Raw genomic sequence first — 45,918 nt, forward strand, 5'->3', positions numbered from 1 at the left:
GATTAATTTTTCCGATAAGACATCTTTTATTTCTGGGTTTTCCTTCACTATTACGATAGGAAGTTGATTCATATAGATAAGTATTGTTTCCAACTTTTTGCTTCACAATACAAGCCATATCGCCCCCTTTGTAGTAAGATGTTATTATACCTTCAAGGGGGCAAAACTAGCAGTTTTTTAAAATTTTTGAAAATTATTTTTAGCCAAAAACAACAAATAAAAACTTTAATCTCAAAGCCATACATCCAATTTTAGCACTTTGTATAACGTTTGTAGGTGTATAATTTATCGGGAATTTAGGATGTAATTGGAATTGAAGAAGGAAGAAATGAACCGATTAAAGATCTTGATAATGCAAAAAGAGTTGTTCTTGTTGACAAAGATACTGTCGGGGCCGAGGATATAACTTTTGCCTATTGCCGGTTTGAAGCAGAAACATCATCGCATAAGAAGCATATTCATAAAGACGCTGAAGAGATTATCTACATCCTCTCCGGAAAAGGAATTAGCGGAGTTAATGAAACAGAAATCGAAATGAAAAAAGGAGATACGATGTTTGTTCCTCGTGGAGAGATTCATTGGTTTTATAATCCCTTTCCCGAACCTGTTGAAATGTTATTTGCCTATACACGACCATCATTGAAATCAGCGGGGTATAAGATAGTTGAGTAACGATTTCCGCTAACCTTTTTTTGCACCTGACTGGTGTTGCGCTGCGCTTTGCATCGTCAGGTGATAAATGTGTTGTGATAAATCAGTGAAAACCCGATAATCGTTTTCCTCTACGGACACCTCCGCCCACCTTATTTCAGGCAGAAACAACACAGTTCCGGCCCTTTTCCTTGGCACGGTAAAGGGCCGCATCCGCCTGACGCACAAGATTTTCCACCGTGTCATTATCCGATGGCATACAGGTGGCCGTACCTGCACTGATGGTTACCCTGCCTGAAACGGCAGAGCTTTCATGGATGATCCCCATATCCTGTACCGCCTGCCGCAGGTCTTCGGCAATTTTTTTTGCTCCCTTTTCACAGGTATCCGGCAGAATCAGGATAAATTCCTCCCCACCATAGCGCGCAAGGAAATCATCGGGCCTGTGGATCTGTGCCCGCAGGGCCGCAGCCACGCCGATGAGGCAGTCATCGCCTTTCTGGTGACCATAGCTGTCATTGTAATTCTTGAAGAAATCCACGTCACACATAATAATGGTCAAGGGCTTTTTCTGCCGTTTCATGGCGTTCCATGCCTGTTCCAGACAGACATCACAGTGGCGGCGGTTGGCAACCCCCGTAAGACCATCCTGATGGGCCAGATCCCGGAGGCGGCGGTTCAGTTCCTCCAGTTTTTCCGTGCGTTCCGCCACCCGTTCTTCAAGGGTTTTTGAATATTCCTGTACCTGCTCATAGAGCCTTGCATTTTCTATGGAAATGGCGGCCTGAGAACAGAGGGTGGAGAGCAGGGCAATGTGTTTTTCGTGGAAGGCTCCCGTGGTAAGGTTGTTTTCCAGATAGAGAACCCCCAGCAGTTTGGACTGGCGCATAATGGGCAGGCAGAAGATGGAAAGGGGCTGATGGCTGAGGATATAGGCATCACTGGAAAAGTCGTGATCCGTTCTGGCATCGTCCATGACCACATGACGGCAGGACTGGGCCACATACCGGGCCAGACTTAAGGGATAGGAGGAAAGGGCGTCTTTTTTGGGTGTCAGCGTAACAAGGCTGGCATAGCTGCCTTCCTGCCACCGGGTATGGGCATGGGCATCAATGCGAAAGGTGCCACCGGCTTTGGGGGTGAGCAGCAGGGCCGATTCAGCCCCTGCACTTTCCAGCATGGTGGTCATCAGGGTCTGAAGCAGTCTGTCCAGTACGATCTCACCGGAAATGGCCCGTGTGGCCCGGAGTATGGCATCCAGATCCAGCAGTTTTGTATCCGGAAGACTGTCCTTAAGGGGGCTTTTTTTCTCAGGGTATCCGGAAGCGCCGCTTTTTTCAATTTCTGGGAAATGACGTCGGAGTTCAAGGAGCTTGGCCTCTGCTCCCCAGAGCTGGTAGCCCAGCATGGCGTCTTTGATGTGGATGGCGGCATAGGTGATGAAACGTTTTTCCAGCCAGAAACGGGCCGCTGTTTCATTGCACAGGGCCTCGATATTTAAAAAACCGTTTTTTTTCGCATTCCCGGCAGCTTCCTTATAAAAACTCAGGGCGGCATCCCCATTGCCTGAGAGTCTGGCCTTTTCTCCCTGCAGAAGAAGGTGGCGGCAGAGGAAATTTTCAGGGCAGTTTTTTGCCCAGATGCGGTTGTTTTCCGTATAATGGGCGAATTTATCGGCATAATATGGCTGCTGTTCTTCGGGAATCTTCTGAAATTCTGCGGCAATGGCCAGAGCAAAATAAAACCCGTGTTCTGCCATGATGATCATGCCGGGTACGGAGAGCATGACCTTTTCAAAGGCCTCACCGTGAAAGATGGCCTCCTGCCATCTGCCAAAGTATGTGGCGGAAATCAGACGGACAGCATGGTAATAGGCCATGCCCATGGAGTTGTTTTCCTTTTCCATGAAGTCCGTATAATCCTTTTCCTTAAGTATATCCGTATCAAGGCTTTCGGGGCTGTCCGTGCGGGCTGTCAGGTTTGAGATCAGACTGAAGTTCATCTGCACGATAAAAAATACCAGCAGATAATTGGTTTTCTGCGTTATTTCAAGGGAGCTGCGGGCTTCCCCGTAAAGTTCCGGCAGGGGCGGAGACTGGGCAAGGCGCAAAGGAATTTTATTCATGAAAAGAAAAGCCACATGGATAAGATCCCCGGACTCTAAGGCCGCATGGTAGCTTTTTTCCCACAAAGGCTGGCAACTGGCAAAGGGCTCCCGCCAGAACTGTGTATAACAGGAAAAATAAATAAGAAGTTTGCCCCGTATGGCGGGATTTCCCATGGTTTCATTGAGGTCAAGGGCCAGTCTGCCAAAACGCCAGGCGTCCTCATACCTGTGCTGGTCTGTGATGGAATAGCTGTAGGCGGCATAGGCATAGGCGGATATGTCGGAATGCCCGTATTCAAGGCCGATGTTCATCATGGAGGTCATCAGAGAGATCATGCACCAGGGCCTGCGGCTACGGGTCTGATAGGCGGCGGGCAGGGTGTTCATCAGAAGACGCAGTGCCGCTTCCATGCGGGGATTGTCAATGGACGGAAGATCCAGAAGTTCTTCTATGGAACGGCCCTGCATCCCTTCCCTGAAGCGTTTGTCCAGAACCAGCCAGTCTTTGCGGGAAGGATTGGTTTTAAGTACAATGCCCCATTGCTTGAGAATTCCTGTGGTAAGGCCCAGGGCTTCTTCCATGCGGTTGCTGCTGATGTACACCTGAAGCTGGCGTTCATGGACCCGGCTGCGGTCCATTTCATCTTCGGTTTTTTTCAGCATTTCATCAAAGAGCATCCGGGCCTTTTCAAAATCTCCCTGAAAAACATGGCAGTCGGATTGTATCAGCATCAGCTCCAGCCAGAGGGAGGCATCCTGTTCCTGTATGTCTTCCGGAAGCAGGGAGAGACCCGCAGATGCATGGACGGCTGCGGCATCAATGGCATTGACGGATCGGGCCTTGCGTGCGGCTTTCAGGTTCAGACGGGCAAGGTGCAGCCTTTCACTGGCATCCTTTATCAGGGGAATCCCCGCATTGAGGTGGCGGGTGACGTCAAAAAGATTCAGGTTTTTAAATTCAGGATCGCTGTTTTGCATCAGCCTGCCCGTTTCCAGATGGGTGGCAGCCTTGTCTTCTTCGGGAATCAGCCTGTAGGCGGCTTCCTGTACCCGGTCATGGAGAAAACGGTGCTGATTGACGATCAGGGGAGCATCCGTATCATCGGGAGCCGGTTCCGGTTGGGAAAGGGGATGAATCACTCCCATCAGGGCGGCTGGCAGAAGGTCTTTAAAAACCTGAATTCTCGTTTTTTGTGCGATGATGGCAAGGATATCAAGGGTAAAGGTATTGCCGATGCAGGCGGCTCCGGAGAGCAGGTTTCTTGTGGGCAGGGGAAGCTTTTCAAGCCTTGCAACCATGAGATCCACCACATTGCCTGTGATCCCCATGCTCCGTATGCCTTCCATATCCCAGTCCCAGGCCTGCTCCTGGGGGTTGTAGGACAGCTTTTTTTCTTCGTGCAGGGTTTTCAGAAACTGGTTGACAAAAAAGGGATTGCCTCCGGTTTTATCCGAAATCAGATCCGTCAGGCTGATCAGGCTTTTTGCCGGACGGTGAAGGGTGTCTGCTACCATCTGACGGATGTCATCCGTACCGAGTGGGCCCAGAAACATTTGTTTTGCAAGGGGATTTTTTTTCAGGATGGTTTCCATGGCTTTTTTCAGGGGATGGGCCTCGTCCACCTCATTGTCCCTGTAGGCGGCAATGAGAAAAAAATCCTGAACTTCATCATCCGCCCCTATCTGTTCAATGAGGGCTAAGGAGGAAGGGTCTGCCCACTGCAGATCATCCAGAAAAAGGGTGAGGGGCCGGGCCGGTTCACAGCAGGCCATGAGAAACTTTTTAAAAATCAGATGAAAGCGGTTGCTGGCTTCGGCCATTCCCACTTCCGGCACGGGTGGCTGGGGGCCGATGATGTCTTCAAGGTCCGGAAGGCGGTCCACCATAATCTGGCCAAAGGAGCCAAGGGCATGGTCGAGGCGTTTGCGCCGGGCATCCAGTGCTTCCTTTCCCATTCCCAGATACTGTCGCATCAGGCCGGAAAAGGCCTGCACAAGGGCGCTGTAGGGAATGCTGCGGTGGAGCTGATCAAACTTGCCCCTGATGAAATACCCCCAGGACTGGGTGATGGGCTTGTACATTTCCTTTACAAGGGTGCTTTTGCCGCAGCCGGAGTAGCCACCGATGAAAACACTCGCGTTGCCCCCCTGACTGGCCTGCTCAAAGGACTGAACCAGCGTGTCCACTTCCCTGTTCCGGCCATAAAGGCGCTGGGATATCTGAAAACGCTCCATGCCGTCCTTCTGTCCGATTTCAAAATACTCTTCACGCCCTTTGCGGATCTGTTCAAGGCAGGTTTCAAGGTCGAAACGGATACCCGGTATGCTCTGATAACGGTCCTCGGGATTTTTTGCCAGAAGCTTCATGATAATGCGGGAAAGGTTTTTGGGAATATCCGGTCTGTGCTGATGGGGTTCAGGGGGCTGGCGTGCGATATGGCAGTGGATCAGTTCCAGAGGATCTCTGCCTGTGAAGGGAAGGGTACCGCTGAAAAGCTGGTACAGGGTAACGCCCAGCGCATAGTAATCCGTGCGGTAATCCACATCACGGTTCATGCGGCCTGTCTGCTCCGGAGAAATGTAGGCCATGGATCCGGCCTGGGTTTGTGTATGGTGAAAACGGGGAGCTTCACTGGGCAGGATGGTGGCTGTACTGAAATCAATGATTTCCACATGGCCATTTTCCGGATTGCATACAATATGGGTGGGGTTGATATTTTTATGGATGATTTTGGCCCGGTGGATGCGTTCCAGAGCTTCTGTGATGGCTATGGCAAGAAAAAGCCCCTCCCTCAGATCTGTTTTGCCCTGAAGGATGCCATGGTCCAGAGAACGGCCTCCCATATCCTCAAAAACCAGCATGAGCATGTCTTCATGTTTTTCCAGCCTGCACCCACCATAGAGACCATGGAGGCTGAGATGTCTGCCCGTGCTGTGTTCCTGCATATAGCCCACCACATCTTCGGGTGTCCGGGAACGCAGGCATTTGATGATGCAGTTTTTCCCCTTTTTTGTATCAAGGGCCCTGTAAATGGTGGATCGGCTGCTTTCGTGGAGTCTGGCCTGTATGCTGTAAGTGTTTATATTCATAGGAACACCACCCGGTTCATGGGATATGCTGGCAGACCCCTGTCTGATCCCGGTCTTTTCCGCAGGTTTTTATGGTGCGGCGGATATGAAAGGATAGGGCTGAAAGCGGCCATATGATTTCCTTGTTCCGGGATAAAGGTGGGGTGTGTGTGGGAGGTTTGAAAACAGTACTTATTTTATACCTGTTTTTTTTGGGGATTGAAATCTTAAAAAGACAGGTGCTCTGTTTTCAGGTGTTTCAGGCAGTCCTTCAGCCCGGCAGGCGACTGTCACAGCCCATTTTTCCAAGTACCATAGCTGCAAGACAGATGCACAGGCCCCAAGCTATTTGCCCGTGACGCAATCTTATTCGGGAGCTTCTTGCCCTGTGCGGAAGCGGAAAAAACCCCCCGCCACAGGCAGGATAAGCTTTTTTATTACCATGGCAGGCGTTAGTATGCTGCCTTTGTGGCGGGTCAGACAGTTTGCCGCTTCTTTCGCACAGGCCTTCAAAGCTCTGATCCGAAACGATTGCAACGTCACTTGCAAATAGCCACGGAGCCTTGCAACAGTACGAAGCTGCTGCAATTACAGCATTGGCAGTTCAGAATAAACTGTGTTGAATAATTACCAATCGGGTTTTATTTACTTGCCGTCATTGTGGCTGAAAAGCAGTGGCCATCCGATTAAAGATTTCCGTTTTTTTCAAGGTCTGTCAGTAAGTGGTGCAAAAGCCGCACACCAAATCCGCTGCCGCCGGCAGGGCAGCAGGCCGATGCCTTGGACAGATAGGCAGGCCCTGCAATATCAATGTGTGCCCACCTTGTCTCACCCGTAAATTCTTTCAAAAAGAGAGCTGCGGTAATGGCGCCTCCGTTTCTTGTGGTGGATACATTGCGCAGATCCGCAAGTTCACTTTTCAGGAGTTTTTTATAATCTTTGGGCAGGGGCATGGGCCAGCAGCGCTCAAAGGTTTCTTCTCCTGCCCTTGCAAGGGCATGGGCCAGCATGGAATCTTCCGTAAAACCTCCGGCAATTTCATCCCCAAGGGCCACCATGCAGGCTCCAGTGAGGGTGGCCACATCCAGCATAAGATCCGGTTTTTCCACATCCGCAAGCCAGGCAAGGGTGTCTGCGAGAATCAGGCGGCCCTCGGCATCCGTATTCATGACTTCAATGCTTTTACCATTATAGGCCCGGAAAACATCCCCCGGTCTGTAGGCCGTTGCAGATGGCATGTTTTCCACAATGGGAATGGCGGCAATGAAACGGAAGGAGGGGCGTGTGCGGGCAAGGGCAATGGAAGTGGCCACAACAGCCGCAGCTCCTGCCATGTCCATTTTCATGCCTTCCATGCCCGCAGGCGGTTTCAGGTCCAGTCCGCCGGAATCAAAGGTGACACCCTTGCCCACAAGGGCGACGGTTTTATCCGCTGTTTTTTCAGGATGGTAATGAAGGGTCAGCAGGCAGGGCCCGGCATCGCTGCCCTGAGCCACGGCAAGCATGGCACCAAAGCCAAGTTTTTCCAGCTCCTTTTTTCCCATGCGCCGGGTTTCAAGGCCTTCGGATGCCGCTGCTTTTTCAAACATGTCACAAAGGGCTTCGGGCCTTTTGTCATTGGATGGTGTGGAAACCCAGGTCCGGGCCAGATGGGTGGCCGTACATACGGCCTCGACACCGGCAGCCAGTTTTTCTATCCCTGACTGTGCTGTCTTTTCTGCCAGAATGATAATTTTTTCAAGGACCCTGAGTTCACTTTCCTTTTTGTAGGAATCAAAGCGGTAGTTGGCCAGCACAAGGCCTTCAAGTATGGCCTTTACCGTGGTCTCACTCTGCAATGTTTCTTTTGCATCCGGAAGAAAGACAGCAGGGCATTTTTCCTTTGCCTCCATGGCAGCCTTCACAGCCGCAGCTGCTGCCCTGCGGAATTTTTCCGCATCCAGCTCTTCCTTTTTTCCCAGCCCCACCATGATCACACGGGGAAGGGGCATTTCTTCGGGCATGGAAACAAAGTAGATTTTTTCTGCCTTGGCGGCAAATTCCGGCAGGTTTCTGATTTTTTCACAGAGAAGGGCTTTGTTTTCTTCCTTATATAAGGGCATGTCTTCACAGACAAAAAGGATTCCTGTATCCGGTTTTTCTGCCATCTCAGCATAGGGTTGAACAGAAAGCATGGGGTCTCCTTAGCCGTAATTGACAGCGCTGAACTGCTGTAGTTTTTTAAGATTATGGATGGACCGGACATAGCGCATGGTGCCGGTACGTCCCCGGATGACCAGAGAATCCGTGGTGGCGCCGCTGCCCGTGTACCGTACACCGGGAAGGAAGGTGCCACCGGAAATGCCAGTGGCTGCAAAAAAGACATCGTCACTTTTGACCAGATCCCGGACGGAGCGGATTTTTTTCATGTCAATGCCTGCTGCGTGCAGGGCTTCCCTTTCTTCGCTGCTCTGGGGATCAAGGCGGGTAAGCATTTCACCGTTGAGGCCCCGTATGGCACAGGCGGCGAGCACACCCTCTGGCGTCCCCCCCGTTCCCATCATGATATCCACCTCGCAGTCGGGATCAATGGCCATGAGGGCACCGGCAACATCACCGTCCGTATGGAGCTGAATCCTTGCACCTGCTTTACGGATGGATTCTATGAGGGGTTTGTGTCTGGGTTTGTCCAGCACAAAAATAACAAGATCTTCCACATCCTTGCCAAGGGCTCTGGCAATTTTTTCAAGGTTTTCAGGAACCGGAGCATCCAGATCCGCAACATCCCTTGCCGCCTGAGGGACCACCAGCTTCTGCATGTAGAAACTGGGGCCGGGATTGAACATGGTGTCATAGGGAGCCAGACCCACAACGGAGATGGCATTGGGCCTGCCAAAGGCCAGAAGACTTGTTCCTTCCACGGGATCTACGGCCACATCCACCATGGGACCGGTGCCGTTGCCTACGGTTTCTCCGTTATACAGCATGGGGGCTTCGTCCTTTTCCCCTTCACCGATGACAATCCGGCCTTCCACGGGAACGGCGGCAAAGGAAAGACGCATGGCATCCACAGCCGCACGGTCTCCGGATATTTTATCGCCCCGGCCCAGCCAGCGGGCCGAAGCCAGCGCTGCGGATTCCGTGACGCGCATGAGGTCCATGGCAAGGTTGCGCTGGGGTATTTCCATGGTGCTTCCTTTCTTTCTGAGTAATTGTTCAGCACAATTTTTCTTCGTTAAATCGAAAGCCTTTAATCAGGTGCATAGACAACCGGACCATTTGTTCGTGACGCAATCTTATTCGGGAGCTTCTTGCCCTGTGCGGAAGCGGCAAAAACTCGCCGCCACAGGCAGGATACGCTTTTTGATTACCATGGCAGGCCTTTGTACGCTGCCTTGTGGCGGCTCAGACAGTTTGCCGCTTCTTTCGCACAGGCCTTCAAAGCTCTGATCCGAAACGATTGCAATGTCACTCACAAACAGCCCGATTGTCTTTTGCAGGAACCAGTACTTTGAAAATAATACACAATCTTGCATATAAAAATGTGCTTAATAATTACGTTTCTGAATGGATTTTCTGGTGTCCTGCCGGGTGTACCGGCTCACATACCGCAGGTTCTGGCCTTGAGGGTCAGTTTTTCCTCAAAGAAATCAAAGGCTCTTTTCAGAAGGATTTTCTGATGCCCCGGATGGCTGATGCGGTGGTCGCCCCCTTCAAAGGCAATAAAGCGTTTGGGTTCTGCCGCCAGCTCATATACCATATGACCTTCTTCCACGGGCACCACCCTGTCTTCGGTGCCATGAACCACAAAGACATTGCGTATGGCAGGTATGCGTTCGGTCAGGTCAAAATTCAGATTCTCGGTAAAAAAAGATTCCGGGAGTCCGCTTTCTTCCAGAATGGCAGCCATGTCAGCGGGATCCTGCTGGGTCAGTACCCGGCCCTTGATCAGGGGGGCTACAAGGAAGGTGGCTGCAGGCCTTATGGCAGACCATGCCCCTATGCAGGTGGCAGCCCCCATGCTGCTCCCAAAAAGTCCGAAGGGTCTTCCAAGGTCTTTGCGCTGGGAAAGCATTTCCCAGGCCGCCACCATGTCTTCCACACGGGTGTCAAGGCTGGTTTCCCCAAGGCTGCCTTCGGAATCTCCGGAACCCCTGTGGTGAAAACGGAAGAAGCCCACACCGCAGGCAAGCAGCTGTCTGGCAAGGTCCACCTGCTTGGCGGAGTCCGCATCACTCAAAAGGCCGTGGGAGCCGATGACAATGGGCGGGTTTTTGGCATCGGGCAGGTGAAGAAAGCCGGAAAGGGAAAAAGTGCCGGAAGTAAAGCGAAGGGCTTCACCCTGTTTTTGGTCTGCTGTCTGGTTTTGAGATGTTTCTTGCATGATTTCCTCGTTGGGGTCATTCTTGTATGCTTGATTTTCCATCGAACAAAAGACTATATAAAAAACTTTTTGCTTTGTCACTTCCCAGAACCTTAAACAATGGATTCCATATGAGCGATATCAGAAAAAGACAGGAAATAGAACTGGATGTTACGGACATGGCCTTCGGGGGCAGGGGACTGGCCCGGATTGACGGTCTGGCCGTTTTTGTGGATGACGCTGTAGCCGGGGACAGGGTAAGGGCCAGAATTTTCAAAAAGAAAAAGCGCCATGCAGAGGCAAGAACCCTGGAAGTGCTTTCACCCTCTTCAGACAGGGTTACTCCCCTGTGTATTTACGCAGCCCATTGCGGTGGATGTAAATGGCAGCATCTGAGCTATGAAAAACAGCTTTTTTATAAAACCCTTCAGGTGGGTGAGGCCCTTGAGCACATCGGGGGCATTGAAGGGGTGCCTGTTCTTCCTGCGCTGGCTTCCCCAAGGGCCTTCCACTACAGAAACAAGATGGAGTTCACCTGCACGGACAGCCGCTGGCTTCTGCCCGAAGAGCTTGCCAACCCGGATGTGATAAAGGATGCGGCAATCGGGCTGCATGTTCCCGGAGCCTTTGACCGGGTGCTGGATATCCATGAATGTCACATTCAGCCGGAGATGGCCAGTCCGCTTCTGAATTTTATCCGGGAGGAAATCCTTGCATCCGGCCTTCCCATGTACGGTTTGAGAAGCCATGAGGGCTTCTGGCGTTTTGTCATGCTGCGCCACAGTCTGGCCGATGATGTTTTTATGGTGAACCTTGTCACAAAGGAAGCGGATGAAAGTATTCTGAAACCCATGGCAGAACGTATCCGGCAGGCTTTTCCGAAAGTGTGCAGCGTTGTGAAAAATGTCACCCGCCGCAAAGCCGGGGTGGCCATTGGTGAAGAAGAGGTTCTTTTATCCGGAGAACCGGCCATTTACGATGCCATCGGTTCCTTCCGCTTTAAGATTTCAGCCAACTCATTTTTCCAGACCAACACGGCAGGGGCTGAAAAACTCTACGGCAAGGTGGCCGAATATGCCGACCTGCAGGGCGGAGAAAAGGTGCTGGATCTGTATTCCGGCACAGGCACCATTCCCATTTTTCTTTCGGAAAAAGCCTCGGAAATCACAGGCATTGAGATCGTGGAAAGTGCCGTGGCCGATGCAAGGGAAAACTGCCTTGAAAACGGTGTGGAAAACTGCCGCTTTCTTCTGGGCGACATGAAAGACGTGCTCCCTGCTCTGGACATACAGCCCGATGTCATTATTATTGATCCCCCCAGAGCCGGGATGCATCCGGATGTGGTCAGCCGTATTCTGGCGCTGGCACCGGAGCGCATGGTGTATGTGTCCTGCAATCCGGCCACCATGGCAAGGGATCTTGCCATGATGCATAAGGACTACGAAGTGCTTGAGGTGCAGCCTGTGGATATGTTTCCCCACACCTTTCACATTGAGGCCGTGGCAAAGCTCAGGCGGAGGCAGGGCTGAACTTTATTGATGAAACAGGGCTTTTAAGGAATATTTTATGGCAGCATTGCTTACGTGGAAGGGGCTTTCCAAGAGTTATGGGGAGCAGTTACTTTTTGAAGACCTCCAGATTTCTGTGGCAGAGGGAGAGCGTCTGGGACTGATCGGCCCCAATGGTTCCGGCAAGAGTACCCTGCTGAGGATTATGGGGGGTGTCACGGGTCCGGATTCAGGGGATTGCCTGATGCAAAAGGGCCTGAAAATGGCTTTTCTTTCCCAGGAGGACCGCTTTGATGAGGGGCTTACCATCAGGGAGGTACTGGAAGAAGCCGCCGCCGCAGGACCTGAAGATCCTGAGGCCTATGGCCGCATCCGGCGCATCATGGGAGAAGCCGGATTTCCTGATGCTGATGCCAGAGTTTCCACCCTTTCCGGAGGATGGCGCAAGCGCCTTGCCATTGTCAGTGAGCTGGTGAGGCTTCCGGAGCTGCTGCTTTTGGATGAGCCCACCAACCATCTGGATGTGGAAGGTATTCTCTGGCTGGAAGAGCGTTTGAGATCTGCGGATTTTGCCTTTATTGCTGTTTCCCATGACCGCCGTTTTCTGGACAGGGTCTGCCAGCGGATTGTGGAGCTGGGCCGGTATTATCCCGAGGGCTTTTTTTCCGCCGTTGGTGGGTATGAGCGTTTTTGTGAGCTGAGAAATCTTTTTCTTGAGCAGCAGGAAGAACGGGAAGCAAGGCTTGAAAACCGTATGCGCAGGGAAGCAGAATGGCTGAGGCGTATGCCCAAGGCCAGAACCACCAAGGCCCAGTACCGCATTGATGCGGCAGGCAGGCTGGAAGATGAGCTGGCTGCCGTGCGTTACCGGAACCGTCAGCAGACCCGCGTTAATATCGGCTTTGACAGCACCAGCCGGAAGAGCAGAAAACTTGTGGAAGTGCTGAATCTTGGGGGCCGGGTGGAAGGCAGGGATCTTTTTTCCCATATCTCCCTTGTGCTTTCTCCGGGTATGCGTCTAGGGCTTGCTGGAAGAAACGGCGCAGGGAAATCCACCTTCATGCGTATGCTGGCCGGAGAGCTGCGGCCGGACAGCGGAGAAGTCCGGTGGGCAGAGGGGCTTTCCGTTGTGTATTTTGATCAGGCCAGAGAAAATCTGGATCCGGATATTTCCCTGAAACAGGCCCTCTGTCCGGACGGGGACAGTGTCATGTATCAGGGTCGCAACTACCATGTGGCAGGGTGGGCCGCAAGATTCCTTTTCAGTGCGGACCAGCTGCATCAGCCTGTGGCTAAACTTTCCGGCGGAGAAAAAGCCAGAATTCTCCTTGCCAATCTCATGCGCCGTCCTGCCGATGTTCTGCTTCTGGATGAGCCCACCAATGATCTGGATATTCCATCCCTTGAGGTGCTGGAAGACAGCCTGCAGGAATTTCCCGGAGCCGTGGTTCTTGTTTCCCATGACCGCTATCTGATGGATACGGTCTGCCAGCGGGTGCTGGGATTTGATGGTGAAGGCAATACCGGGCTTTTTGCCACCATGGACCAGTGGCTGACGGATCTGAAGGCGAAGGAAAATCCTAAGGAGAAAAAAAACGGGGAAAAGCCCGCAAAAAAAGAAAAAAAGAAAAACAGCGGCAAGCTTTCCTATAAGCTGCAACTGGAGCTGGACGGTATGGAAGAGAAGATCCTTGGGGCTGAGGCAGATCTTGAGGATTGCAATAAGCGTATGCTGGCTCCTGAGGTGCAGGCGGATGCGGAAGTTCTGCAGGTTTTATGCGCAGAGCTTGAAGAGACAGGCCGCAGGGTAGAGGCCCTTTATGCCCGGTGGGAAGAACTGGAAGCCCTGCGGGAGGAGGCCGAAGGTCGGGGAAGTTCCGGGTGAGGGCTTTGACCGGACAGAAAGGGGCGACGTATCGAAGCTTTCGCCCAGAGACTCCGGTGTGGCTTTAAGTGCTTGGTTTTATCTGATATATGCATGGCCAGGTTGGCGAAGGGCCTGTTTGACAGCTCCGTGACAGTCCAATATAATCGGGTCATAGTTATCTCAGGGGGAATATGCGGTCAGAGCCGGGGTAATCAATTTCCGGCCCCATTGAATCTGAAGCAGCCTTAAAAAAATGGTGGAAAAATGAAAAAACTGCCCATAGGGATATCCAACTTAAAAGAAATTGCAGAAAATAATTATAGTTATGCAGATAAAACAAAATACATTAAACAGCTTGCAGACAATGGAAAATACTATTTTCTTTCACGGCCAAGAAGGTTTGGGAAAAGTCTTTTTGCAGATACCTTAAGGGAAGCATTTCTGGGTAACAAAGATCTTTTTAAAGGTCTTTATCTTGAAAAAAACTGGGACTGGTCGCAAAGGTATCCGGTAATTTTTTTAAGTTTCGGCGGTGGAGTAATCAAAAGCAGAAAAGAACTTGATGAAAAAGTGGAAGAAATTATTAATGAATATTTTAAAGTGTACGGAATTAAACCGGAAAATAATTCTCTTTCAGGAAAGTTCAGAGAACTTATTTTAAGAACTGAAGAAAAATTCAGTAAAAGAGTCGTAATTATAGTTGATGAATACGATAAGCCGATTTTAGATAATATTACAGATAAGGACAAGGCCCTTGACGTAAGGGAAGGCCTGAAAAATATCTATTCCGTAATAAAAGACAGTGATGCTTTTGTGCAATTTGCTTTTTTAACGGGTGTAAGTAAATTTTCAAAGGTAAGTCTTTTTTCAGGGCTTAATAATCTGCAGGATATCACCCTTGATAAAAGATATTCAGATATATGCGGATATACGGAACAGGAGCTTGAAACAGTATTTCAGGAAAGGCTTGAAGGCTTAAACAGAGAAGGTATAAAAAAGTGGTATAATGGTTATAATTTTTCAGGAACATCTGTATATAATCCATTTGATATACTTCTGTTTCTGGATACAAAAGAGTTTAACAACTTCTGGTTTGAAACAGCAACGCCTGCCTTTTTAATAGAAATTTTAAAAGAAAAGAAATATCTGATACCCAACCTTGAAAAACTCTATGCAACAGAAGCTCTCCTTGGAAGTTTTGACATCGACTTTATTGAGCTTGAAACAATTTTATTCCAGACAGGATACCTGACAATAAAGGATTCTTATTACCTTGGTTCAAGAAAAATGTATGAGCTTTCATTTCCAAATCATGAAGTAAAAATGAGTTTAACAGAATTTATACTTGGATATTTTATAAGCAGTCCAAAAATCCAGATAGATTCGGGAATGAAGCTTTACAGACTGATTGAAGCAAATAAAATAGATGAACTAAAAGAGCTTTTTTATGCTTTTTTTGCATCAATCCCCCATGACTGGTACAGGAAAAATGAGCTTTCAGGATATGAGGGCTACTATGCATCAATATTTTATTGCTACTTTACTTCCATCGGCCTTGATGTAAGGGCTGAAGATACAAGCAATCAGGGCAGACTGGATATGAGTGTGAGGTTTGAAGACAGGGTGTATATTTTTGAGTTTAAGGTAATAAGGCTTTCACAGAATAAGCAGTCAGCACTTGGCCAGATAAAAGAAAAAAAATATTTTGAAAAATTTATTTCAGATTGTAAGGAAATTTATCTTGTCGGGGTTGAATTTGACAGTGAAAACAGAAGTATAACCTGTTTTGAATGGGAAAAGGTTTGAACTGGCAGTTTTTTGTTGAAATTCGGAAAGAGTATCCGTGCGGGACTGGAAGATTTTAAAGGCAGCCGCCCAAAACCCCCTCGTGTCAGGGCAGCCATGGATGACCGTCCTGACACCTGTTAAGGAATGTTTTTCTGAAGCGCTTCATAAAGCCAATTTTATCTGTTATCAGATGAAGAAGATAAAATTTCCATACTCCCGGACTGCGGAATGGTGAATGTCCTTCACAGAAAGTGTTGTGGGAGAAGAGGCTGTGGCGGGAGTATTGCTGGCTGCCATCCGCTCAAGGTCTTCAGGCTTGTGAACAGGGTACCTGCACCGGGATTGATCTTTCCAGTGATACTTTGTTTATTTCTGGATTTTCCTTTACCATTATGATAGTATTCTTATTTATAAATATAAGTATTGTTTCCAGCTTTTTGCATTCATAATGCAAGTCATGCTCCTCCCTCCCCCTTTTTTCATAGTATGATATTATTGTACCTTCAAGATGTCAAAAAATAACTTGTTCATATTTTTAGAAAATTGATTTTCAGCAAAATGCAGAGATAATTCTATAATTCTTTCTGCTTTAAGTGCTACGCCAGAGATAAGCGCATTGTGAAGCCCTGCAGGTATACAAGCAGGCCGGGAATAGAGAGGTCCATTTTTCTGCCAGTAGTGGCGGTGCTGCCCCGCAACCGGGATTCGGAGGAGGGTGCGATGATATCTGGAAGGGTTCGTCTCATGGTACGGGAGATATTTATGTCTTTTCGGGTTCTTGGGAACTGGAAAGTGCTGCAGGCGGCCTGGGTACTCGCGCTGGTCATGATGTTGTTGGTTTCTTCCTGGTTTCCATGGACCCCATTGGCCTCAGCCGGGGAACGTCTTTTTCCCGATGAGGCGATGCTGCTGGCCATGATCGAAAAAGAGCCCTCACCGTGCCTCTATGCCGAGCTGGCCGAGGTTCGGGGCCGCCATGCGGCGAGCTGTTATGGTCGGTGGCTGGAGTCCGGCCAAATTTCTGATCTCCAAAAGGCGATCTATTATGCTGCTTCGGCGGCGGAGCTGCGGCCTGACTGGGATCAGCCCCGGGTGCTGCTGGCGATGATCTATGCGGAATTTTCAGGAGATCGGGAAACCCTGGAGATGGCCACTGAACTGCTTATCGAGGCGGTTGATATCAACCCGGCCAATGGCCCGGCTCAGCTGATGCTGGCTCAAATATTGATGAAGCAGGGCCGTTTCTGGTCCGCCATTGAGCAGTATGACAGTCTGTTTGTTAAGAGTCCGGCGATGATTACGCCGGTGAACACTGCCCCTCTGGCGCTCTGTTACATTCTGGACGGCCGGATTCAGGCCGGGATTCTCCATTTTGACAGGCTTGCTGCTGAACACCCGGATCATCCTGCGGTGGCCGTCGGCCAGGCCGTGCTGCTCAGGCATGGGGACCAGGTGGAGCGGGCCAGAAATATTCTGACCGGTCTGGCTTCCTCCACCGCCGCCGGACCGGAATTGCGCCGGTATGCCGGTGACCTGCTCGCCGCCTGGGATCGGGAGGAGATGGAATGAAAATGAAGATACCCCGATTCCTGTCTGCCGGACGGCTTTGCTGGCTGCTCGCCGCATTGGTGCTCATTCCCGGATGCTTGGCCGTAGCCGCAGACTTCAGCGATCTTGACGAAGTGCTGCGTACCTTTGCCGATTCACGCCAGACCCGTGATGTCAAATACCACGGGAGAGCAGCCGATCAGAAGGCCTTTGCGGATACCCTGGAGAACAGGGTTTACAGGCCTGCGGACCGGCAGGTGATCCGGCATGTGGAAGCTTTGCCCGAATATCAGGGTAAGCGGGTGATCACCCATGATTTCCGTACCCCCGGCGTTCAGGGTGGGGCGGTCAATACTGACCGCGATGTCCGGGTGCTGGTGGAAGTCGAGCCCAGCCGCTGGATAGAGGTTCCCACCCGGAAATGGGAGGATGTTTATTATCGGGAATTCGCCCAGCGTACCCGCTATACCGGCGATCTGAACGACCCTGTGACCCTGCGGCAGCATGCGGCCCGCTACCGCCAGATGGCCACAGACCGCTTCCATGTGGAAGCGAGCCATGACTACTCCGACCAGACCCGCACCCTGACCTATGAACCCGACGGCCGGGGCGGATTCAAGCGAAAAATGGCTGCGGATTCTGACATCCGGGTACAGGACGGCGGACGGGGGCGGCTGAAGGTCGAATCGACCCCCAGTGTGGTACGGGCCAAGGCCGGCAAGGGGCTTCTGATCAATCCCGAAAGCATGTCGCAGATGTATTTCCAGAAAAGCTGGGCCGAGTTGGAAATTGCGCAAGGTATCGAGACCCGGCTCAAAAACCCTTCGCTCTTCCCCGCCGAACGCCTGCGGCTTGATAATCTGCGTCAGATGCACACTGCCGAGGGCCTTGCTCAGATGAAAAAGGGTGTGGAGACGCTGGAAACGCTGCGATCCTCCTACCAGAACCAGGGCTACCGGGTCGGGGAGCTGCCGAAGAATTTCCGTCAGGCCTCGGAGATTGTCAAGGGGGTGACGGGTACCAGCCGGACCGATGTGGATGCTGTTACGCGCAATCTCCAGGAACACGGCTTCCGCTCACCGACCGAGTTTGCCGAAAACCTGCGGGGCCAGACCGAATCTCTCAAATTTGCCCAAAAATCCGCGCCGCCTCCCGCACCTTCCACACGCCTGCAGACCGCTGGCCGGGTTGCGGGCTGGGCCGGCAACCTTATCTCCATCGAGCAGCGGCTCAACGAGGCCCGGCAGGGCAGTCACCTCTTCTGGAACTTCGAGCAGGGGGACTCCGATCTCGCCATTGCTGCAAAGAGTGCCATGGTCGCCACTGCCGAGCTGATTCCCCTCCCGATCATTGATGCCATGGAACGTGGCTGGCGGGTCGATGAGCGGGCCAAAGCCTATATTGAGGATATGGTCAGGCGCGGGGAGAGCGGCTGGGAGACGGATCCGGCCTTTGTCATGTTCGCCGTTGCTTCCACGATTACTGCGGAAACCATCTCCGCAATGACCTTGGATCCACTGGTAGCCGGGGGGCAGATGGTGGTGGAGGCTTTCCGGCTGGGGAGGGATGTAAGCAATAACTTTATCGCTGACTTCTCCCACGCCGAACAGCAGCGCCTGCAGCGTGAGATGAGGAAGGCAGCCCATGACCGGTCCGAAGCCTTTGATCTCGGTGGCTTGTACGGTCGGCGCGGTGGCTTGGAGGGCGGCCCTTTGGCCGGTAAGGTCGAAGTGGGCGAGACCATCGCCTTTGTGGTACAGAAAGACGCGCGCTGGACCAGCGATTATTTTGTGCGATGGGAGCTTGCCATCCCCGGCGGCCGACCCGCTGTCATTGTCCGCGGTCTGGGTGCGGATGCTCCCGATGCCGCTGGCGTGAGCTTCACCATAGCCGAAGGTTTTTCACCCGGCCTGTATACCGTCACCATCCGTATTTTCGAGCGAGACAGTGGCCTGCAGGTCGATTTTCGGGAGGCGACATTCACGGTTTCGGACAGGATTGGCATCGGCGCCATCACCGCCAGCAAGAACCATTTTATTTCTCAAGGTGGTCTGCCGCTGTTTGCAGCCGACAGCGAGGGGCAGTCGCTGCCAACAGAGCCCGGCGACATTCTGGCCTTTACCGTGGCACGGATTGGCCACTGGACGGACCAGCATCAGGTGGTGTGGTCGGTCGGTGGCGAGAATTACAAAATTGTTCCCGGCTCGGATCCCAATGCCCACCTGCTGCGTTTCGATTCCACCGGCATGGATCCGCGGAAATACCGGGTGGCTGTCGCCTTGTACTCTGAAACCCAAAAACGGCTTGCCTATCAGGATGTTAAACTAAGGCTTGGCCCGCCCTTAACCCGTCCCGCAGCCTTTGAAATAAACGCCCGGCTAAACGATTATGATGGGCCGCCTTTGACCCGTTCGGTGCAGAACGGTGATATCCTCGCCTTTAAGTCCGAGATAAGCTTTCCTGAAGGAATACAGGAGATGTCCGGGCTGGTCTGGCAGCTTTATGATGCCAATGGCGAGCCGGTTTACGGGTTGGGGAAAGAGGAATATCTGCTGGCAGCTGGCGAGACCCGAGAAACCCGGTTCCGGTTCCTTCTGGAGGATCTGCCGGAGGGTAGCTATGTGCTGGGGCTGTTCCATAACTACCTCTCGCACCCGGAGATGAAAAGCAGGGCCACCTTTGCCTTTGAGGTATCCCAGTCGGTCAAGATAGACAACTTGCTTGTTACCCCCAGTCAGGAGAAACAAAAGCATCATCCGTTTCTCACCCCAGATGATGATGCCTTGATATACGCCTATTTCAGCCTGGGGCGGGAGCTGGAGCAGGCTACCGTGAAGCTTTCGGCTATCTTGAAGCAGAGCGGTGAGACCATCGAGAGTGTTTCGGTGGAAAGACCACGCTCCGGCGAAAAGCCGCCTTATCGGGTAGGATTGATGGTACCGAAAGAACTTTTGCCTGTCGGGCAGGAAATTGTAGCCCGGGCGGAGATACTCTCGCCCGATGGCAAACGGCATAGCGCCGAGGTGAGCTTCCAGAAAGAGCCATACCGGCTGGGGCATAATCTGCCGGAGAGCCTGAACTCCGGAGAGAACCGGCAATTTACGGTGCAGGTGCCATCAAGCTTTGTAAAACCCTTGCGGGTAGAGATGCGTGCCACCGGCGAGGGCTTCAGCCTTGGACACCGGCCGGGCGAGCTGGCGGGGACGTTGGGGGGAGTAGCGACAAGAGAGGCGAGGGTCGGCTTCCTTGAGATAAAGATAAGCGACGCAGACGGCAGGACTGCCGAGACCAGGGCAAGGATATTGATAAACCCGAGGCCGGTTGCAACGCCTCGCGCCGCAAGTCCCACCCCATCTCGACAACAAACCCCAGCCCCGAGGGTAAGCACTCCCCCTGCACCCCCGAGGACGGTAGTTGCCCAGGGTGCAGGTGCCGGGGCCCCTGGTGTTAGCGAGTCATGGGCGGAACGGGGCAGAGCGCGTGCAGAACAGTTTATTGATGAATTCCTGCAGATAGCCTACTCCCGTCATCCCCGAGCAGCCCAGCTTGTACCTGTTGTTAAATCTGAACTTTTGGCACAGATGCAAGCGAGCAGCCAAAAAGGTGATGGCCCATTGTATATGCGTTTTGATTCATGGGGATCAACTCGTGACGAATATGAATTCCTCAGAATTAGAGCTTCGATGGCAGCCGCCTTGGTCAATGTCAATATTGAGATTATCATGAACAGTAATGCAGGGCTTTTGCCACAGAATATTCGCTGGGCTGAGGATATAGGCCGGGCAGTAGGTGAGCTTGAGAGAAATACAAGCTTCAGGCTTGATCGATTTCCGCCTGCTCTGAACAGTGTGATTAATAGGCAGTCCGCCAGGATTAGCAGCCAAAGCCAACGAGCTATCCTTGGTGCTTTACAGTATAACGACCCGCGAGCTAGATACACTGACAGTATAAGCTCATGGGATGGTAGAGTAGAGCAGGGCAAGCCGGTAGCAGGCAGCGGGCGATTCACCCAGCGGCAGGTATTAAGAGCTGCGCCGGTATCGGTGTCCGCCGCCGGTTATTTCTATGACCCGGATTTGGTGCCGGTTATTGTAGAGGGGGAAACCTATTATCTCAGCCCGCAGGATCGTAACCGGCTGGACACGATGCGAAGGACAGCGACACTGCTCCGGCTGAGCAGCTCCCGGAACCACCAGCTGGACGGCAGCCATGAGAGGTTTGATAGAGATATCCTGCCCGCCATGTTTCGGGTCAACTTCAACCCCAGCGAAAGAGAGGTAGTGGCAGGTTATGTAAGAAGATAGCCCTTACTTGCATCATCGTTAATTTTACCTGGCCAGTATGTAAACGCTCCTGACTACTATCTGCCGGGGTAAGGAGGAAAAATGATCACATCACTTACACGGATTATCTTTGTTGTCCTGTTTATTGGAGTTACTGCCTGTCAGTCTTCTAAAACCGGCTCCCCTGTGAAGCAGCAGCCTGCTCAAACGCCACCCACAATGTCACAACAGTCGCAGTCATATGAGCAGGCGCAGACTGGGGTGCAAAAATCAGAGACAGGGGTGGGTTCCAAAGGTGTACGGTCTGTAGCTCCAGAAATTGCTCCTGATGAGCGTCTTGCCGCTTTTTCGCATGAGAGCAGCAATATACTTTATTGGGATTCAGATAGCCAGCATCAATCCTGGGGGGCTACACGTATCAGCTTCTGGCCTGGGGGTAATGTGTTCTTCAGCCGGGAAAGACTGCTCAATTACGTCCGGGTCTGGGATGCTGCCAGAAAAAAAGAGATTGGCCGGCTGGAGGGACTCACCATAAAAACATCGACCTCAACCTCCGCTATGGCGGTCTCGCTGGACGGAGCCGTGCTGGCGTCGGCTGGTGATGATGAAATTATGCTGTGGCAGGCTCCTCTGGGGCCAAAAATTACAACGATTCCGGAATCGGCTACGGATCTGGCATTTTACGGCGCCACCGGAGAATGGTTGTTGAGTGTAAAGGGCAACCAGATTACTTTATGGCACATTCAGGACGATCAGGTTCTCCGGCATACCGTGAAGACCGTTAAGCCACGTTTGAGGCGTAACGAAACAGTCCGCACTTCCAGCCTCAATGTCACACCACCTTCTTTGGATAATGCATTGCTGTATGCCTTGGTTTCAACTCGCTACAGAAATTCTCACAGTGTTTCCCTGAAAACCTGGCAACTGCCTTCATTTCAGGAGGGACCGTTCACAGTAGAAAATGTGAAACAGGCAGCCCTTTCTCCAGACGGAAAATATTTGGCGGTTATCCGCAGTACAGGCGAAGATCTCAACCAGATTGAAATCCTTGATCCCCAGAACGGGCAGGTCTGGGATACTTTTCGGCCGGAGACATCTTTGCAGCCCAGAACCCTTTCGTTTTCAAACGATAGCCGCATACTGATGGTGGGCCATTATGGACAGCAGAAATCAAGAATCAGCGTCTGGGATATTGGGTCACGCCTGCCCATTATGGTGATTTCTCCCACCCTCAGCCCCCCTGCGACAACACCTGATGGCAAGCCGGTTTTCGATCCCGGCCGACGATGGCCTGGGCCAGTTGTCGTATCTTTTTCTCACAATAACAAATGGATGGCAATTGGAGGGGGGTCCATGCCCCTTGATCTTGTACCTGTCACCTGGAAAACAGTTCGCGAACAACGCGTAGCTGACCGGCTCCGGGAGGGGCGTGAACTGCTCAGGCTCGGTTTTGCTGAGCAGGGTTTGGAAAAACTCAAGGCTGTTATTGCCGAAGATCCCTATCATAACCCCTTTATCGAAAATGACCTGCTCTATGGTGAACTGACGGATGAACTTAGCCCCCGCTACCTCGGGAAACTGCTGCTCTATCATGCTGAACAACTGCTTGCTCTGGATGAGCCGGAAGATCAGGTGACTTCCTATACCCATGCTGTCCTGCTTTACCGGCAGTTTGGGGCGCTGGCGGCGCGTAGCGGTCAGCCGCATATTGCTGCGGCCACGCTTGCCCGCATGCACCAGCTCATTGAAAGCGATTCTCCTCGGGCACTGCTCCATGATATTAACAGTAAATTTGCTTTAATGCTCGAAACGCAACTGAAGGTCCTGACCGAAGGGCCGGAGTCGGCTTACCTGCATCTGCTCCAGCAGGGAGGCTGGATTGTGGATGATCAGCGCTGGATTGTCTCGGATATACTGAGCAACCCAGATCTCTGGGCACCGCTTTATCAGGATCGCGCTAAACTGGCCTATTTTCTCAGGCTGGATGAGAAAGATCTTCCACGACCAGCGGCAAGTCCGATAATAGCTCAACCCTATCCCGACCTCACGGGCAAGATAAGAGAAGCGGTGGCAGCTCCGCCGGAACTTCAGGGAGGTGAGGTCCCATTGCTGGAGCAGGTCAGGGAGACGTCCCCACCCAGGGGCCGGATTCTGGATTAGGAGGAGGTTATGAGAAATACCCGAATCCTGGTTATATTTTATTTTGCTGGCGGTATCTGCCTGGGTGACAATTTTGCCAGTGAGGCCCGGTATCTTTTTGCCAATGGCAAGCGGGTGGTTGACAGCACCGTTAGTGGTATGTCACCAAAAGTTATAGAGAGGGCATATGGACCTTTGTAAGAAAAGCAGGTTCTGGCTTTGTCAGGTATGAAACAGTGAAAAAGGAGCTTAAAGTATGGGATCAGGAACAAAGAGGAAGGTTGTGGATCTGGCACTTCAGGGAGGCGGGGCCCACGGAGCTTTGACCTGGGGGGTGCTGGACCGGCTTCTGGAGGATGAAAGAATAGAAATTGCCACCCTCAGCGGCACCAGCGCGGGAGCCATGAATGCCGTGGTGGTCGCCGCAGGCCTTGACTGCGGGGGCCGGGAGGGGGCCCGTGAAAACCTTGAAAAATTCTGGAAAGCCGTAAGCGATGCGGCCATGACCTCTCCCATTCAGCGCAGTATCTGGGACAGACTCACGGGCAGTTACTCCCTGGACAGATCGCCCAGCTATCTTTTTTTTGAACAGCTTAGCCGGCAGTTTTCACCCTATGAGCTGAATCCCATGAACATCAATCCTCTGCGGGATCTGGTCAGCTCCATGGTGGATTTTCACTGCGTGAATCACTGCACGGATATCAAGGTTTTTGTTACGGCCACCAATGTGCGGACTGGTCGGGGTAAAGTCTTTACCCAGCCGGAACTTACCGTGGATACGGTCATGGCTTCGGCCTGCCTGCCCCTCATGTTTCAGGCCGTTGAAATCAACGGGGAAGCCTACTGGGATGGGGGCTATATCGGAAATCCGGCCCTTCACCCTCTGGTGGAAGACAAGGCCACAAGGGATCTGATTGTGGTTCAGATCAACCCCATGATCAGGGAGAATATTCCCAAAACCAGTCGGGAAATCATTAACCGCATCAATGAAATTACCTTCAATTCCAGCCTGATCAAAGAGCTGAGGGCCATTGAGCTTCTGCATCAGGTCATTGCGTCGGAAAAGCTTGAGGCCGAAACTTACAGGGATATTCTGGTTCATATCATCCATGCCGAAGAAGATCTCAAGGGGCTGGAAGCTTCCAGTAAAATGAATGCGGAATGGGCCTATCTGCTCTATCTGAAAGAGCGGGGAAGGAGCTGGGCCAGTAAGTTTCTTGAAAATCATTATGATGATCTGGGGGTGCGATCCTCCTTTGATCTGAAAACCCTTTTTACTGACTCCTTCAGGCCGCCGGAAGTGGGTGAAAATCCGGTTTCAAAAAAGAAAGGAAGATAGAACATGCTGGGAATTATCGTTATTCTCATTGCTCTGGCTCTTTTGATCTACCTTGCTTACCGGGGGATCAGCCTTCTGATCCTGACCCCTGCACTGGCAACCTTTGCCGTGGTGGCCAGCCTTGAAGGCCGTGTGCTGGCAAGCTATACCCAGATTTTCATGGGATCAACGGCGGACTTCATCGCCCTTTATTTTCCTGTTTTTCTTCTGGGTGCGGTTTTCGGGAAACTCATGGAAGATTCCGGCAGCGCCGAAGCCCTTGCCAACGGTATCATCGCAAAGCTTGGAACGGCCCGGGCCATCCTTGCCGTGGTCATGTCCTGTGCGGTGATGACCTATGGCGGCGTCTCCCTTTTTGTGGTGGCCTTTGCCGTTTATCCCATTGCAGCGGCCCTGTTCAGGCAGGCGGATATCCCTAAAAAACTCATACCCGCCAGTATTGCCTTGGGTGCCTTCACCTTTACCATGACGGCCCTGCCGGGTACACCGGCCATACAGAACGCCATTCCCATGCCCTATTTCGGCACATCTCCCTTTGCAGCTCCCGGTCTGGGTGTGATTACCGCACTGGTGATGTTCACGCTGGGTATGCTCTGGCTGCAGCACAGGGCCAGAAAAATGGCCCATGAGGGCTATGGGGATCATGAGGATAAAGATTTTGTTCCGGATAAGGATCTCAGGGAAAGGTCCGCATGTGAGGGCTTTGACCTCATGGAACTGCCCGCAGAGGAGAAATCAAAGGACAAACCTTCCTTTGCCATTGCTGCCCTGCCGCTGGTTCTGGTCATTGCCGTCAACCTGCTTTTCACCTTTATTCTGATTCCCCGCATGGATACGGCCTATCTTGCCCAGCCCCTTTACGGGGATACCAGCATAGAAAAGGTCAGGGGTATCTGGTCTGTTATTGCGGCACTGGTGATCTCCCTTGTGCTTCTGATTGCCCTTAACTGGAAGCGCTTGCCCTCCCTGAAACAGACGCTGGATAACGGAGCCAATGCATCCCTTTTACCCATTTTCAATACGGCAAGCCTTGTGGGTTTCGGTTCGGTCATTGCCTCTCTGGGTGCTTTTCTTCTGATCCGGGATGGTGTAGTGGGCATTGGCGGGGAAAATCCTCTGATATCCCTTGCCATTGGTGTGAACATCCTTGCGGGTATGACGGGTTCCGCATCCGGCGGGATGAGTATCGCCCTTGCCACCCTTGGAGACACCTACCTGCAGATGGCACAGACCTATGGCATTAATCCTGAACTGCTTCACCGTGTTACTGCCGTGGCTACTGGCGGGCTGGATACCCTGCCCCATAACGGTGCCGTGATCACACTGCTTGCCATTACGGGGCTTACCCATAAGCAGGCCTATTTTGATCTGGCCATCACCGCCATGCTCATTCCTTTTATTTCACTCATCGTACTCATCACTCTGGGAACGCTTTTCGGCAGTTTTTAGGAAGCATCCAGAAAGCCCCGGATCATATCCCTTTTAAAACTGAATCCCGGTAACTTTTCCACGCAAAAGCCCTGAGAAATCAGGGCTCTTCTCACAAAACCCGCTGCGGTAAAGGTGGCAAAACTGCCTTTATCCGCAGTTTTTTTTCCCATGGTCTCAAAGAGCGTATCTGTCCACATCTCAGGATTTGCATGGGGAGAAAAACCGTCAAGGAACCAGGCATCCACTTTCTCTTCAAGGATTTCAGAGAGCTTTTCTGCATCATCAAAAAGAAGATTCACTTCCATCTGCCATTCCTTGAAAAAAAGGCGGTGCATTCCCGATACAGGAGGAGGATAGTGTTCAAGGAGCCTTTCGGAAAGATCCATGAGGCAGGGCCATGCCCTGTGGATCTGGCGCAGGTGATCTGCGGGAATGGGATGTTTTTCCACGGAAGTATAGATAAGGGTTGACTGCGCAGGCCTGAAACGCCGCCAGAGGTCTAGTGTAACCAGAAAATTGAGGCCCGTGCCAAAGCCCGTTTCACAGATATGAAAGGGCGTTTTTTCGAGCCAGCGGTGGGGCAGGCGGTTCTGTTTAAGAAAAATATGACGGCTTTCTGCCATGGCTCCGGCTTTGGAAAAGTAGCTGTCATTGTACAGGGGAGACACAAGGGTGTTTTCATCCTTCCATTGGGGAAGGGCCTCGCAGAATGTCTGAGAGGGTGGGGGTGAAGAAAGGGTCATGGTTTTCCATATATTTTTGTAATTATTCAGCACGGTTTATTCTGAACTGCCAATGCTGTAGTTGCAGCAGCTTCGTACTGCTGCAAGGCTCCGTGGCTATTTGCAAGTGACATTGCAATCGTTTCGGATTCCGGCACTCAAGCCATAAACTCAATGCCTACTATAAATAGCAATAAGCTTTTTCAGGCTTGAGTGCCGGAGTGCTAATAAGAAGCGGCAAACTGTCTGAGCCGCCACAAAGGCAGCGTACCAAGGCCTGCTATGGTAATCAAAAAGCTTATCCTGCCTGTGGCGGGGAGTTTTTGCCGCTTCCGCACAGGACAAGGAGCTCCCGAATCCGGCACTCAAGATCCTTGAATCACTTTTGCTCCCGTAAAGGGCTTGAGCTTTTCAGCTTGAGTGCCGGATTGCGTCACGGGCAAATAGACTGGGGCCTGTGCATCTGTCTTGCAGCTATGGTACTTGGAAAACTGGGCTGAACAGTTACAAGGATCAGGATTCTCCGGAACAGGATACATGGCCTGCACTCAGGGCCACAGCCTTTTTAAGTTTCTCAAAGGCATGCTCAAGGTCTGGCATCTGGTCTTTTACCGCATCCAGATTACCGGATACAGCGTTTTCTTCCATCTGACCCGCCAGACTGGAAAAGGAGGCTGCATGTATGTTGGCGGTTTTCCCTTTGAGGGTATGGGTCAGCAGGTGCACATTGGGAAGGTCATTGGTCTGGAGTGCCGCCTTAAGATCCGCCATGCGCTGGGGCAGACTTTCCATGCAGATGCACAAAACCTTATCAACGATTGTTTTATCGTTCATGAAGCGTTTCAGGAATGCACCATAATCAAAAACCAAAGGATCCTCAGCCACCGAAGCAACGGAGGCCAGTTCCTGAGAGTCATTTGCCGTGATGCTGGCTGTTTGTCTGTTTAAAGGCAGCCATTTTTGCAGCAGACGCGCCAGATCCATCAGCTCCACTGGCTTTGAGATAAAATCATCCATGCCTGCATGGATACAGCGTTCCCTGTCCTGCTGCATGGCAGCCGCGGTCATGGCGATGATGGGAACCTTTTTTAAAGGAAGACGTTCTGCCTCAAGGTTTCTGATGTTTTCCGTGGCTTTAAAACCATCCATATCCGGCATCATGATATCCATGAAAATAAGGTCATAGCTATTGTTTTCAAAGGCATGGAGGGCTTTACGACCAGTGTCTGCAATGTCTGCACCAAGGCCGAATTTCTGCAGAAGTCCCAGAGCCACTTCCTGATTGGTGCGATTGTCCTCTGCAAGGAGAATACGGCCGGAATAGCAGGGAAGAGCGTCACTGCATTCTGGCCTTCCCGATACTGGCTGGAAGGGATGGGGTTTTTCATCGCTCAGCAGGGATCTGAGGACATGCAAAAGATCCATGTGACGCAGGGGCTTATTGATAAAGGCAGTGAAACCGGATTCCCTGTCCAGCGTAGCACTGATGTGCTCAAGGGGGATAAGCAGAACAAGGAAAAGATTCTGAAAGCGGGGATCTTCCTTTATTTTTCTTCCAAGCACCATGCCATCTGTTTCAGGCATTTTTTTATCAATAAAGGCAAGGGTAAAGGGCGTGTTTCTGGTATGGAAAGCGTCAAGCAGGGCCAGGGCTTTGCTGCCGTTTTCCGCCGTTTCCACATGAAAGCCCATGGCAATCAGTTTTTTGGATAAGTATTTCCGGCTGCTGGCATTGTCATCCACCACAAGAAGGGGAAGCCCCCGAAGGCTTTCAGGGATGTCGGATCTCTTTTCTTCTTTATCCGGCAGCAGGCCGAAGCGGGCTGTGAACCAGAAGGTTGAGCCTTTGCCCTCTCTGCTTTCCACACCTGTTTCACCCTGCATCATGCCAGCAAGCTGATTGCATATGGCAAGTCCAAGCCCTGTGCCACCGAATCTCCTGCTGATGGATGCATCCGCCTGATTGAAGGCAGCAAAGAGAAGTCCTTTTTTGCCTTCGGGAATCCCCATCCCCGTATCTTTGATACGAAAGCAGAGTCTGGCCTCATTATTTTCTGCTTTTTCAAGCATCACATGAACCAGTACCTCTCCCTTTTCCGTAAATTTCAGTGCATTGCCCGTGAGGTTGACCAGTATCTGGCGCAGCCTGCCGGGATCACCAAGGAGATGTCTGGGTACATCCGGCTCGATAAAAGATATGAATTCCAGTTTTTTCTCGCTGGCTTTGAGGGCCATGCTGTCCATAAAATCATCCATCAGATTCTGAAGATCAAATTCTATGGTTTCCAGTGTCAGTTTGCCAGCTTCGATTTTGGAAAAATCAAGAATGTCATTGATGAGATCAAGGAGGGCTTTGCCGCTGGACTGTATGGTCCTGACATACCTGTGCTGGATTTCGTCCAGTGGTGTATCCATGAGCAGGCCTGCCATGCCGATGACACCGTTCATGGGGGTCCGGATTTCATGGCTCATGTTGGCTAAAAACTCACTCTTGGTTCTGGTGGCAGTTTCGGCCTTTTCCTTGGCCTGCGTGAGTTCTTCTTCAAAACGGTTTTTGAGGAGGGCGTCCCCCAGAATATTGCCCATGACCTCAAGCATTTTGGTTTGTTCCTGATCCAGCACGCACCTTCTTTTTACGGTATCAAAGCCGAAAAGGCCCAAAATCTGGTTGTTGCTAAAAATGGGAATGCAAAGTACGGACTTGACATTTTGGGACGATAACAGTCTTTTTTCCGGCCCGTCTGGTAATTGCTCAACTTCTTGTACATAAAATATTTTCCGTTGATGGAAAATTTCATAATTGACAGGTAGTTCTGCCAAGGGGAAATTCTGCATAGCTGCATTGGCAGATTCAATGCCGGGAGCGCACCACTCGTGGGTATTGGACATATACTCTCCGTCTTCGGAAAATTTAAAGACAAAGGTTCTGTCCACATCCAGAAATTCTCCGTACCTCTGGAGCATGGTGTTTATTTTATTATTTATATTGGATGCTGTGGTGTTAATGAACTCCGCTGAAATTTCAGCAACCAGCTTCTGAAGTTCATTCTTGAAACGGATTTCTTCCTCAAGCTGTCTGCGTTCTGTAATATCTTCAACGGTGGCAATGGCCTCCGTGGGAGATGTGCCCGGATTCACAGGATTGTAGATGAGCCGAAGATAGGATCTTTTGTTGCCGGTTTTGGAGGTGTAATGGTCTTCATAGATGACCTGTTCACCGTTAAGGACCTTTTGTGTTGCTTCCAGAATGGGTGCGGGCAGGCCTTTTGTGGTGTCCAGGCCAATGAGTTTTTCACGGCTGGAGCCCATGATATCAATGAACTGGTCATTGCATTTTATGATGCTTCCTGAGGTGTCGAGATAAAACATCCCCAGAGGGGAGTTTTCAAAAATGATGCGATGGGTGCGTTCGCTCTGGCGCAGCTCTTCACTTTGTTTCAGCAGTTCTGCCTCAGCCCTTTCACGGGCGGCAATATCTTCTTTCAGAAGTTCGCTCAGCTCCAGCAGCTTTCTGTTGCGGATTTTGATCTGCCAGGCCCATACTAGGCTGAGGATGAACAGAAGGGAAAAAACCGCCATAACCCTGAACAGATGCCCATAGTTAACGGGTGTTTCCACCACAATGTTCACATGTTCATTGACGATGCGATCCCTTTCCCGGGGGGTGATGGTGACAATGGCCTTGCTCAGAATATCCCGCAGCTCAGGCATCTCTTTAAGTACACCCATGCGAAGCCGGTTCATGTAGTGATCCTGGGGAGGCTGCCCTGCAATTTTCAGGTTGAACCATCCGTCTTTGCGGATGGTATAGGCGGCCATGGTCAGGGAACGCAGGGTCATGTCCGCTTTTCCTTCGGAGACCATCCGGTAGCATTCGTTTTCTGTTTCCACTGTGATGATGTTCAGATTGGGATAATCATCACGAAGGAACTGCTCCATGGAGGTGCCGTGGGGCAGCACAACGGTTCTGTCCACCAGTTCGGAAGGATCAGAAATGTAGTCGTGCTCATTGCGGGTGATGAAAACATTTGGGTTTGAAAACAGGGGTTCGGTGAAGGTAAGCCATTCCTCCCTTGCGGGAGTCTGGTTCAGGAAGGGGATGAGCATACAGCCACCCTGCCTGGAAACCTCAAGGGTCTCTGCCCAGTCTTCGGTGGGTATGATGACAAAGGGAATATTAAGTCTTTCTGAGACAATCTCTATGAGGTCTGCGGCAATCCCGATGAAGTTGCCATCCCCATCCAGCATCTCATAGGGTTCCCAGTCATTATCAATGCACATGGTTATCTCACCAAGGCTGTCAAGGTAGGCCTGCTCTTCAGGCAGAAGTGCAACCTGCGCCTGTACAGCCAGAGGAAACAGAAAGGCCAGAAGGGTCAGCAGTCTTCCTGTGAGTTTCAGGATGTCTTTCATGTTTTTCCTTCAGGCAGTTTTGGCAAATGGATTGTTTCCCGCAAGGATTCCTCTACCCCAAAAGGCAGATCCGCTGTTTTTTTGAGTCCTGCAAGGCAGGGTTGAAATATCTTTTTAAGAAATATGGCAACAGCGAACCCTGCCTTATACTTATGATTTCAGCTCAGTTTAAAGCGTCCCACCAGTTTTTCAAGGGTTTCTGCCATACCTGCCACTTCCCCGGCCTGCCTGTTCACGGCATCCCCTGTGGCGGTGATGGCTGTGGTGGCACTGCGGACATCGTCAATGTCTTTATAAATATCCCGCACGAGACTGTTCAGGGAGCTTATGTTTTCATTGACGTCCTGAATTCCTTGGGAGGCCTGCAGTACATTCCCTGCAATTTCCCGTGTGGCCGTGGACTGTTCTTCCACAGCTGTTGCAATGGCATTGACAATGTCATCAATGGCTGAGATGGCTGCGGTGACATGGCCCACATCTTCTCCCACTTCAAGGGAAAGACTCTGGGCGTGGCTGATGATGTTGCGGATGTTTTCTGTGGCTTTGGCGGTCTGTGTGGCCAGATCCTTGATTTCCGAGGCCACAACGGCAAAGCCTTTGCCTGCCTCTCCGGCCCGGGCAGCCTCTATGGTGGCGTTGAGGGCCAGAAGGTTGGTCTGGGCGGATATTTCCGCAATGGTCTGGGTAACCTGTCCTACCTCCTGGGAGATGTCCCCCAGCTCCTTTGCCTTGCGGGAAGTTTCTTCTACCCTCTGTACCGCATCGCCTGTGGTCTGTCGGGCCTTTTCTGCGTTTTTGGCAATTTCATCGATGGTGGAAGTCATTTCTTCTGTGGCTGCGGCCACCATGGAGGTGTTGGTTGAGGTTTCTTCCATGGCAGAGGCAATACCCGACATGTTGTTTTTCATGGTGGATGCCGCATCGCTGAGGGCCTCGGTGCCTTTGGCAGCGGCACGGACTCCCTCAGCCATCATTTCAGACTCGTTGCGCATGGCCCCCGATGAGGTATGCAGGCCTTTGGCATTTTCCCGGATACGGGAAATAATGGCATGGATCTGTTCTATGAAACGGTTGATCCACAGGGCCATTTCACCGGTTTCATCTTTGCGTTCTTCGGGCATGCGGCGGGTCAGATCCCCTTCACCGGAAGCCAGATTTTCAATGAGCCTTGTGGTGCGTTTCAGGGAGACAACCACATCCCGGGTGGTCATGATGGCAATAATAAAAAAAAGGATGGCAAAAAAGCCTGCAATGCCTGCAATCCATAAAAGATATGCCCGCACCTGCTGGCTGATACTGCCGGATATGCGGGCCTGTTCCGCAGCAATGTTGTCAATGTAGACTCCGGTTCCTATCCACATGGAAGTACCGGGAATGGGTTCGGCATAGGCCAGTTTGGGCTGGTTACCGAAACCGGGTTTGTCAAAAATATATTCGACAAAGCCCCCGCCCTTTGCTGCCGCATCCCGAAGCTCCCGGACATAAAAAACGCCGTCTGCATCCTTTGCATCGCCAAGATTTTTGCCCACAAGATCGGGCCGGGTAGGCAGTGCCACATTGGTTGTTTGATCATAAATGAAGTAATACCCGGATTTATCTTCTTCAAAGCGGATGTCTTGAATCATGCTGCGGAAAAGGCGGATGCGTTCATCGGGGTTCTGGGTTTCACTGGCAATGACACCGAGGGAAAGGGCCATGGAGTGGGTGGCGACATAGATTTTTTCTTTCTGATCCCTGAACATGACACTGCCTGTTTCACGGATACCCATATCACGGGCCGTATAGGCTGTGCGGAAGGTGGACCAGAACATGCCTGCAAACATGCAGGCCACCAGTAGGAGGATAAAGGTCATGCGCTGACGGATGCTGAAATTTTGGAGCATGGAGATTCTCCTTTGGAAAGTGGGGGACGCATTGTTTCCCGACGGGATGCTTGCCGGAGGTATATGGCAGGAAATAAAGGACGCAGCACAAGCCTGTGCTGTCCCTGTCTGAGCCCTGGTGGAGTTGGGAATTTTGTACCAGATTCAGGCACATTTCTGGAGTTTACACTTTGAAACGCTGTTTGTAAAGTTTCGGTAAAACAGGCTCAGGAAAATTCTGATCAGGATCGGATGTCGTCATTGTTTACAGGTCTGGCTGCTGCCAGTCCTGTGGCTGGACCAGAGATCCGGATGCGGCAAAGGGTAGGGCGCAGAATGGTGTTACGGCACTGCCTTGCAGAGGCACCCCTTAGGGGTGCCTCTGCAAGGAGACAGAACGAATTTTTCTGATTGTGTTTATTGCCTGATGGCCTGCATGCGCATCTGAATATAGCCATTGCGAACAGCAATATAAGGGTCAAGGGAAGCATCCTTGATGGCTTCGTAATCACCAAGGCGGAAGGAAGTGGCATTTATTGTGTCCGTAGCCTTGACAGCGGTCCATCCCCTGGCATCTCCGCTGGCGTAGGTGGTGGGATGCAGAAAAAAGTCGCCAACCTGCCCCACGCCATCCCGCAGGGTGGTGGGACCGAAGAAGGGGAGGACCAGATAGAACCCGTTACCAATGCCCCATTTTCCAAGGGTTTGGCCAAGGTCTTCCGGCGGTACCTGAAGGGAGGGAAGCTGCTGGGAGGCGTCAATCAGACCGAAGATTCCCCAGATGGAGTTGACAAAAAATTTGCCCGTTTCCGCAGCAGCAGCCTTTCCCTTACCCTGAAGAAGCTGGTTTGTCACCCGTACCGGAGCTCCGATATTTCTGAAAAAATTCCTGATACCCGTACGGACCGGAGAGGGTGTCACCTTCTGCCATCCTGTGGCAGCGGGTTTCAGAACCCAGAAATACAGCCTGTCATTGACAACAAACATACCCCGGTTAAAGGGCTCAAAGGGATCTGCAACGTAATGGGAAGGAGCTGCGGCATATTCTGCTTCGATTTCCGCAAAAAAAGCATCATCCTCATCGTCCCAGTATTCTTCAGCATGCAGTGTTTGTAGCATCAGACCCGTTATAAGCAGAAGAACACAGACAAAACGGACACCCATGGTTGTATTCCTTATATTCACAGATGGTTGGGTTGTTATCTTAGAGAATGCGAAGCATATCTTCGGCATCGGTATCTGCAGGACGTCCTTCTTTTCGCCTCTGAATGCGGTCTTTTTCCAGCCTGTCGATTCTTTGCTTCATGACATCAATCAGTTCGGCCGGTTCCCTGCGGAAAAGAAAATCTTCAAACTGGCTGCGGTAATTCTGAACAAGGCTGATGCCTTCAATTTGTACGTCATAGATGCGCCACTGGTTGCGGATGTTTCTGAGCCTGTAGATCACCGGTACTTCCATGTTGCTCAGAAGAACCCGCGTGCTGACCTCTGCCCTGCCTTCACTGATGATGGTTTCATCATCGAATACCACTTCTTCGTTCCTGAAGTTATCCTGCACCTTTTCGATGTAGGTATTGGCCAGAAGTTTTGCAAAAAGATCGGCAAACTCATTCTGCTGTTCCGTTGAAAAACGCCGCCAGTTCCTGCCCGTGGCCAGCATGGATACGGTTCTAAAATCAAAAATACCCTTTACATGTTCAAAAAGCTCCTGATGCTGTTTTTCAGCAAGCGCAGGGTCAGCATCTTTGTAGGCAGGATCTTTCAGGAGGGCGATGGCATCATTGATCCGCACCTTTATGGTTTCAAGGGGTCCCATGTCTGCGCTGGCTGCAAGGGGAAAAATGATAAGGCATATCAACACACCAAAAATTTTAAGAAGGTTCTGCATGGCCGCTCCTTTTTTCATATGGGTATGCTTCTGCTATTTTATTCCACCGAAAACATATCTGGAAATCATATCTTCTATGTCTAAGGGTGATTCCGTTTCAAAAAGCATATCGCCTTCTTTAAGCAGAATGTCCGATCCTCCCGGGGAAAGCTGAATATATTTTTCCCCTATGAGTCCTGATGTTTTGATGGAGGCGATGGTATCTTCAGATACGGGAATGTTCTTATGAATTTTCAGGTCAAGGATGGCCACCAGCCGTTCCGGGTCCAGGGAAATCCGGCTGACACTGCCCACCTGTACCCCGGCAATTTCTATTCTGGCATTGTTTGTAAGTCCTGCAACGGAGGAAAAACGGGCCTGAATGGTGTAGAAATTGCTTCCGATCAGCTCCATCTTGCCCAGCCGTACCGTGAGATAGGCCGTGCAGAGAATCCCGATTATGACAAAAATTCCAACGGTTGTTTCAAGGGTAAATTTCTTCATCGCCTGTCTCCATGGATGTAAAAAACTTTTTGTTGGGATATTCTAATCAATGAACATACTTCCGGCTTCGCCGCGGAGAAACTGTCGGACAACCGGCGTTTCACAGGTCTGAATTTCTTCTGAGCTGCCGGAAAAAACAATCTGCCCTTCATCCAGCATAATGATGTTCTGGGCAATGTGAAAAATGTCCGGGATTTCATGGCTGACCACAAGGGCTGTGAATCCAAGCTCTTTCTGGTAACTGGCAATCATGCTGTGCACAGCATTTTTGCGTATGGGGTCCAGCCCTGTGGTGGGTTCATCAAAAAGAACCAGTTCCGGGTTTGTCACCAGTGCACGGGCCATGGCAACCCGCTTCATCATGCCGCCTGAAATTTGTGAAGGATACTGGTTTTCTGTACCTTCAAGGTCAAGTTGTCTTAATCGTTCTCCGACCATTTTTTTGATTTCAGAAGGAGACAGTTGTGTGCCTTCTTTAAGGGGGAGGGCAATGTTTTCAAAAATATTTAAGGAGTCGAACAGGGCACACCCCTGAAACATGTAACTCATTTTGTTTCTGAATACCCTTGTTTCTTCCCGGCTCATTTCTTTTATGGGCTTTTCTCTGTAAAGAATTTCTCCCCCATTGGGCTGCATCAAACCGATGATGTGCTTAAGGAGAACACTTTTGCCTTCACCGCTTTTTCCGATGATGGCCGTGGTTTTGCCTTCCATAATATCAAGGGATATGCCACGGAGTACCGTTTTGTTTCCAAATCGTTTATGCACATTTACAAGTCGTATCAGAGGTGTTTCCATGAATGTCTCACAGGAGTATGGAGGTGAGAATATAATCGGTAATCAGAATCAGTACCGAGCTCTGGACAACGGCGGATGTGGTTGAAAGCCCCACGCTTTTAGAACCGAAGCTGTTTTTTCTGCGGTGGGTGAAGTAGCCCTGATAGCAGCATACGGTGGCCACCACAATGGAAAAGACCAGGGACTTCAGCAGACCGCCTGTGACATCACTGAGGAGAATACTGGATTCCACCCTTAAAAAATAGACCCCCGGATTGACGCCAAGGAGTTTGGAGCCTGTCAGGTAACCGCCAATGATACCCACAACATTGAAAACCGAAGCAAGGAGGGGGATGCTGATGATGGCTGCGGCCAGTCTGGGGCTGAAAAGGTAGCGGACCGGATGGATGTTCATGGTTTTAAGGGCATCAACCTGTTCGGAAATCCGGAGGATGCCGATTTCTGCCGTCATGGCGGACCCCGCTCTGGCTGCCACCATAATGGCCGTGAGCACGGGCCCCAGTTCCCGGATCAGGGTGAGGGCCACGGCGGAGCCGAGGAAGGCCTCTGAACCAAAACTCACAAGGCTGTAGTATCCCTGCAGGCCCAGAACCATACCGGTGAAGAGGGCGGTCAGAAAGATGACAAGGAGGGATTTTGCACCGATGAAATAAACCTGCTGCAATATTTTCCGTATCTGAATGGGCCATGAAAAGATATGGTAGAATCCGGCAGCAAGGAAAAGGGTGAAATGACCGGCAAGCTGAATGCGGTACAGGACAATGGCCCCCAGAGAATGCAGTATGCCAGAGCCTTGGGTGGGTGATTCATGCATCGTCATTATTGCTATCCTTAAAATTGTGCTGTGGGAAAACTATCAGGAAGGATATTGTATCCGGACTATGCTATAAGGGAAAAAATGCCGGGGTGTCAAGAAAAGCCGGAAGGAGGCAGGCGGCGGCCTGAAGGCCGCCATCATAATAATTATAGAAGAGATTCGTTGGTGGGCCTTTTTGGAGGTGGGCTGAAAGAAGATTTAAAGAGAATTAAAAAAACATTAACATATTTTATTTTAAAATAAAACAAATTTTTTTTTAAGTTTTTTGATGGATTAATGAAAGGAAGACGGGTTTGGCATCAAAAAAATATTATGCAGTTCTCAGGGGCAAAAAGCCCGGTATCTACAAGGTATGGACCGGAGGGGAGGGTGCTCAGGTTCAGGTCATGGGATTTCCCGGAGCCAGATACAAAGGCTTTGAAAAACTGGAGGATGCCGAAGCTTTCATGGCCGGAAAAGATTCTGTATCTTCTCCGGGATCTTCTGCCGCTGGTAAGAAAAAGGTTCGCCCATATGAGGACGCAGGTCTTGATCCTCTGGCCTATCCCATCCATGTTTTCAGTGACGGCGGTGCCATTGGCAATCCCGGCCCCGGAGGTTATGGCAGTGTTGTGGTCATGGAAGATGGCAGCAGGCAGGAATTCAGTGGCGGTTTTTCCCTGACCACCAACAATCGCATGGAGCTTCTGGGAGCCATTATCGGCCTTGAAGCGGTGAAGGATGCGGGTGTTCCCATATTGCTGACCTCGGATTCCAGATATCTGGTTCAGGGAATAGAAAAAAAGTGGGCAAGGGGCTGGCGGGCAAGGGGCTGGAAAAAATCCGATGGATCACAGGCATTGAATCCGGATTTATGGAAGCGGCTTCTCGACCTTCTGGATCATATGGATGTGCGGTTTCAGTGGGTGAAGGGACACAGCGGGCATCTTGAAAATGAACGCTGTGATGCCCTTGCCCAGTCCGCAGCCAGAGGCAGCAGCCTGCCTCCGGATACGGGCTATAAGGGCAAAGAATGATCATGTGGCGGATTTCTTCAGAAAACCCATGGCGGCCTTTACGGGTTTGCCGGGTCTGAGCTGCAGGGCTTTCTGAATATCCAGCATCAGGGTATCCAGAGACAGGGTTTTCTTTACCATGTCCAGACCGATGAAATGGCCTGCCGCCAGAGATTCCAGCAGAGATCCTGAAGCAGCCCTTGCCGTTTCCATGGCAAGCTTTTTTCTTGCCAGATAATCTTTGCAGAACCGGCTGATAAAGGCGCCTTTTTCATTGGGAATGCCATCGGCAAGCTGCAGGGCTTCTCCTTCGCTGATTTCTTCAAAAACCTCATGTTTTTTAAGGAAAAAACGCCACATGGCGGCTTTTTCACTGCGGCCCGGAGCCGGTATGCGTACGGGGGCCAGCCTGCCGTCCCGGATAAGGGTGTCGTCAAAGCTTTCCGGGTCTGCATTGGTGGTGATGCTGAAAACCAGATCCGGATAATTGGCAATGTATTTTTTCAGTACATCCACGGCTTCCTGATAGTAATCGGCACCGGAGCTGTTGTGGCTTTCGCTGCTCATGACAAGGGAGGTGGCCTCATCGAGAAAAATGAAGGCAGGCCTGCCGCTTTTGGCGGTTTTTTCTATAACCTCTGCAATGGCTGCGTCCAGATTGTGGGCAAGGGAGCCGATGTATTTTTCGCTTAAGGCGGCCACGTTCAGCTCGGCTGCATGGGCTCCGGCCCTTTCGTAAACATCGGCAATGGCCCGCTGAAGGGCAGTTTTACCCGTACCGCCTTCACCATAGAGAATCACGCCGCTGCTTAAGGGTTTTTCCTGACGCAGCACTTCGGGAACGCTGGTGCGGATCAGCACTTCATTGAGAATCTCCGGAGCCATGAAGATGTCAAAGAGGGGGGCAAGCATTTCCCCGTAGGGCGTCGGGCTGGTCTGGCTCACATGGGTACGGGTGAGTTTTTCTTCTTTCTGCACAAGGGGTGCTTCATCAAGGCATAAAAAATCCGCATGGCGTTCCAGATTGCGGGATCTGGCTGCAAAGGGTGTAAACAGATCGCTTGTATCCACATCAAAGGGATTGGCTTCATTTCCTGTTCTTCGTATCAGCGGAGTGAGTTCCCCGGCGTAGCGTTTGGATACCTTTCCGTTCAGATGCAGCCAGAGCCGGTCATGTTCATCCCTGAAAACAGAACCGACCTGTCCGTATCCTTCTTCTCCGATATCCATGTTGCGAATGGCTTTATATTTTTTGAAGGCTTCAAGCATCATGATATCCCCCTTTCATAAACGCCACCAAGGGGAAATCCCCCTTGTTCCTGAGGGCGTTTGATGTTTTTATCGGCATGAAAAGGGAAAGCATTAAGATTTTTTCTTAAAAAAAACGCTTAAGGTTGAAAGACTTCAATTCCAGCAATTGAATTTTTGGTCCCTGATGCCCCTCTGCCCAGCATTTTTTGGGCACATAGTTATTCACCGGCTTTTTCCTTTATAAATACGGTGCCAAATCTCAGATTCAGCGCTCTTTCGACTATTATTTTGCTTTTTTGGCCTTTTCAGGTTACAAAAAAGGAGACGTTTAATCGATCTTTAGTCGTTTTTTTGCCGTAAGGCCTGTTATTTTTACCATTGGCCGAATAAAGGAAAACCAGAGAGGTAGCTTCCATGAACAGACATCTGACTGCGATTATAGAGAGGGAGGGTGACGGCTACGTCGCTTTGTGCCCGGAAGTAGATGTGGCCAGTCAAGGAGATTCTATTGCTGAAGCAAGGGATAATCTACGAGAGGCTCTGGAACTGTTTTTTGAAACTGCGTCTGAGGAAGAAATCGGCTTACGATTGCACAAAGAGGTCTATATAACTCAATTAGAGGTGGCTGTTGGTTAAGCTGAAGGTTCTCTCGGGAAATGAAATCTGTAGAATCCTAGAAAATTACGGATTCGAAAAAGTGCGCCATCGTGGAAGCCACATCGTAATGCAAAAACAGCTTCCGGGAACCACCATCACGGTTCCGGTTCCTGATCATAAAGAGATTCGGACTGGAACCTTATTGTCGATAATTCGTCAATCTGGCCTACCTCGCTCAGAGTTCGAATAAGAAGAATCGGCGTAATTATTCAGCAGCTTCGTACTGTTGCAAGGTCCCGTGGCTATTTGCAAGTGACATTGCAATCGTTTCGGATCAGAGAAGACTTTTATTCCAAGGCTTCATGCACCCCCATTCCATATTTTTTAAATATGCTGCCCGCCCGGAGAAGATCCTCTGCATCCGGCGTACGGATGACGGGCAACGACTCCGGCATTTCCGAAAGCCAGAGCCGCTTGCTGTTTCCGTGGTCATGATAAGGCAGGAGGGTGATTTCCCTGATCCCCAGACCGGATAAAAATGCGGCCCATCCGCTAAGGTTTTCCTCGCCGTTGGTGATGCCCGGCACCAGAGGAAGTCTTGGCCGGACAAGGGGGCCTTTTCCGACGTTCATGGCTTCTGCCGCCTCCCTCAGGTTGGCCTTGATTGGGGCATTCCCTTTACCACACCAGCGTTTATGGAGATCCGTATCAAAGATTTTTACGTCAAAGAGCAGAAGATCCAGATGATGAAGAAGGGTTTTGGTATCAGGATTTTTAGCGTTAAACATCCCGCAGGTTTCCATGGCAAGGTGAACGCCCTCTTTTTTCAGGCTGGCAGCAAGACCCGATAGGAAAGCGGGGAACATTCCCGCCTCTCCCCCGGAAAAGGTAACTCCCCCCCGGTAGCCTCAAAATTTGGATATTCCGGCCGCAGGCCTGCCAGAAGGTCCGCCTCGCTGAAAATTTCCCCCACGGCCGTCAGGGCTTCAGCCGGGCAGACCTGCACACAGGCAAGACAGAAAGAACAGGCCTCCGATGGACGGTTTTCCGGTAGCCTCAAGCCTTGAGGACAAACCTCAGCACACTGACCACAATCAAGGCAGCGGTGGGCCCTGAAGGCGATTTCCATTTCCTTTTTCCAGGATTCAGGATTCTGACACCAGACACAGCGTAAGGGGCAGCCTTTAAAAAAAACCGTTGAACGGATGCCGGGGCCATCATGGATACAGCAGTGCTGAATGGAAAAAATCAGAGGATTATCCATGGATTGTCCTTTCTATCAGCTCATCCTGCACTTCCGGAGCCAGATCCTGAAAATAGGCGCAGTATCCGGCAATCCGCACCAGAAGACCGGGATAGCGATCCGGATGGCTGCGGGCCTGTTTCAGGGTTTCCGCATCCAGCACATTGAGCTGCACCTGCATGCCACCCTGGGTGACCAGATAGGAACGCAGCAGCCCTGCCAGAAGTTTTTCTCCGGCTTTTCCCTTCACAAAGGCGGTGCCAAGCCTTAAATTCAGCGCCCCTCCGTTTCCCCAGTTTGAGGTATCCAGAGAAGCTGCGGAACGCAGAAGGGCCGTCGGCCCCGTTCTGTCCGCACCTGTGGCAGGGGAAAATCCATTGGCCAGCCCATGGCCCGCCCTGCGGCCCGAAGCCGAAGCTCCCGTCCACTTTCCAAAGGCCGTATGGCAGGTCATGGAGTACATCCCCGCAAGATATTTTCCCCCACGGCTGTTTTTGTGGCGGGTGACAGCTTTCGTGAAAATATCCGCCACAAGCTGGAACATTTTATCCGCATGGGCATCGCCATTGCCGTATTTGGGGTATCGGGTGACAAGGCTTTTGCGTAAGGCCTCTTCTCCCCTGAAATCCGATTTTAAAATCTTTACAAGATCTCCAAGGCTCCGCTTTTTTTCCCTGAAGACCAGTTTTTCGATGACAAGAAGGGAGTCGGCCACATCGGCAAGGCCCACGGCCTGATAGGAGGTGAAATCATAGGCTGCCCCTCCTGAAGTCACATCCCGCCCCCTTTCCATGCACCCTTTGGTGAGCATGGAATTGAGGGGCGCTGTGCGGAAACGCCGGTTGGCTTCTTCAAGAAGCATGGTGGCCTGTACGGCATCGGCCACCATGGCCTCCACCTGAAGGCTGAAGGCCGAGACCACCTCTTTAAAAGATGTCATGGTTTCCGGTGCAGGGCTTTTAACGGCCCAGGGGGTAAAAAGGGTCTTTCCAAAGGCCTTTCCCTGATTCAGGGCCAGCTCCAGACAGGCAGGCACATTGAAAAGTCCGGCGTCGGAAGAATGGTAGGTCCGGCCGGGGCTTCCCAGCTCCACACAGCCGATGACCCCGTAATCCCTTGCATGATCCAGCCGCATTCCGGCACGGGTCAAGGCACGGATCACGGCTTTGTCCCCGAAAAAGGCCGGGTTGCCGCAGCCTGCTGCAATGAGAGCCGCACATTTTTCAAGGAACCATGCCGGTGTTGTTTCATGAATCCGCACATGCAGATTGGGTTCACGGGTGCGGATTTTCAAAAAAGCATCGAGGAAGAGGCCGGAGAGGGCGTTGGTCACATCCCGGCCTTTGGCATCCGTACCGCCAAGGGTGATGCCCTGCCCCACGGTGTTACCGCTGAAAAAGGCATCCATCCTGCGGGAAAAAAGCGGAATGGTCTCACAGGCCTTAAGCTGGAAGGAGGCAATGAGGCAGGTGGCGCTTTCTGTATCCAGACGGCCTTCGGCCATGTCTTTTTCAAACAGGGGATAAAGGATCTGGTCCAGCCTGCCAAAGGACAGCCCCTGTTCGTAATCTTCAAGATTCATGGCCACATGCACCAGCCAGCAGGCCTGAAGTCCTTCCTGTAAAGTTCTTGCCGGATGCCATGGCACATGCCCAAGGCTCCGGGCGAGGCCGAAAAGGCGCTCTCTGTCATCGGGTCTGGCCGTCTCTGCAAGGATCAGGGCTTCCCTTTCAAGATTGGCAGCCATCTTTCTGATACCCCCAAGAACAATGCGGATGGATTGATAAAAGGCCCGCTGATCCTTGTCTAAGGCTTTTCCTTCCGGTGTAAGGCCCCGTGTTAAAATGGTTTTTGCCTCAGCATCCAGAAAGCCAAGGCCCCTATGAATCACCAGATCATAATCTGGAATCTGATGGGAAACACCTGCAATTTCCGTGAGAATATAACTTCTTGCCCCAAGAACCTTTGTCCATAGAAACCTGATGCGGGAAATACTGCCAAAGGCCTTTAAACCCGTGCTCCAGGTGGCGGTGAGACCCGCAATACCCAAGAGTCTCAGCTTTTCTGAAGAAGAGAGTTTTAAAGGAACGCTTCGTTTTTCAAGGCAGAAAAGATCCTCTAAAATATGGGAAGATCCTCCTTCGGGATAATAGTTGGCGGCTATTCTTTTGGAACTCATATTCCCGGCAATGGCTTCTTTGGGATAAATAACCGCTTTTCTTTTTTCTAAAACTTCTGCCAGCATTGTCGCCCGCTGTATAAGGGGATGCTGTTTTTTTTGAAAAAGCATGGAAACTTTTGCCCGCAGCATGAGCCGGGGTCTTTCCAGACAGATACTGCAATTGGTTTCCATAAGGGTTTTGCGGATGGCTGTGATGGCGTTTTCCGTTGGGGCAGGGGATGGGGACAGGGTGTTTCGACTGTTTGATGTCAGGGCTTGTTCAGGCATGGGACCTCCGGGGATGGTGTTTATTTGGTAGTACCAATATTTGTTTTTATGGTCTTTATGTCAAGAAAAAAAGACAATTGGTATTTCCAAAATAAAAGAAAATGCCCATTACCCTGAGAAGGCCTGAATAAAGATGGCATTTCAAAAAAATGAAAATATGCTACAAGGCACAAAGACTAAGGAATATAAGGACAGCCATGGCCACAAAACGATCGGATACGGTTTTTAAAGCCTTGCAAAGGGAGATCCTCACGGGAGTTTATCCTGAAAATACAAGGCTTCCTTCGGAAAGACTGCTGGGAGAGATGCATGGGGTCAGCCGCATCACCATACGGGATGCCATTGCAAGACTGGCCCAGCTCGGGCTTGTGGAAAAGCAGCCCCAGAGCGGCATCTATGTCCGGCCCTTTAGAAGCGAGGCCTCTTTGGATCTGCTCATACACATGATGCAGACCGAAGACAGTATGGATTCGGATACCCTTGTCTCCCTTCTGGAGTTCCGTCGTCTAGCTGCGGTTTTTATTGTACGCAAGGCTGCCCTGCATCCGGATTCCCATAGCCTTGATAAGTTGAAGGCTCTGCTGCAGGATGCGGAGCAGCATCTTTTGCAGGAAGAAAATCCCCTGACCGATAACAGTCCGGAAAATATTCAGGCACTGGCGGATGCGGATTTTGCCTTTCATGCGGGAATAGTGGCCATGACCCGCAACATGGTCGCCCAGCTTCTTTTCAATTCCTTTAAGCCTGCCTACAGGTATTACAGCCTTTTTTTCTACGGACTTGAGGGAGCCGCAAAAAAGGCTCTGCAAAATCATAAGGAAATCCTTGCTGCCCTCTGTGCAGGGGATGAAAATTATGCGGCATGGAAAATGGAAGAAACTCTCAGCTATGCGGAAAACAGGGTCAAGGAAGCCCTTGGTATCCTTGAAGAAAGCAGGACCATACGGCTGAGGGAAGAGGGGGAAAGCCTTAGGGCAGAAAGATAAGGAGGCGTAAGGAATGGGTTGGCAGCAGAACATGATACAGCCGGTACTTGTAACGGGAGCCACCGGTTTTATAGGTCGCAGGGTAATGGCAAAACTTCTTAGCGAAGGTATCTGTGTAAAGGCCATTGTACAGCCGGAAACAGCCATTCCAAAGGAATGGGGAGAAAAGGTGGAGATTATCCGTGGCAGCATTGCAGATGCCGCAGTTGCTGGCAAAGCCGTCAGGGATACGGGAACCGTACTGCACCTTGCAGCCCTTGTCTCCGACTGGGGGGATGAGGCCCGTTTCAGGGAATGCACCGTTGAGGGAAGCCGGTATATTTTTGAGGAAGCTTTGCAGTATGGGGCAAGGGTGCTTCTTGTTTCCAGTGTGGTGGTGTATGGCGATGCCATTCCAAAGATGGTCTGTTCTGAAGAAACGCCCTTTGGAAAAACCTTTGGACCCTACAGCCGCACCAAACAGGCCCAGGAAAAACTTGCATGGGAATATTATGAAAAAAAAGGACTCCGGCTTTCCGTTGTCCGGCCTGCCAATGTTTATGGCCCGGCTTCCGGCACATGGCTCCATGACGTGGCCCCTGTCCTTAAAAAAGGTCTTCCCTGTCTCATTTCAGGCGGAGGCCAGAACGCTGGCCTTGCCTATGTGGATAATGTGGCCGATCTCATCCTCCTTGCGGCCTCCAGCGATGCCGCCCTTGGCCGTGCCTATAACGCCTGTGATGTTCTGGACATCAGCTGGAAGACCTATTTTTCCGACCTTGCCGCTATGCTTCAGGCCCCTGAACCCCGCTCCCTTCCGTGGCTGGTGGCCAAAACAGGTGCTGGAGTCTTCGAAACCCTGTGGAGGCTCCTTGGCATCCGGCACCGCCCACCCATTACCCATGAAGCCCTCAACCTTGTGGGATCGGACAACCGCTTTCCCATGGACCGTGCGGCAAAGGAGCTGGGCTATAAACCCCGCATCTCCTATGCAGAAGGCATAAGCCGGGTTGGTGAATATATACGCCTGCAAAAATATACTGTTCATGGTCATTTTTGAAGTAATTGTCCAGTATGTTTCATGGTTTTACTCTTTCATGGCTGATCTTTTGAAGCGTAAGCCTGGTGTTGTCAGAATCTATTGGGTAATGGCACCCATGAAACACCCTCCCCCTGAGGAGGAGGTCTTTCCGGAAGAAGATGCTTTGAATACGGCACTGATTGTACAATCCTGGGTGATTTTGTCCGTTTTGTAGCTTGCATTATGCAGACTTCCTCCACATCCTGAAATACTGAAAATACTGTAGCCCGTGTTCGGTACAAGGGTGAAGCTTGTGCTTTCACCATGATTGACGGTTTGGGA

General features: G+C 51.1%; 33 protein-coding genes. 15 read left to right on the forward strand and 18 right to left on the reverse strand.

The features are described from left to right. Positions 1-402 precede the first annotated feature (402 nt). Positions 403-672, forward strand: a complete 270-nt coding sequence (locus LZ24_RS18095) for a cupin domain-containing protein (protein ID WP_407923304.1) — start codon at positions 403-405, stop codon at positions 670-672. Positions 673-808: 136 nt separating this feature from the next. Here LZ24_RS18095 and LZ24_RS13850 read toward each other — a convergent pair whose 3' ends face one another. The 5 genes from LZ24_RS13850 to LZ24_RS13865 all read right to left on the reverse strand — a co-directional run bounded on the left by LZ24_RS13850 (position 809) and on the right by LZ24_RS13865 (position 10,190). Beyond that, entirely contained in the window at positions 809-5,848 is a 5,040-nt protein-coding gene (locus tag LZ24_RS13850; protein WP_144686138.1) for a diguanylate cyclase domain-containing protein, read from the reverse strand. A 665-nt stretch (positions 5,849-6,513) separates the two neighbouring features. Further along, positions 6,514-8,001, reverse strand: coding sequence for a leucyl aminopeptidase (locus tag LZ24_RS13855; protein ID WP_144686140.1), 1,488 nt, complete (start codon positions 7,999-8,001; stop codon positions 6,514-6,516). A gap of 9 nt (positions 8,002-8,010) precedes the next feature. Then, complete coding sequence (glpX, locus tag LZ24_RS13860; RefSeq protein WP_144686142.1) at positions 8,011-8,994, reverse strand: class II fructose-bisphosphatase; 984 nt, start codon at positions 8,992-8,994, stop codon at positions 8,011-8,013. A gap of 108 nt (positions 8,995-9,102) precedes the next feature. Next, positions 9,103-9,342 (reverse strand): hypothetical protein, encoded by a 240-nt coding sequence (locus LZ24_RS17665; protein ID WP_222427648.1) that lies wholly within the window; start codon positions 9,340-9,342, stop codon positions 9,103-9,105. A 65-nt stretch (positions 9,343-9,407) separates the two neighbouring features. Further along, positions 9,408-10,190: an alpha/beta hydrolase gene (locus LZ24_RS13865; protein ID WP_186443158.1), complete on the reverse strand. Its 783-nt coding sequence runs from the start codon at positions 10,188-10,190 to the stop codon at positions 9,408-9,410. Positions 10,191-10,300: 110 nt separating this feature from the next. On the opposite strand from LZ24_RS13865, the gene rlmD reads away from it, so the two are divergent. The 8 genes from rlmD (at position 10,301) to LZ24_RS13905 (ending at position 26,090) form a co-directional block, all read left to right on the forward strand. After that, entirely contained in the window at positions 10,301-11,698 is a 1,398-nt protein-coding gene (gene rlmD, locus LZ24_RS13870) for a 23S rRNA (uracil(1939)-C(5))-methyltransferase RlmD (RefSeq protein ID WP_144686146.1), read from the forward strand. A 37-nt stretch (positions 11,699-11,735) separates the two neighbouring features. Then, a complete protein-coding gene (locus LZ24_RS13875) occupies positions 11,736-13,562 on the forward strand; it encodes an ABC-F family ATP-binding cassette domain-containing protein (RefSeq protein WP_144686148.1) in 1,827 nt (608 codons plus the stop codon). Between the two features lie 246 nt (positions 13,563-13,808). Next, positions 13,809-15,350 carry an ATP-binding protein gene (locus LZ24_RS13880; protein ID WP_144686150.1) on the forward strand — a complete coding sequence of 514 codons (1,542 nt, stop codon included), beginning with the start codon at positions 13,809-13,811 and terminating at the stop codon, positions 15,348-15,350. A gap of 744 nt (positions 15,351-16,094) precedes the next feature. Then, positions 16,095-16,901 carry a tetratricopeptide repeat protein gene (locus LZ24_RS13885; RefSeq protein ID WP_144686152.1) on the forward strand — a complete coding sequence of 269 codons (807 nt, stop codon included), beginning with the start codon at positions 16,095-16,097 and terminating at the stop codon, positions 16,899-16,901. After that, positions 16,898-21,184, forward strand: coding sequence for a hypothetical protein (locus LZ24_RS13890; RefSeq protein WP_144686154.1), 4,287 nt, complete (start codon positions 16,898-16,900; stop codon positions 21,182-21,184). Before LZ24_RS13885 ends, LZ24_RS13890 begins: the two co-directional genes overlap by 4 nt. A gap of 81 nt (positions 21,185-21,265) precedes the next feature. Further along, positions 21,266-23,323: a WD40 repeat domain-containing protein gene (locus tag LZ24_RS13895; RefSeq protein ID WP_144686157.1), complete on the forward strand. Its 2,058-nt coding sequence runs from the start codon at positions 21,266-21,268 to the stop codon at positions 23,321-23,323. 235 nt (positions 23,324-23,558) lie between these two features. Next, positions 23,559-24,641, forward strand: coding sequence for a patatin-like phospholipase family protein (locus LZ24_RS13900; RefSeq protein ID WP_144686159.1), 1,083 nt, complete (start codon positions 23,559-23,561; stop codon positions 24,639-24,641). A gap of 3 nt (positions 24,642-24,644) precedes the next feature. Next, complete coding sequence (locus LZ24_RS13905; RefSeq protein ID WP_144686161.1) at positions 24,645-26,090, forward strand: GntP family permease; 1,446 nt, start codon at positions 24,645-24,647, stop codon at positions 26,088-26,090. Here LZ24_RS13905 and mnmD read toward each other — a convergent pair. The 8 genes from mnmD to LZ24_RS13945 all read right to left on the reverse strand — a co-directional run bounded on the left by mnmD (position 26,087) and on the right by LZ24_RS13945 (position 37,058). Next, entirely contained in the window at positions 26,087-26,815 is a 729-nt protein-coding gene (gene mnmD, locus LZ24_RS13910) for a tRNA (5-methylaminomethyl-2-thiouridine)(34)-methyltransferase MnmD (RefSeq protein ID WP_144686163.1), read from the reverse strand. The genes LZ24_RS13905 and mnmD overlap by 4 nt on opposite strands. Positions 26,816-27,307: 492 nt before the next feature. Continuing rightward, entirely contained in the window at positions 27,308-31,207 is a 3,900-nt protein-coding gene (locus LZ24_RS13915) for a response regulator (RefSeq protein ID WP_144686165.1), read from the reverse strand. A 158-nt stretch (positions 31,208-31,365) separates the two neighbouring features. Beyond that, complete coding sequence (locus tag LZ24_RS13920; protein ID WP_144686167.1) at positions 31,366-33,090, reverse strand: methyl-accepting chemotaxis protein; 1,725 nt, start codon at positions 33,088-33,090, stop codon at positions 31,366-31,368. Positions 33,091-33,486: 396 nt separating this feature from the next. Continuing rightward, on the reverse strand, positions 33,487-34,233 hold the full coding sequence (locus LZ24_RS13925; protein WP_186443160.1) for an MlaA family lipoprotein: 747 nt from the start codon (positions 34,231-34,233) through the stop codon (positions 33,487-33,489). A gap of 40 nt (positions 34,234-34,273) precedes the next feature. Beyond that, a complete protein-coding gene (locus LZ24_RS13930) occupies positions 34,274-34,957 on the reverse strand; it encodes an MlaC/ttg2D family ABC transporter substrate-binding protein (protein ID WP_186443161.1) in 684 nt (227 codons plus the stop codon). A gap of 33 nt (positions 34,958-34,990) precedes the next feature. Next, a complete protein-coding gene (mlaD, locus tag LZ24_RS13935; protein WP_144686173.1) occupies positions 34,991-35,440 on the reverse strand; it encodes an outer membrane lipid asymmetry maintenance protein MlaD in 450 nt (149 codons plus the stop codon). A gap of 42 nt (positions 35,441-35,482) precedes the next feature. Beyond that, the gene (locus tag LZ24_RS13940; RefSeq protein ID WP_144686175.1) at positions 35,483-36,238 is read right to left on the reverse strand and encodes an ABC transporter ATP-binding protein; all 756 of its coding nucleotides are present in this window, start codon (positions 36,236-36,238) and stop codon (positions 35,483-35,485) included. Between the two features lie 7 nt (positions 36,239-36,245). Then, a complete protein-coding gene (locus LZ24_RS13945; RefSeq protein WP_246118603.1) occupies positions 36,246-37,058 on the reverse strand; it encodes an MlaE family ABC transporter permease in 813 nt (270 codons plus the stop codon). Positions 37,059-37,106: 48 nt separating this feature from the next. Here LZ24_RS13945 and LZ24_RS13950 point away from each other — a divergent pair, with 48 nt between their 5' ends. Together LZ24_RS13950 and LZ24_RS13955 are read left to right on the forward strand one after the other, a co-directional pair. Beyond that, positions 37,107-37,298, forward strand: coding sequence for a hypothetical protein (locus tag LZ24_RS13950; RefSeq protein WP_144686177.1), 192 nt, complete (start codon positions 37,107-37,109; stop codon positions 37,296-37,298). A 50-nt stretch (positions 37,299-37,348) separates the two neighbouring features. Beyond that, positions 37,349-38,071, forward strand: coding sequence for a ribonuclease H family protein (locus tag LZ24_RS13955; protein ID WP_144686179.1), 723 nt, complete (start codon positions 37,349-37,351; stop codon positions 38,069-38,071). On the opposite strand, the gene LZ24_RS13960 is transcribed toward LZ24_RS13955, so the two are convergent. Beyond that, entirely contained in the window at positions 38,072-39,322 is a 1,251-nt protein-coding gene (locus tag LZ24_RS13960) for an AAA family ATPase (protein ID WP_144686181.1), read from the reverse strand. A gap of 393 nt (positions 39,323-39,715) precedes the next feature. On the opposite strand from LZ24_RS13960, the gene LZ24_RS13965 reads away from it, so the two are divergent. Together LZ24_RS13965 and LZ24_RS13970 are read left to right on the forward strand one after the other, a co-directional pair. After that, complete coding sequence (locus LZ24_RS13965) at positions 39,716-39,937, forward strand: type II toxin-antitoxin system HicB family antitoxin (RefSeq protein WP_144686183.1); 222 nt, start codon at positions 39,716-39,718, stop codon at positions 39,935-39,937. Further along, positions 39,930-40,148: a type II toxin-antitoxin system HicA family toxin gene (locus LZ24_RS13970; protein WP_144686185.1), complete on the forward strand. Its 219-nt coding sequence runs from the start codon at positions 39,930-39,932 to the stop codon at positions 40,146-40,148. Before LZ24_RS13965 ends, LZ24_RS13970 begins: the two co-directional genes overlap by 8 nt. A 97-nt stretch (positions 40,149-40,245) precedes the next feature. Here the strand turns inward: LZ24_RS13970 and LZ24_RS13975 are convergent, their stop codons facing one another. The 3 genes from LZ24_RS13975 to LZ24_RS13985 are packed head-to-tail and all read right to left on the reverse strand — an operon-like array spanning position 40,246 to position 43,590. Continuing rightward, a complete protein-coding gene (locus tag LZ24_RS13975) occupies positions 40,246-40,764 on the reverse strand; it encodes a hypothetical protein (RefSeq protein WP_144686187.1) in 519 nt (172 codons plus the stop codon). Beyond that, positions 40,725-41,162, reverse strand: coding sequence for a 4Fe-4S binding protein (locus LZ24_RS13980; protein WP_144686189.1), 438 nt, complete (start codon positions 41,160-41,162; stop codon positions 40,725-40,727). Before LZ24_RS13980 ends, LZ24_RS13975 begins: the two co-directional genes overlap by 40 nt. Then, on the reverse strand, positions 41,155-43,590 hold the full coding sequence (locus LZ24_RS13985) for a pyruvate formate lyase family protein (protein ID WP_144686191.1): 2,436 nt from the start codon (positions 43,588-43,590) through the stop codon (positions 41,155-41,157). The genes LZ24_RS13980 and LZ24_RS13985 overlap by 8 nt, the downstream gene beginning before the upstream one ends. A gap of 197 nt (positions 43,591-43,787) precedes the next feature. Between LZ24_RS13985 and LZ24_RS13990 the strand changes: the two genes are divergently transcribed. Beyond that, a complete protein-coding gene (locus LZ24_RS13990) occupies positions 43,788-44,576 on the forward strand; it encodes a FadR/GntR family transcriptional regulator (RefSeq protein WP_186443162.1) in 789 nt (262 codons plus the stop codon). A gap of 13 nt (positions 44,577-44,589) precedes the next feature. After that, positions 44,590-45,615, forward strand: coding sequence for an NAD-dependent epimerase/dehydratase family protein (locus tag LZ24_RS13995; protein ID WP_144686195.1), 1,026 nt, complete (start codon positions 44,590-44,592; stop codon positions 45,613-45,615). A 78-nt stretch (positions 45,616-45,693) separates the two neighbouring features. Here the strand turns inward: LZ24_RS13995 and LZ24_RS17670 are convergent. After that, on the reverse strand, positions 45,694-45,918 hold a 225-nt coding region (locus LZ24_RS17670), incomplete at its 5' end, for a hypothetical protein (RefSeq protein ID WP_222427649.1).

The organism is Desulfobotulus alkaliphilus (assembly GCF_007830435.1).
Classification (GTDB): Bacteria; Desulfobacterota; Desulfobacteria; order Desulfobacterales; family ASO4-4; genus Desulfobotulus; species Desulfobotulus alkaliphilus.

Excerpts from the sequence above, each read along its gene's own strand:
- LZ24_RS13850 (WP_144686138.1), bottom strand. The coding sequence starts at position 5,848 with ATGAATATAAACACTTACAGCATACAGGCCAGACTCCACGAAAGCAGC.
- LZ24_RS13855 (WP_144686140.1), bottom strand. The coding sequence starts at position 8,001 with ATGCTTTCTGTTCAACCCTATGCTGAGATGGCAGAAAAACCGGATACA.
- glpX (WP_144686142.1), bottom strand. The coding sequence starts at position 8,994 with ATGGAAATACCCCAGCGCAACCTTGCCATGGACCTCATGCGCGTCACG.
- LZ24_RS17665 (WP_222427648.1), bottom strand. The coding sequence starts at position 9,342 with ATGCAAGATTGTGTATTATTTTCAAAGTACTGGTTCCTGCAAAAGACA.
- LZ24_RS13865 (WP_186443158.1), bottom strand. The coding sequence starts at position 10,190 with ATGCAAGAAACATCTCAAAACCAGACAGCAGACCAAAAACAGGGTGAA.
- rlmD (WP_144686146.1), top strand. The coding sequence starts at position 10,301 with ATGAGCGATATCAGAAAAAGACAGGAAATAGAACTGGATGTTACGGAC.
- LZ24_RS13875 (WP_144686148.1), top strand. The coding sequence starts at position 11,736 with ATGGCAGCATTGCTTACGTGGAAGGGGCTTTCCAAGAGTTATGGGGAG.
- LZ24_RS13880 (WP_144686150.1), top strand. The coding sequence starts at position 13,809 with ATGAAAAAACTGCCCATAGGGATATCCAACTTAAAAGAAATTGCAGAA.
- LZ24_RS13885 (WP_144686152.1), top strand. The coding sequence starts at position 16,095 with ATGTCTTTTCGGGTTCTTGGGAACTGGAAAGTGCTGCAGGCGGCCTGG.
- LZ24_RS13890 (WP_144686154.1), top strand. The coding sequence starts at position 16,898 with ATGAAAATGAAGATACCCCGATTCCTGTCTGCCGGACGGCTTTGCTGG.
- LZ24_RS13895 (WP_144686157.1), top strand. The coding sequence starts at position 21,266 with ATGATCACATCACTTACACGGATTATCTTTGTTGTCCTGTTTATTGGA.
- LZ24_RS13900 (WP_144686159.1), top strand. The coding sequence starts at position 23,559 with ATGGGATCAGGAACAAAGAGGAAGGTTGTGGATCTGGCACTTCAGGGA.
- LZ24_RS13905 (WP_144686161.1), top strand. The coding sequence starts at position 24,645 with ATGCTGGGAATTATCGTTATTCTCATTGCTCTGGCTCTTTTGATCTAC.
- mnmD (WP_144686163.1), bottom strand. The coding sequence starts at position 26,815 with ATGACCCTTTCTTCACCCCCACCCTCTCAGACATTCTGCGAGGCCCTT.
- LZ24_RS13915 (WP_144686165.1), bottom strand. The coding sequence starts at position 31,207 with ATGAAAGACATCCTGAAACTCACAGGAAGACTGCTGACCCTTCTGGCC.
- LZ24_RS13920 (WP_144686167.1), bottom strand. The coding sequence starts at position 33,090 with ATGCTCCAAAATTTCAGCATCCGTCAGCGCATGACCTTTATCCTCCTA.
- LZ24_RS13925 (WP_186443160.1), bottom strand. The coding sequence starts at position 34,233 with ATGGGTGTCCGTTTTGTCTGTGTTCTTCTGCTTATAACGGGTCTGATG.
- LZ24_RS13930 (WP_186443161.1), bottom strand. The coding sequence starts at position 34,957 with ATGCAGAACCTTCTTAAAATTTTTGGTGTGTTGATATGCCTTATCATT.
- mlaD (WP_144686173.1), bottom strand. The coding sequence starts at position 35,440 with ATGAAGAAATTTACCCTTGAAACAACCGTTGGAATTTTTGTCATAATC.
- LZ24_RS13940 (WP_144686175.1), bottom strand. The coding sequence starts at position 36,238 with ATGGAAACACCTCTGATACGACTTGTAAATGTGCATAAACGATTTGGA.
- LZ24_RS13945 (WP_246118603.1), bottom strand. The coding sequence starts at position 37,058 with ATGACGATGCATGAATCACCCACCCAAGGCTCTGGCATACTGCATTCT.
- LZ24_RS13960 (WP_144686181.1), bottom strand. The coding sequence starts at position 39,322 with ATGATGCTTGAAGCCTTCAAAAAATATAAAGCCATTCGCAACATGGAT.
- LZ24_RS13965 (WP_144686183.1), top strand. The coding sequence starts at position 39,716 with ATGAACAGACATCTGACTGCGATTATAGAGAGGGAGGGTGACGGCTAC.
- LZ24_RS13975 (WP_144686187.1), bottom strand. The coding sequence starts at position 40,764 with ATGTTCCCCGCTTTCCTATCGGGTCTTGCTGCCAGCCTGAAAAAAGAG.
- LZ24_RS13980 (WP_144686189.1), bottom strand. The coding sequence starts at position 41,162 with ATGGATAATCCTCTGATTTTTTCCATTCAGCACTGCTGTATCCATGAT.
- LZ24_RS13985 (WP_144686191.1), bottom strand. The coding sequence starts at position 43,590 with ATGCCTGAACAAGCCCTGACATCAAACAGTCGAAACACCCTGTCCCCA.
- LZ24_RS13990 (WP_186443162.1), top strand. The coding sequence starts at position 43,788 with ATGGCCACAAAACGATCGGATACGGTTTTTAAAGCCTTGCAAAGGGAG.
- LZ24_RS13995 (WP_144686195.1), top strand. The coding sequence starts at position 44,590 with ATGGGTTGGCAGCAGAACATGATACAGCCGGTACTTGTAACGGGAGCC.